56 protein-coding genes (2 of these 56 cut by a window edge) are annotated in these 55422 nt (G+C 63.3%); 28 read left to right on the plus strand and 28 right to left on the minus strand.

Features of this window, described 5'->3' with window-relative positions:
- Both ABIC75_RS14280 and ABIC75_RS14285 read left to right on the plus strand, forming a co-directional pair.
- On the plus strand, positions 1 to 73 hold the final stretch of the coding sequence (locus ABIC75_RS14280) for a hypothetical protein (RefSeq protein ID WP_354014544.1). The gene continues 656 nt to the left of window position 1, outside the view; the window shows 73 of its 729 coding nt (coding positions 657-729); its start codon lies off the left edge, out of view; its stop codon occupies positions 71 to 73.
- A gap of 79 nt (positions 74 to 152) precedes the next feature.
- The gene (locus ABIC75_RS14285; RefSeq protein WP_354014545.1) at positions 153 to 986 is read left to right on the plus strand and encodes a transporter; all 834 of its coding nucleotides are present in this window, start codon (positions 153 to 155) and stop codon (positions 984 to 986) included.
- 188 nt (positions 987 to 1174) lie between these two features.
- On the opposite strand, the gene ABIC75_RS14290 is transcribed toward ABIC75_RS14285, so the two are convergent.
- Positions 1175 to 1525, minus strand: coding sequence for a DUF3147 family protein (locus tag ABIC75_RS14290; RefSeq protein ID WP_354014546.1), 351 nt, complete (start codon positions 1523 to 1525; stop codon positions 1175 to 1177).
- Positions 1526 to 1541: 16 nt separating this feature from the next.
- Positions 1542 to 1808, minus strand: coding sequence for a metal/formaldehyde-sensitive transcriptional repressor (locus ABIC75_RS14295; RefSeq protein WP_354014547.1), 267 nt, complete (start codon positions 1806 to 1808; stop codon positions 1542 to 1544).
- Between the two features lie 57 nt (positions 1809 to 1865).
- Here ABIC75_RS14295 and dmeF point away from each other — a divergent pair, with 57 nt between their 5' ends.
- On the plus strand, positions 1866 to 2840 hold the full coding sequence (gene dmeF, locus ABIC75_RS14300; RefSeq protein ID WP_354014548.1) for a CDF family Co(II)/Ni(II) efflux transporter DmeF: 975 nt from the start codon (positions 1866 to 1868) through the stop codon (positions 2838 to 2840).
- Between the two features lie 13 nt (positions 2841 to 2853).
- On the opposite strand, the gene ABIC75_RS14305 is transcribed toward dmeF, so the two are convergent.
- Positions 2854 to 3537 carry a YncE family protein gene (locus tag ABIC75_RS14305; protein WP_354014549.1) on the minus strand — a complete coding sequence of 228 codons (684 nt, stop codon included), beginning with the start codon at positions 3535 to 3537 and terminating at the stop codon, positions 2854 to 2856.
- 10 nt (positions 3538 to 3547) lie between these two features.
- Between ABIC75_RS14305 and ABIC75_RS14310 the strand changes: the two genes are divergently transcribed.
- Positions 3548 to 4231, plus strand: coding sequence for a response regulator (locus ABIC75_RS14310; protein ID WP_354014550.1), 684 nt, complete (start codon positions 3548 to 3550; stop codon positions 4229 to 4231).
- Between the two features lie 69 nt (positions 4232 to 4300).
- On the opposite strand, the gene ABIC75_RS14315 is transcribed toward ABIC75_RS14310, so the two are convergent.
- The 4 genes from ABIC75_RS14315 to ABIC75_RS14330 form a co-directional block, all read right to left on the minus strand.
- Positions 4301 to 4657, minus strand: coding sequence for a DUF1428 domain-containing protein (locus ABIC75_RS14315; RefSeq protein WP_354014551.1), 357 nt, complete (start codon positions 4655 to 4657; stop codon positions 4301 to 4303).
- Positions 4658 to 5169: 512 nt separating this feature from the next.
- Positions 5170 to 6780, minus strand: coding sequence for an alpha/beta fold hydrolase (locus ABIC75_RS14320; protein ID WP_354014552.1), 1611 nt, complete (start codon positions 6778 to 6780; stop codon positions 5170 to 5172).
- A 32-nt stretch (positions 6781 to 6812) separates the two neighbouring features.
- A complete protein-coding gene (locus ABIC75_RS14325) occupies positions 6813 to 7721 on the minus strand; it encodes an alpha/beta hydrolase family protein (protein WP_354014553.1) in 909 nt (302 codons plus the stop codon).
- Positions 7722 to 8080: 359 nt separating this feature from the next.
- Positions 8081 to 8611, minus strand: a complete 531-nt coding sequence (locus tag ABIC75_RS14330; RefSeq protein ID WP_354014554.1) for a tautomerase family protein — start codon at positions 8609 to 8611, stop codon at positions 8081 to 8083.
- A gap of 124 nt (positions 8612 to 8735) precedes the next feature.
- On the opposite strand from ABIC75_RS14330, the gene ABIC75_RS14335 reads away from it, so the two are divergent.
- Positions 8736 to 9092 carry a hypothetical protein gene (locus tag ABIC75_RS14335; RefSeq protein ID WP_354014555.1) on the plus strand — a complete coding sequence of 119 codons (357 nt, stop codon included), beginning with the start codon at positions 8736 to 8738 and terminating at the stop codon, positions 9090 to 9092.
- A 64-nt stretch (positions 9093 to 9156) separates the two neighbouring features.
- Here the strand turns inward: ABIC75_RS14335 and ABIC75_RS14340 are convergent, their stop codons facing one another.
- Together ABIC75_RS14340 and ABIC75_RS14345 are read right to left on the minus strand one after the other, a co-directional pair.
- On the minus strand, positions 9157 to 10023 hold the full coding sequence (locus ABIC75_RS14340; RefSeq protein ID WP_354014556.1) for a methyltransferase, TIGR04325 family: 867 nt from the start codon (positions 10021 to 10023) through the stop codon (positions 9157 to 9159).
- Positions 10024 to 10426: 403 nt separating this feature from the next.
- The gene (locus tag ABIC75_RS14345; protein WP_354014557.1) at positions 10427 to 10990 is read right to left on the minus strand and encodes a hypothetical protein; all 564 of its coding nucleotides are present in this window, start codon (positions 10988 to 10990) and stop codon (positions 10427 to 10429) included.
- 130 nt (positions 10991 to 11120) lie between these two features.
- Here ABIC75_RS14345 and ABIC75_RS14350 point away from each other — a divergent pair, with 130 nt between their 5' ends.
- Both ABIC75_RS14350 and ABIC75_RS14355 read left to right on the plus strand, forming a co-directional pair.
- Entirely contained in the window at positions 11121 to 11717 is a 597-nt protein-coding gene (locus tag ABIC75_RS14350; RefSeq protein ID WP_354014558.1) for a TetR/AcrR family transcriptional regulator, read from the plus strand.
- Positions 11718 to 12057: 340 nt separating this feature from the next.
- The gene (locus ABIC75_RS14355) at positions 12058 to 12408 is read left to right on the plus strand and encodes a hypothetical protein (protein WP_354014559.1); all 351 of its coding nucleotides are present in this window, start codon (positions 12058 to 12060) and stop codon (positions 12406 to 12408) included.
- 221 nt (positions 12409 to 12629) lie between these two features.
- Here the strand turns inward: ABIC75_RS14355 and ABIC75_RS14360 are convergent, their stop codons facing one another.
- Entirely contained in the window at positions 12630 to 14408 is a 1779-nt protein-coding gene (locus ABIC75_RS14360; RefSeq protein WP_354014560.1) for a S53 family peptidase, read from the minus strand.
- Positions 14409 to 15070: 662 nt separating this feature from the next.
- Here ABIC75_RS14360 and ABIC75_RS14365 point away from each other — a divergent pair.
- The 4 genes from ABIC75_RS14365 to ABIC75_RS14380 all read left to right on the plus strand — a co-directional run bounded on the left by ABIC75_RS14365 (position 15071) and on the right by ABIC75_RS14380 (position 20255).
- The gene (locus ABIC75_RS14365) at positions 15071 to 16342 is read left to right on the plus strand and encodes a DUF1214 domain-containing protein (protein ID WP_354014561.1); all 1272 of its coding nucleotides are present in this window, start codon (positions 15071 to 15073) and stop codon (positions 16340 to 16342) included.
- Entirely contained in the window at positions 16339 to 17145 is an 807-nt protein-coding gene (locus tag ABIC75_RS14370; RefSeq protein ID WP_354014562.1) for a uracil-DNA glycosylase, read from the plus strand. The genes ABIC75_RS14365 and ABIC75_RS14370 overlap by 4 nt, the downstream gene beginning before the upstream one ends.
- A 504-nt stretch (positions 17146 to 17649) precedes the next feature.
- Positions 17650 to 19422, plus strand: a complete 1773-nt coding sequence (locus ABIC75_RS14375; protein WP_354014563.1) for a tetratricopeptide repeat protein — start codon at positions 17650 to 17652, stop codon at positions 19420 to 19422.
- A gap of 158 nt (positions 19423 to 19580) precedes the next feature.
- Positions 19581 to 20255, plus strand: coding sequence for a hypothetical protein (locus ABIC75_RS14380; RefSeq protein WP_354014564.1), 675 nt, complete (start codon positions 19581 to 19583; stop codon positions 20253 to 20255).
- 54 nt (positions 20256 to 20309) lie between these two features.
- Here ABIC75_RS14380 and ABIC75_RS14385 read toward each other — a convergent pair whose 3' ends face one another.
- Positions 20310 to 21980, minus strand: coding sequence for a PQQ-dependent sugar dehydrogenase (locus ABIC75_RS14385; protein WP_354014565.1), 1671 nt, complete (start codon positions 21978 to 21980; stop codon positions 20310 to 20312).
- Between the two features lie 195 nt (positions 21981 to 22175).
- Here ABIC75_RS14385 and ABIC75_RS14390 point away from each other — a divergent pair, with 195 nt between their 5' ends.
- Both ABIC75_RS14390 and ABIC75_RS14395 read left to right on the plus strand, forming a co-directional pair.
- A complete protein-coding gene (locus ABIC75_RS14390) occupies positions 22176 to 24293 on the plus strand; it encodes a TonB-dependent receptor family protein (protein WP_354014566.1) in 2118 nt (705 codons plus the stop codon).
- Positions 24294 to 24556: 263 nt separating this feature from the next.
- Positions 24557 to 24718: a hypothetical protein gene (locus ABIC75_RS14395; RefSeq protein WP_354014567.1), complete on the plus strand. Its 162-nt coding sequence runs from the start codon at positions 24557 to 24559 to the stop codon at positions 24716 to 24718.
- 201 nt (positions 24719 to 24919) lie between these two features.
- Here ABIC75_RS14395 and ABIC75_RS14400 read toward each other — a convergent pair whose 3' ends face one another.
- Together ABIC75_RS14400 and ABIC75_RS14405 are read right to left on the minus strand one after the other, a co-directional pair.
- Positions 24920 to 25702: an SDR family oxidoreductase gene (locus tag ABIC75_RS14400; protein WP_354014568.1), complete on the minus strand. Its 783-nt coding sequence runs from the start codon at positions 25700 to 25702 to the stop codon at positions 24920 to 24922.
- A complete protein-coding gene (locus ABIC75_RS14405; RefSeq protein WP_354014569.1) occupies positions 25699 to 26028 on the minus strand; it encodes a nuclear transport factor 2 family protein in 330 nt (109 codons plus the stop codon). The genes ABIC75_RS14400 and ABIC75_RS14405 overlap by 4 nt, the downstream gene beginning before the upstream one ends.
- Before the next feature lie 128 nt (positions 26029 to 26156).
- Here ABIC75_RS14405 and ABIC75_RS14410 point away from each other — a divergent pair, with 128 nt between their 5' ends.
- The 4 genes from ABIC75_RS14410 (at position 26157) to ABIC75_RS14425 (ending at position 31214) form a co-directional block, all read left to right on the plus strand.
- The gene (locus ABIC75_RS14410; protein WP_354014570.1) at positions 26157 to 26516 is read left to right on the plus strand and encodes a winged helix-turn-helix transcriptional regulator; all 360 of its coding nucleotides are present in this window, start codon (positions 26157 to 26159) and stop codon (positions 26514 to 26516) included.
- 278 nt (positions 26517 to 26794) lie between these two features.
- Positions 26795 to 27721, plus strand: coding sequence for a M14 family metallopeptidase (locus ABIC75_RS14415; RefSeq protein ID WP_354014571.1), 927 nt, complete (start codon positions 26795 to 26797; stop codon positions 27719 to 27721).
- Positions 27722 to 27839: 118 nt separating this feature from the next.
- On the plus strand, positions 27840 to 30074 hold the full coding sequence (locus ABIC75_RS14420) for a TonB-dependent receptor family protein (protein WP_354014572.1): 2235 nt from the start codon (positions 27840 to 27842) through the stop codon (positions 30072 to 30074).
- A 9-nt stretch (positions 30075 to 30083) separates the two neighbouring features.
- Complete coding sequence (locus ABIC75_RS14425; protein ID WP_354014573.1) at positions 30084 to 31214, plus strand: PepSY-associated TM helix domain-containing protein; 1131 nt, start codon at positions 30084 to 30086, stop codon at positions 31212 to 31214.
- Between the two features lie 65 nt (positions 31215 to 31279).
- On the opposite strand, the gene ABIC75_RS14430 is transcribed toward ABIC75_RS14425, so the two are convergent.
- Both ABIC75_RS14430 and ABIC75_RS14435 read right to left on the minus strand, forming a co-directional pair.
- Positions 31280 to 31849: a cytochrome P460 family protein gene (locus ABIC75_RS14430; protein WP_354014574.1), complete on the minus strand. Its 570-nt coding sequence runs from the start codon at positions 31847 to 31849 to the stop codon at positions 31280 to 31282.
- Positions 31850 to 32182: 333 nt separating this feature from the next.
- Positions 32183 to 33070, minus strand: a complete 888-nt coding sequence (locus ABIC75_RS14435) for a LysR family transcriptional regulator (protein WP_354014575.1) — start codon at positions 33068 to 33070, stop codon at positions 32183 to 32185.
- A gap of 163 nt (positions 33071 to 33233) precedes the next feature.
- On the opposite strand from ABIC75_RS14435, the gene ABIC75_RS14440 reads away from it, so the two are divergent.
- The gene (locus tag ABIC75_RS14440; protein ID WP_354014576.1) at positions 33234 to 33854 is read left to right on the plus strand and encodes an isochorismatase family cysteine hydrolase; all 621 of its coding nucleotides are present in this window, start codon (positions 33234 to 33236) and stop codon (positions 33852 to 33854) included.
- A gap of 193 nt (positions 33855 to 34047) precedes the next feature.
- Complete coding sequence (locus ABIC75_RS14445) at positions 34048 to 35553, plus strand: aldehyde dehydrogenase (NADP(+)) (protein ID WP_354014577.1); 1506 nt, start codon at positions 34048 to 34050, stop codon at positions 35551 to 35553.
- A gap of 69 nt (positions 35554 to 35622) precedes the next feature.
- On the opposite strand, the gene ABIC75_RS14450 is transcribed toward ABIC75_RS14445, so the two are convergent.
- Positions 35623 to 36063, minus strand: a complete 441-nt coding sequence (locus tag ABIC75_RS14450) for a MarR family winged helix-turn-helix transcriptional regulator (protein ID WP_354014578.1) — start codon at positions 36061 to 36063, stop codon at positions 35623 to 35625.
- The gene (locus ABIC75_RS14455) at positions 36060 to 37502 is read right to left on the minus strand and encodes an MFS transporter (protein ID WP_354014579.1); all 1443 of its coding nucleotides are present in this window, start codon (positions 37500 to 37502) and stop codon (positions 36060 to 36062) included. Before ABIC75_RS14455 ends, ABIC75_RS14450 begins: the two co-directional genes overlap by 4 nt.
- A 122-nt stretch (positions 37503 to 37624) precedes the next feature.
- Here ABIC75_RS14455 and ABIC75_RS14460 point away from each other — a divergent pair, with 122 nt between their 5' ends.
- Positions 37625 to 37972, plus strand: coding sequence for an FxLYD domain-containing protein (locus ABIC75_RS14460; RefSeq protein ID WP_354014580.1), 348 nt, complete (start codon positions 37625 to 37627; stop codon positions 37970 to 37972).
- A gap of 26 nt (positions 37973 to 37998) precedes the next feature.
- On the opposite strand, the gene ABIC75_RS14465 is transcribed toward ABIC75_RS14460, so the two are convergent.
- The gene (locus tag ABIC75_RS14465; protein WP_354014581.1) at positions 37999 to 38544 is read right to left on the minus strand and encodes a lipocalin-like domain-containing protein; all 546 of its coding nucleotides are present in this window, start codon (positions 38542 to 38544) and stop codon (positions 37999 to 38001) included.
- A 138-nt stretch (positions 38545 to 38682) separates the two neighbouring features.
- Here ABIC75_RS14465 and ABIC75_RS14470 point away from each other — a divergent pair, with 138 nt between their 5' ends.
- The 4 genes from ABIC75_RS14470 to ABIC75_RS14485 all read left to right on the plus strand — a co-directional run bounded on the left by ABIC75_RS14470 (position 38683) and on the right by ABIC75_RS14485 (position 42232).
- Complete coding sequence (locus ABIC75_RS14470) at positions 38683 to 39606, plus strand: LysR family transcriptional regulator (RefSeq protein ID WP_354014582.1); 924 nt, start codon at positions 38683 to 38685, stop codon at positions 39604 to 39606.
- Positions 39607 to 39753: 147 nt separating this feature from the next.
- Entirely contained in the window at positions 39754 to 40257 is a 504-nt protein-coding gene (locus ABIC75_RS14475) for a PepSY domain-containing protein (RefSeq protein WP_354014583.1), read from the plus strand.
- Positions 40258 to 40526: 269 nt separating this feature from the next.
- The gene (locus ABIC75_RS14480) at positions 40527 to 41474 is read left to right on the plus strand and encodes an ABC transporter ATP-binding protein (RefSeq protein WP_354014584.1); all 948 of its coding nucleotides are present in this window, start codon (positions 40527 to 40529) and stop codon (positions 41472 to 41474) included.
- Positions 41471 to 42232 carry an ABC transporter permease gene (locus ABIC75_RS14485; protein ID WP_354014585.1) on the plus strand — a complete coding sequence of 254 codons (762 nt, stop codon included), beginning with the start codon at positions 41471 to 41473 and terminating at the stop codon, positions 42230 to 42232. Before ABIC75_RS14480 ends, ABIC75_RS14485 begins: the two co-directional genes overlap by 4 nt.
- Before the next feature lie 205 nt (positions 42233 to 42437).
- On the opposite strand, the gene ABIC75_RS14490 is transcribed toward ABIC75_RS14485, so the two are convergent.
- The 5 genes from ABIC75_RS14490 to ABIC75_RS14510 all read right to left on the minus strand — a co-directional run bounded on the left by ABIC75_RS14490 (position 42438) and on the right by ABIC75_RS14510 (position 47766).
- Positions 42438 to 43355, minus strand: a complete 918-nt coding sequence (locus ABIC75_RS14490; protein ID WP_354014586.1) for a cupin-like domain-containing protein — start codon at positions 43353 to 43355, stop codon at positions 42438 to 42440.
- Between the two features lie 318 nt (positions 43356 to 43673).
- Complete coding sequence (locus ABIC75_RS14495; protein ID WP_354014587.1) at positions 43674 to 44318, minus strand: DUF2894 domain-containing protein; 645 nt, start codon at positions 44316 to 44318, stop codon at positions 43674 to 43676.
- Positions 44308 to 44958, minus strand: coding sequence for an OmpA family protein (locus ABIC75_RS14500; RefSeq protein ID WP_354014588.1), 651 nt, complete (start codon positions 44956 to 44958; stop codon positions 44308 to 44310). The genes ABIC75_RS14495 and ABIC75_RS14500 overlap by 11 nt, the downstream gene beginning before the upstream one ends.
- Positions 44955 to 47051, minus strand: a complete 2097-nt coding sequence (locus ABIC75_RS14505) for a DUF802 domain-containing protein (RefSeq protein WP_354014589.1) — start codon at positions 47049 to 47051, stop codon at positions 44955 to 44957. The genes ABIC75_RS14500 and ABIC75_RS14505 overlap by 4 nt, the downstream gene beginning before the upstream one ends.
- Before the next feature lie 10 nt (positions 47052 to 47061).
- Positions 47062 to 47766 carry a DUF3348 domain-containing protein gene (locus tag ABIC75_RS14510; RefSeq protein ID WP_354014858.1) on the minus strand — a complete coding sequence of 235 codons (705 nt, stop codon included), beginning with the start codon at positions 47764 to 47766 and terminating at the stop codon, positions 47062 to 47064.
- Between the two features lie 310 nt (positions 47767 to 48076).
- On the opposite strand from ABIC75_RS14510, the gene ABIC75_RS14515 reads away from it, so the two are divergent.
- Together ABIC75_RS14515 and ABIC75_RS14520 are read left to right on the plus strand one after the other, a co-directional pair.
- Entirely contained in the window at positions 48077 to 48706 is a 630-nt protein-coding gene (locus ABIC75_RS14515) for a class I SAM-dependent methyltransferase (RefSeq protein WP_354014590.1), read from the plus strand.
- Between the two features lies 1 nt (position 48707).
- Complete coding sequence (locus tag ABIC75_RS14520; protein ID WP_354014591.1) at positions 48708 to 49631, plus strand: flavin reductase; 924 nt, start codon at positions 48708 to 48710, stop codon at positions 49629 to 49631.
- 77 nt (positions 49632 to 49708) lie between these two features.
- Here ABIC75_RS14520 and ABIC75_RS14525 read toward each other — a convergent pair whose 3' ends face one another.
- The 4 genes from ABIC75_RS14525 to ABIC75_RS14540 form a co-directional block, all read right to left on the minus strand.
- Positions 49709 to 51811, minus strand: a complete 2103-nt coding sequence (locus ABIC75_RS14525) for a TonB-dependent siderophore receptor (RefSeq protein ID WP_354014592.1) — start codon at positions 51809 to 51811, stop codon at positions 49709 to 49711.
- 153 nt (positions 51812 to 51964) lie between these two features.
- Entirely contained in the window at positions 51965 to 52759 is a 795-nt protein-coding gene (locus ABIC75_RS14530) for an SGNH/GDSL hydrolase family protein (RefSeq protein WP_354014593.1), read from the minus strand.
- A 92-nt stretch (positions 52760 to 52851) separates the two neighbouring features.
- Entirely contained in the window at positions 52852 to 53184 is a 333-nt protein-coding gene (locus tag ABIC75_RS14535; RefSeq protein ID WP_354014594.1) for a hypothetical protein, read from the minus strand.
- Between the two features lie 146 nt (positions 53185 to 53330).
- Positions 53331 to 53474, minus strand: coding sequence for a hypothetical protein (locus ABIC75_RS14540; RefSeq protein WP_354014595.1), 144 nt, complete (start codon positions 53472 to 53474; stop codon positions 53331 to 53333).
- A gap of 197 nt (positions 53475 to 53671) precedes the next feature.
- On the opposite strand from ABIC75_RS14540, the gene ABIC75_RS14545 reads away from it, so the two are divergent.
- Positions 53672 to 53923 (plus strand): hypothetical protein, encoded by a 252-nt coding sequence (locus tag ABIC75_RS14545; RefSeq protein ID WP_354014596.1) that lies wholly within the window; start codon positions 53672 to 53674, stop codon positions 53921 to 53923.
- Between the two features lie 3 nt (positions 53924 to 53926).
- Here the strand turns inward: ABIC75_RS14545 and ABIC75_RS14550 are convergent, their stop codons facing one another.
- Positions 53927 to 54757 carry a helix-turn-helix transcriptional regulator gene (locus ABIC75_RS14550; RefSeq protein WP_354014597.1) on the minus strand — a complete coding sequence of 277 codons (831 nt, stop codon included), beginning with the start codon at positions 54755 to 54757 and terminating at the stop codon, positions 53927 to 53929.
- Positions 54758 to 54921: 164 nt separating this feature from the next.
- On the opposite strand from ABIC75_RS14550, the gene ABIC75_RS14555 reads away from it, so the two are divergent.
- Positions 54922 to 55422: the 5' portion of an isocitrate lyase/PEP mutase family protein gene (locus ABIC75_RS14555; protein ID WP_354014598.1), read on the plus strand. It continues 378 nt past the right edge of the window; the window shows 501 of its 879 coding nt (coding positions 1-501); its start codon is at positions 54922 to 54924; its stop codon lies off the right edge, out of view.

A 55422-nucleotide genomic window follows, 5' to 3' on the forward strand; every position in this document is an offset into this window, starting at 1 on the left:
GGATCATCCGGACAAGCCCGAAAAGCCTGAGAAACCCGAGCGTCCCGACAAGCCCGAACGCGGCGGTCGCTGATCACAACAACAACCCCGATACGTGTGGAGGCCCTCCATGGGCCTCCCGCACTTCTTTTGCTACGCCCTAGGAAAAATGCATGAATCTCAAGAACACCAGCACGCTTTGCGCCATGGGCGTACTGGGCCTGATGGCACAGGCGGCCCACGCTGACGACAGCTCCACGATCAAGGTGGGCGCCGGCATCGACTACACCACCGGCAAGTACGGTACTTCGGAAACCACCGACATCACGCAGGTGCCGGTGACCTTCGGTTATGACATCGATCGCTGGTCGTTCAAGCTCGCCGTGCCATACATCCACGTGTCGGGTGCCGACAACGTCATTCCCGGCGTGGGTCCGGTGAAGAACACCAATCCGAAAGGGCGTGGCCACGGCAAGGGCAATGGGCAGGGCGGCGTCACGCCACCACCCGAAACAACCGGCTCCGCGTCGGGCCTGGGCGACATCACGGCCGCGGCGACCTATGAGGCTTACAGCAACCGCGAGTCGCAGTTCGGCATTGATCTCACCGGCAAGATCAAGTTCGGCACGGCCGATGCGAACAAAGGCCTGGGCACCGGCAAGAACGACTACAGTTTCAGCGCCGACATGTACAAGGGCTTCGGTGCATGGACGGTGTTCGGCGGCGTGAGCTACACCTGGCTGGGCAGCTCGCAATACATCCAGCTCAACGACGTATTCGGCGCCAACGCTGGCGTGGCCTATAAGCTCGATACCCACAGCAGTTTCGGCGCGTATTACGACTACCGCGAAAAGGCCTCGGACACGAGCTTCGCGCGCAATGAACTCACCGGCTACTACGCGTACAAGTTCGCCAGCGGCTGGAAAGCCCAGGCCTATGTAACCAAGGGCTTCACCGATGGCAGTCCGGATTGGGGCGTGGGCGCAACCGTGGTCTACGCGTTCTAAATCGGATCAGCGGCCTGGTGGGTACGGCGCCACCAGGCCAATGTTCCGCGAGTGTCTGCCAAGAACGTGATGCGGATAGTTCGCTCGATCCGCGCGGCCGAAGGTCGACTATCTTCGTGATGTTGCCGGTGGTCCCGCCACCAACGGCAAGCCCAAATTCTTCGTTGATCCCGGCCCAGGTTCTACGCTCAGAGCAACCTGATGCCCCAGGGACGAACAGCCCAGGCGAACAGCGCGAAGCACACGATGGTGATGATGGCGCTCAGTCCTATCGCCGGCCAGAAACCAAACCGCGCGAAGAGCCGAGGAAAGGCCAGGAACATCGGCAACGTAGGTACCACATACCAGAATGTGTACCAGGCGTGGTTGGCGATTTTCTCTGCCGGCTGCTTCTCGATGTAGAGCCATGTGAGTGCGAGCAGGGTCACCAGCGGCAGTGAGGCAAGCAGCGCACCCAGCCGGTCGCTGCGTTTGGCCACCTCGGAGACCGCCACGACGATCGCTGCGGTGATGACATATTTGGTGATGAGCCACGGCATGATCTGTCTCCGGCAGTTATCGCAGGTAGCTCCGGAGCACCGCCATGACGGGCTCCAGGTCACGCATAGCCTTCGGGTTGCTGGCGGCCACATGTTCGCGCAGATGGTCTTCCAGCAGTTGGCTCATCAGTCCCTGCACGGCGCCGCGAATCGATGCCGCCTGCTGAAGGATGGCGTCGCAACCTTCATCCGATTCCAGCGCTCTTTCCAGGGATGCCACTTGGCCGCTGATGCGACGCACGCGCGTGATCAATGATTTCTTGTTTTGAACGGTGTGAGACATGGCGATCTCCTGATGTCGGTCATAGTATAGGGGGGTATAGTTCATTGAGGAACGCCCATGGCATACCCAGACCCCGCGCCGTTCCAGCACTCACATCAGTTCAACGAAGGCAACCCGCTTGCCGAGAAGAACACGCTGCGGGCCGTGATCATCACGGCAGCGATGATGGTGGCGGAGATTGTCGGCGGCTATGCACTGAACTCGATGGCCCTTCTGGCAGACGGCTGGCACATGAGTTCCCATGCACTCGCCCTGGGCGTATCCGCGGGCGCTTACGCGCTTGCCCGCCGATTGGCGACGGACCGGCGCTTTGCCTTTGGCACTTGGAAAATCGAAATTCTGGGTGGATACAGCAGCGCGTTGTTGTTGGGTGTGGTGGCGGTACTGATGCTCGTGCAGTCCATCGAACACCTGATCCATCCCGCACCCATTCACTACAGCCAGGCCATTCCGATCGCGGTGGTCGGTCTCCTGGTGAACCTGCTCTGCGCATGGCTACTCAAGGAGGGTCACTCGCACAGTCACGATCATGGGCATGCGCATGGCCATGGCGGGCACGCCCACCATCACGATCTGAACCTGCGCTCGGCCTATCTGCATGTGGTGGCCGATGCAGCAACATCGGTACTGGCCATCCTGGCGCTGGTGGGCGGCAAGTACTTCCACATCGCCTGGCTGGACCCCGTGATGGGTATTGTGGGTTCCATCCTGGTGGCGCAGTGGGCGGTCAGTCTGATCAAGCAGTCAGGCCGGATCTTGCTCGATGCGGATATGGATGCGCCGGTCGTGGAGGAGGTTCGCGACGTGGTCGCCGAGAAGCTACCGGGCACAGCGATCAGCGATTTGCATGTCTGGCGCGTCGGCAAGGGGCGCTACGCCTGCATTCTGGGCCTGGTGACCGATCAGCCGCTTACTGCTGGCGTAGTGCGCACCCATTTGGCCGTCCATGAGGAACTGGTCCACGTCACGGTGGAGATCACCCGAACGGACGCGCCGACGATGATTTTCCTGCCGCATCCGCAACAAGCATGACGGGATTCACGGATCACTGTCGAGGCTCGGTGATCCGCAACCGAGGTTTTCCTTCCAGAGATTTGAGCGGGAAATAGGCGCGATGCGTCGCCTCATCGACAGCGACCACGTGGGCATTCGGCCCCAGCGGGCCGGTAGCCAACAAAGTCACCGCCCGCCCCTGGACATGAAATACCGAGACTTCGCCGCTCTCGCCCGCTACATATAGCCAACCCAAGCTGCGATCGAACGCCAATACATCCGGTTCCTTCGCCACGTCGAATGTCGACACCACGCGCTTGTCGTCGAGATTCACCACGATCAGTTTGTTGTTGTCCTCGCAGGCAATGAAGGCGAGATGCGTGGCGGGATCGATGTAAAGACCATGGTTGCCTTCCGCTCCCGGCAGATCCGTGCGGCCGATGACTTTGTCGGTAACGGGGTCGATCTCCACCAGCTGCTTGCGGGTCTGCACGTTCGCGAAGATATGCCTGGAGACAGGATCGTATTGCGTGTTGCCTACCTCACCGCCCAGCGGAATGGTTGCCACCCGCGTGTTGGTGCGCACGTCGATCACCGTGTCCGTGCCGCCGTGCTCATCGGATACATAGAGCTTGTGCACGTCGGGCGCATAGGCCATGCCGTCGGGATAGTCGCCCGAACTGGGGTCGCGTGGAGCCTCGAACTTCCATATTCTTGTCGCCGAGGACCATCCCATCAACCAGGTATTGATCCGCAAGCAGCTCGACGCCCTGGGTTATTCGCATGTCCGCATGACTGCCGACGGAGAAGAGGCGTTGGATGCGCTGAGGGATGGGCATTTCGATTTATTGCTCGCCGACTGCCATATGCCAAATATGGATGGCTTTGAGCTGGCCCGTCGTATTCGCCAATCGGAAACGGTGGGGCGGCACCTGCCGATCATTGCTTTGTCTGCGAGCGCGCTTCCCGAGCAGGTCCAGACTTGCCTCGATGCCGGCATGGATGGCTTTCTCGCCAAGCCCGCTACCCTCAAGGACCTGGACGCAAAAATAGCGCCCTATGCCAAGCCGTCCGACGGAAAAACTCAGTCTGCCGCGCCCGATGAACTGGAAGCACAGGCAGCTCATCTCATGAACTTCTACAAAGACCCGGCGCAACTCAGGGCCATCCTTGGCGAGTTGCTCGTGTTTTGCCGCAAGGATGTTGCCGCACTCCGGCTGGCCGTTGAAAGCAGTGACGAGGCAGGGCAACGATTTCTGCTCCATCGCATTGAAGGTTCACTGGGCACCATTGGGCCCGCCATGGAAGGCGCCGCACCCCTGAATGCAGGCGCGACCGTTGAACAACGCATGCGGTTCATCGCCATGCGCATGGCGCAGTTGGAAGCGCTCCTCCAGAAGCTGGAATCCGAGACGATCACTCATCCATAGGTTGGGGTTTCGCATACACGAAACTGCCGCCTTTGGTTTGGCGTCCTGACTAAAAAAATTAGTGCCTCCCTAGTCAGGAAGGCTGACCACCGGCACGAAGCCACCGAAGATCATGCGCTTGCCGTCGAAGGGCATCTCACCGGGGCCAGGCATGCGTGGGTCCTCCATGATTTTTGCCATGCCGGCATCGCGGGCGGCCTTGTCAGGCCACTCCACCCAGGAGAACACCACGGCCTCGTCTTGCGTGGCCTGCACGGCGCGACGGAAATCGGTGACCTTGCCGTCGGGTACGTCGTCGGCCCAGCACTCCACTATCCGAGTGGCGCCGTGTTCCATGAAATAGGCATCGAAGGTACGGGCGTGCTCGATGAACTGGTCGCGGTTGGCGTTGGGTACGGCGATCACGAAACCATCGATGTAGGACATGGCAGTTTCCTCAGCGGAAAGGGCGACCGGCATGGCCGCCTTCATGCATGCGACGAATGAGCGTGCGGTGGATCGACACGGGGCCCTTCTTCGACCCGTCGACGAAAGAATGCGACCAACGGAAGCATCTCGAAGTGAAGGCTCGTTTCACCATGTCGCGCCTCATCGAGCGGTTACCCGCCGAGCTGGATCATGCCCTTGCAGCTGCGTTTGCCTCGAATGGCCAGAGGCGCCACCGCGGCCAGACCATGGGCGGGAAGAAATTCGGGGAGTTCCAGGAGTCGCGTGAGGCCGCAATCAGGTGCACTTGATGGCACTTGCTCGCGAGACCTGAGAAAGCCGCAGGCTCGCCGTTCCTGCCACCTTTCTTGATCAGGACCTGGCGAATACCCACAACAGCTCGATCTGGTGTCAGTGCGCGTTTCCGCTCCGAGTCAGCCAGCCGAGACTGTCGGGGCGATTGAATGATGCACCTTGCAAGTTGACGCATCGCCATGGTGAAGACGGGCCCGCTAGCGCTCGACGGTATCAACCAGACGCTCTGCGAAGCCCTTGACCGCGTCGATGATCGGTGCCGTCTCGCCCAGCCACCACCAATGCGCGGTACCAGCAAGTTCGAGCCACTGGGCGCCTGGAATAGAAGTGGCGACGTGGCGGCCAGCGTCGACACGCACGGCGCGGTCACCGGTTCGATGCAGGACAAGTGTCGGCACACGCACCTCTGGCAGCAAGGCGCGTACATCGCTCAGCGCAAGCGTGCGCAGAACGGCGCGCATGCAATACGGGCTGGAGCCGAGGCGCAGCATGCGCGCCCACCAACGCTGCAGCAGCGGATCGCTTGCCTGCTCCGGCGCGAAGGTATCGATGGCCGCTGGTCGCCCCCATTGTGCGACGAGTGCATCGAGCCAGCGCTCATAGCGTTCGGCGGTCAGTGCCCACGGATAATCGTGCGTGGCGGTACCTCGCGCCAGCGTGGCCCAGAGGGCCAGTCCCGCCACGCGCTCCGGATGCTCCACCGCGAGTCGAATCGCGATCGATCCGCCCTCGGACGCTGCGAACACAAGCGCGCGTCGGCTGCCTGCGGCGTCCAACACGGCCAGCGCATCCGCGCTGCTCACCGAGGTATCGGCGGGATCGACGGTGCGATCGGAGAGCCCCACGCCGCGTCGGTCGTAGAGGATGAGCCGGTAGCCGCTTGCAAGTTCGCGGAAGAAGGGCGCAGGCCCGCCGGGCTCCCAGGTTTGCTCCAGATTCGAGACGAAGCCGCTGATGAAGAGCACATCGAGAGGGCCGGCACCGATCACTTGATAAGCGAGATGAACATCACCGCTGCGCGTGAACTGCATTGCTGCCGGCGAGGGCGGGTTGTCGGCAAGCGTCATGGCGGCGGCATCACGTGCGCCTATCTCATCGGCGAGCAGGAGCGTTTCACCTTCCGGTTCGACGCCGAGCTCGTCGTGCAGGATCTGCCGGCATCGCTGGAACTGCTGCAACGCTGCGCGGGGTTGTCCGACGACGGCATACAGCCGGATGAGTCGGCGCTGCGCCGCTTCGTTCAGCGCGTCGATCGCTACCAGGTCTTGCGCATGGTGGAGCGCACGCTCGTGCTGCTGTGCGCCTTCGAGCCGTGTGATGAGCTGCGCCAGCGCCTGCTCGCGCGCCTGCCGCAGTGATTCGCGCTGTCGTTGCAGCCAGGCCGACAGCTCGTCACATTCGTCAAGCACCAAGCCCTCCGCGAACTCGGCAGCAGCCAGTCGCGCCGCATGCTCAAGAGCGGCGAGGCTATCTTCACCCGCGTCTCTGCTCGTGCGATATAGCCCTCGCGCCAGTGAGTGGCGCAGCGAAGCCAGATCGGTAGCGGCACACACATCGTTCGCGAGCGCGACGGTTTGACGATCAACGACAAGCGCGCTGTGCCCCACGTGGCCCGACAGCTCGTGCAATAACCGGCGCATGCGCCCGCGCGCATCAACCTCGTCGGCATCGGGCCAAAGCATGGCGGCGAGGCGGGCGCGACTCATCGGACGCGCCTCGGCGGCGAGCAGGGCGAGGAGTGCCTGCTCGCGCCGTGCGCCCGGTTCGAACGCCCCGGATTCGCGCTCAAGCCGCACCGGTCCGAGCACGCGAAGCGCGAGATGTGCCTTCACGTCAGAGCTCATACCACGGCCTGCTCGAGACATTCGACGTTGGCTCCGCGCGATTGCGCGCGCACCCACGTAGTGATTTCAGCGACCACCTCGTCGGGCCGCCGCGCCCAGGAAAAGTGGCGCCGCCACGCCGCATCCTTCGTAACGCCGTCGATCTGTCGACGCTCGATCGCGCAGGATGCGAGCTTGGCGAGCAGCTCGGTCGCCGCGCCCGTCGGCGCCACGGGGTCGGCACGTATTTCGAGCGACAGCACAGGTAATGCGATGTCATTCAGCGCCTCCTCGTAGTCGATTCTACTGCCTGAAACGCGGTACCGGCCGGTGCGCGCGTTGTAACTCCAATCGGCCATCAATCGACGCGGCTGATCGCCGCCGAAACCCAGCAGTCGGCCCGGGTACCAGGGCAGCAACGCGGCGACGAGGCGGATGACCTGAACCGCGATGCTCGCGCGCCAACGCAACGCGTTTGGCCATACGCGATAGTGCGCGGTGCCGCTTGCCACCAGGATCAAACCCGCCAGGCCAGGTGCCGAGTGCATGGCCGCGAGAGTGCCGAGTTGACCGCCCAGGCTGTGGCCGACGAGATAAATGGGCCGACCGGGAAACTGCGTGACGATGGAAGCAATCAACGACGGAATGTCCTGCTCGACGATTTCCCGATAGCCAAATCGCGCACCGCGCCGCGCCCTCATCGCGCTTTCGCCCTGTCCGCGCAGATCGGCCAGCACGGTGGCGCCTGCGACGGCTTGCGCAAGCGCTTCCGCGAACGGTGTATAGAAGCTTGCGGCGACTCCCATCGCCGGTAGGCAGACGAACACCGGTGTGTGTGCGCGCGGCCGGGAGTGATTGAAGATCACCATGAGCGTCGACGCATCGTCATCGGCGAACAATGTCTCGCTGGGATCGAAGATCGTCATGATCGGCTCCAGGTTCTATGAGGAGCCGTGAGCGTAGCGAGCAAGCGTCCGCTGATCGTCCGCTGGCCCTTCGGCCGGTCGCGGCGCCGGTCGAATCGACTCTTTGGGATCAGGCAGGATGGCCTGATGCCGAAGTGCAGCAAGCGATTGCTTTCGGTCCGAAGCGAATATTCATCGATCCATCGCGAAGCGCACTCTGACCCTGGCTTTGCCGGGCGATCAGCCACCCGGCCCATTCCGTTTGCATGGCAGTTTGGCTTTTACAGACCATCAATGGGCCCGGTAGCCGCGTGCGATTCACACGCCATCAAATGGGCGCCTGTTCCATGAGTGCGGGCCTGAGTGAGGTCCTCGATCTGTCATGCCTGCGAGGGCGTACGTGCGCCGCTTGTGCCGGCCTCCAGTGTGGCTAGTGCCTTCTCCTTGCGTCTTGCCGCAAGCCGTTCCACGCCTTCGCTGCGCTTTTCCTCGCCGGCGATGATGGCGTGAATATCGGGCAGCCGGAGGACAATGCCCTTTGCACCCCATTGCCCATCGGGAATTTCCGTCGGAAAGACCCACACGCGTGGCGCGATGTCGTCGAATGGTGTGTTCTCGGCACGAGCGACCGCCTCGGTGATCTCCTTCACGAGGTCCGCACGCGACTGGTCGGTGTACTGACCTTCGGGTGCCGAGGGAATGATGCGATACCGTGGCAACTTTGAAGGCTCGCCGCCCACGTAGACCGCGGCGGGGCGATGCAGATGGAGCACGGAAATCCGCTGGGCAATCGGGTTGGCTGGATCATAGCCTTCGGCTCTGATCAGGATGTCGGTGAGCTCCTTGAGAAGGCGCCCTTCCGCTTCAGGAGTGAGGGCATGTTCCGGGATGAAGGCGTCGATCATTGGCATGATGTGAAGCCTGTTTCGAGCACGGGACTCGGCGTTTCGCCCGCTGCTATTGGCCGGGTTCTCTGGGATCCGCCAATATCAATGGCGGCCTTCCGGTGATTGCTCATGATCTGTATTTCTCTGGATGATGGAGGGTCCGGCGCGCGCCAATAAGGCTCGTGTCGCCGACCAATCCAATCTAAGAACACGGGGCAAACAAGAGAATCCACGCTATTGGGCAGTCAATCTTCCGCGTTTTGGAAGAATGGGCTTTTTGGTGGGCGAACAGCGCTGCTTACGCGGCCGCTTTCGACCCAAACTGGTCACGAATGTCCAAACGGAAGGAAACGCTGCCCCGTTTTTTCAAACACCATTTGCGCTCAAGGGTGCGAACACCAAGATATTGATCAAGCTCAGCGCGGACGCGGCGGTATTCAAAACACAGCAACGACCGCCGATGACGTTTGCGGAAATCTTCCCGATCGCGCGCAGGTGTCGCTGATGTCGACGGGCTTGTTGAGCATCTGCCGGTTCTTGTCCGCGCGAGGCGGTTGAACAGCCGAATGCTAGGCCGATGCCAGCTCCAGATAGCAGCCGTGGTAGTGGTCGACGCCATGTGTTGGCGCGAACGGAATGCGTATTCGCCGGTCGCCCAGCGTCCAGTGATCCCTCACTTTGTAGCCAAGATTGCGCATGTCTTGAAGCAGCGCCGAGGCGTGTTCGATGCGATACGGACAAATCGCGATGCCCAGATTCTGCAGCGTAAAAAAAGACTTCGACTCGTGCAGCGGGGTGAGGTTGAAAATGACGTGCCGCGGCGGCTTGCGAAGGCGTTGGATCAGCGATGGCAGCCGATAATTCAGGTACTGCAGCGCGCCGGTGCTGATCAGCAGATCGGCGCCGTCGGCATCCAGCGGCGACTGGGCAAATTGCAGCGCACCCGTGCCGTCGCGTTCGCTGGCCAGGGTGCGACCGGCGGCCATGACCTGCGGCAGATCGTGCACGTACCAGCTCAGATCGCGCGGATAGGAAAGATATTGGCCATAGCCATAGAACGCCAGGCCGAGATGGCCGCCCAGGTCGAATACCTTGCGGCAGTCGCCTTCCAGCATCTGGCGTAGCCAGAACAAGGCGGGGTAGTCGCAGGCACGAAGCCTGTCCAGTTGATCGAGATATTTGTGCGCGGCACCCTCGACGTCGTACGTGGCGGGAAGATGTTGTGACGCCAATTGCTCGGCCTGCCGCTGCGCCTCGTCATAGCTCTCGAAGATGCCGTAGTACAGATTTCCGCGGCGGCAGGGCTGTTTGAAATAGCGTCGGTAGAGCGGCGACGCTATCGACCGTATCCCGGGAAGCTGCGCCGCGTCACTGGCTGCGCGCAGCAGGCTTTGGCGAAGTCGATAAAGGCCCAAGCCCGACGCTTGTGTCGTCATGTCCGCTCCAGATGATACTCAGGCGTTCGGCATCGCGGGGTCCTGTGCCACGCACCGGCGCATTCGAATCGCAATTTCTTTCGTATCGAAACTACGACATGGCGAGTGCCCAAGGAAGTTCGCCAGTTGGCCGTAGGCCATTGGGTAAGCGATAGGCCCCCGCTTTCTCTACCGTTCGGCCAGCGCCAACACACATCCTTCACGCTGTGCGCTGCCGTCGCGTGAGTGGCAAGACGTTCGAGCAGTTCCCGGGGGGCTTGAGGCTATAAGCGCCAGAGATTTCGAAGCAAGGCATGGTCAGGCGTGCGCGGATTGACTCCGCATCCGTTTGGCCATGCCTGCTGTCGACCCGCAGCGGACAGCCTCCGCCGTCAATGGCGCCGCGCCTGCGGAAACAAGCTGTTCAAGAAGTCTGGCGATCGCTCAGCGAAGGAACGCGGCTTTTCCTGAAAGTCAGCCATAGCGCAGACAGCAGGAAATACAGGCAGCCGAACGCTGCGTAAGGTGCAAGTTGCGCAATGCCTGGTGCGATACCAAAGGATTGCTTGACGAAGATGATCCCGGCCAGCGCCGACTGCGCGCCGCTGATGATCATGAAAGCTTGGCCGCCCAGCTTTCGGCGACCAACGCCCACGGCAAGTTGGAACAGCCCCGCAAGGAGCGCCCATACTCCAAACACCAGCACGGCTCCAGCGTTGCCGCGTAACGCAAAGGCTGTGGCCATGCATATCGCCGTGATGATGCTGGTGAGCGCGTTGAACTTTTGCCCCGGGTTCGCCTGCAGCCCTCCGCTTCGTCGTGCATCGATCACGTTGGCGGCCGCGTCCCATGCGGGATAGAGCACCAGCAGCGTACCCACGACGGCCGCGGGCGCAGATCCCAGGAGCACGGCAAGGGCAGCCCAGGAGAAAGCGACGCCTGCACGAAGGAAATAGAAGTTGCGAAGTGAGTTCATGAGCGGGTCCATGTGGCGATGAAATAACCGACTAGTAGGTAGGTACTTCGTCGCCTCGCCCGTTCCGGTTACTCCTGGCGCCGATAAATATGAGATAGGTCCGCAAATCAGTAACTTGCCTACCTAGTGATAGGATGGCGCCATGACGACGCAACAGAAACTCATCGATTCGGCCCGGCGGCTGATCCAGATGCGCGGCTACAACGGATTCAGCTACGCCGATGTCGCTGACGAGGTGCAGGTACGCAAGGCGAGCATCCATCACCACTTTCCGGCCAAGTCCGATCTGGCACGCGCGGTGGTCGAGCAATCGCGAGCGCTGATCGTTGAGCAGACAGCCGCCTTGGCCGAGGGCAACTTTGACCCCGAGGCGCAGCTGCGGATGTACACCGGCTATTGGGAGAAGTGCATCGCGGATGCCACGGCGCCCTTTTGTGTTGCCGGCATGCTCGCCAGCGAGCTGCCGACCTTGCCGGACGATCTGGCCAAGGCGGTGCGGTCGCATTTCGAGGATTTGTCCAACTGGCTTGAATTCGTTCTTACGCGCGGCGCGCAGATGGGCCGCTTTGAGCTGCAGGGTTCGGCCCGGCAGGAGGCGGAATCGTTCATGGCCATGGTCTACGGCGCCATGCTGACGGCACGAGCTTATGGTGAACCCAAGGTCTTTGCCGACATCGTCGCGAACGGTTTGAAGAGGCTGGCTTCGTCGCCTGCACCCAAGGCCGTCAGGAAGAGGTGACTCAAGGTCGGCTTTCGGCCCCACGCGAATCTCGCGACCCAGTGCAGCATGGCCTGACTGGAAAGCCGCACTCTCCGTAAAACTACGGTTTGCTGGCGCACGCCTTTGCGGGACGATGAGTCGCTGCGGTCGCATGGGCGCCTGGAAGACCGATGATCTTCATCGCGGTCATCGTCATCAGGCCCCGGATGTGATCATCCAACGTGCGATTGATGGTCGGAACTTTCACCCTCGGTCATGGAGTCATCCTATGAAAGGTCGACGCATTGTTCAGACGTCCATGGTGCTGTGTGCCCTAACCCTCTCCCAGATCGTCAGTGCCGCCAACCTGGAATGCACCATGCGATTCAGCCTGTCCGGCTGGTCGGTGATCTACAAGCATACGAGCGGTACCGGTGTGGTTACCTGCAAGGACGGTCAGACCATGAAGGTCAAGATCGAGAGCCATGGCGGCGGACTGACGGCCGGCAAGTCGCGCATCGACAATGGCATCGGCAACTTCAGCGATCTCCACAAGATAAGCGACGTGCTGGGCACTTATGCACAGGCGGATGCCAGCGCAGGCGCCGTGAAGTCCGGAACGGCGCAGGTGCTCACCAAGGGTGAGGTGTCGCTTGCGCTGTCAGGCGCGGGCCAAGGCATCGATCTTGGCGTGAGCATAGGTGGCATGACGATTTCGGAAGACAAGTAGAGCTGAAGCCTTTCCCGAAAAGATCTGTCCCAGAACAGAGGCTCAAGGAAGGGCTGCCTCAACTGCGAAGTCGAGCATGCGGCTCAGATCCGCTCCTGGCCTGGAGTAGACATGGTGCGCATCGATGGAAGCAGCGCGGAGTGGACGCTCTGAACACCACTCCAGAAAGGATGGCCGAAGGCGGTCGACGTCCGCCTTCGGCATCCCGGTTCCAGTGGTGCTTAGTGTGTTGCGGTGTTGAAGCCGGGCGTGGCGGTGATGAAGCTGCTTGCGGCCTGGATGTCGATGCTGCCCCAGCCGGTGGCGTTGTCGCGTCCCGCGACGGCGGAGTAATAGCCGTTGTTGCCCGTGGTTACGTCGTGGAACGGAAACTGGCTTGCATACGCATACAGCGCCGGGGCGGCAAAGCCCAGTCCGTTGTTGTTGGCCGATTCAAGTCGTGCCCACACGCCGACAAAGAGCGGAGACGCCAGGCTGGTGCCGCCATTCAAGTAGTAGCCGGACTGGCTGATGCCCGAGGTCGAGCTTGCCGTGAAGTAGACGATGATCGGCGAGTTGGTCCAGTCCGCGTCGAAGGCTACGTCGGGCACGGTGCGATGCGCGTAGCCGCTGGGCTGCCAGCTTGGCGTGGCTTCCGATGCGCTCACGCCGCCGCCGCTGTACGGCCAGGAGGCTTCCGAGACGTAGCTGTCGGTGGATGAGGTGTTGAGCGTGGTGCCGCCCACGGCAACCACGTATGGCGAGCTCGCCGGATAATTCACCGAGAGCTGCGTGGTGCTGCCGTAAGCGCCGTTTTCCGGAGCGCTGCCATTGAGCGGGCAGGGATAGGAGCCGTTGTCGCCGGTGGCGGCGGAGAACGTCTGTCCCTGGGTGACACCCAGTGCGAACGCCGAGTCGGCAAAGCCGGGCGCGCCATCGCACTCGGGAAGACCCCACGACATGTTGAGCACCTTCGCGGTGTTGTCGCTCACGGCCCGGTTGATCACCTGCAGCAATCCGCTGTTGCTCGCGCCGCTCGAGCCAGTGCGCGAGCTATAGGTGCCGCCATCCGTATAGAAGATCAGCTTCTGAAGGCTGCCGGCCGCACCGACGATGGCTTGCGCATCCATGCCCCATTCGCCCTGGCCGCTGTCGTCCTTGCTGGTCGTGGTGACGGTCGACACGATCGAGGTCGGCACGGCGGCAATGCCCTGGCCGCTTTCGAACTTGGTCAAGTCGGTTTGCGCGTTGGTCATGCTGCCCCAGCCGAGCACGGCCACGGTGGTCTTGCTGGCCGTCGCCGTCGTGCCGGCGTCATAGACGGTCGCGAACTCCTGCGGGTAATAGGCATGAGCTGCCGAGTTGCCCGTCGTCGACACCACCGTATAAGCCGGCTTGATCTGCGAACCAGGCACCGAGAAGACACGGGCCTGATGCAGCGTGTTGAAACCGAGTACCTGGTCCACCGTCTGGCTCAGCGCCGCCGGCACCTGCACTTCACTGGTGTTGACGATGCCATCCTTGCCACGGCGCGTGTAGTGACCGATGGACGTACGGAAGGCGTTGCGTGCCGCCCCGACGGTGCCATCGGCGGTGACCAGCAAACGGTTCGGCGCAATGTCGATGTGGGTGAAACCTTGCTGCGCCAGATAATCCGCAACGGCCTTGGCCTGCTCCTGCGTGGGGGCGAAGAGCGCGGTGCTGTCCTGGCTGCTCAGGAACTGATGAAAGGAAGGGCTGCCGGGACGGAAGAGTTCTCGCGTGAAATCCTGAAGCACATCCTGGTTACGCAGCTTCAGCGACACGGTGATCGACACCGGCTCCTGATCGGCTGCATAACCCTGAAAGGCGGCGTCGCCGGTATAGGGAACATGGGTGCGGGTAACGGCCCACGATGACGCGTCGGCGCCAAGCGCGGATTGCGCCATAAGGGCGCCCTGGATACCAAGCGTCAATGCCAAAAGGCTCATCACGCGTTTACCGTTGATCAGGCGTGAGCCGCCTTTACTTTCGTTTTTCATGCGCAAGAACTCCCCAATGATTGGATGACAAGCCCGAACGGGCCAATACAGCCAAAAAACGCAAAAACAACCCCGTGCCATGGCGACGTGTGAAGTCGCCATAGCTGCGCTGTGGACTACGGATTGCACGAGGAGGCAGAACGAATGCCTCAGTCTCAATGCGCTGGCTGTCTCATTTTTATAGGGAAGTCACGCCGCGCGTAGTGTGATTACGTTCTCGTTACATGGCGCAAGAATATGCTGACGCCTGCCTTTCTTCGGCGTCGTTGACAAAACATTGACACGGCCATCCAGACGGCCATTTGAATATCGATTGAAGCCTTTCCATGTTTGACTTGCGACGCAATGCAGGCATGGCGCGTCGTCATCGCGGCCCGTGAGTGCAGGGCGATGCGATAGGGAAAGTGTCGGGACCAACGATCAACGACACGCCTTCCCGTGGCGGTGCTTCGTCCAATGATCGACATGGCCATTCGGCCGCACACCAACAGCACTTGATGGGTGATCCGTAAAACTACTTAGTGCCTTCGCGTAATTTCCCCGTCGACAAACTTTCCTGCGAGAGCAAGCTGTGATCTCGGATCAGTCGGAGATAGGCCATGCATTGCCGGGCCAGCAAGACCCTTCGGGCGACCTCCCTTGGCCTCTTGGGGGCCATCCTCATGGGCGCCGCGCACGGTCAGGCTGCCGCGCCATCGTTGAGCGATCAGCAGATCAGCGACAGCTATATCTACCTGCTTGGCAGACTCCTGGTGCTCAATCAGGAACAGGCGGATTTTGCCCAAGGCTACAAGTGGAACCAGCTTGTGCACCGCAAGGTGGGCGACGTGGCATGGCCCAATCCCAATCTGGACGTGGCCTATTCCGAGGCCTGGGTCGCCATCGACGAGAAGAGTTGCGCCCTCGTGAGTGTTCCACCCATCAAGGATCGCTACTACACCGTGCAGTTTCTCAACGGCTGGGGCGAGACCGTCGCCAATATCAACGAGCGCGTGTTTCCTCAGCATCCCGATGGCGAGTTCGCGGTGTGCCTCAAGGGCGCCAAGGCGTCGCTGCCGGTGACAACGCAGCGCGTCGACGTGCCCGCCAAGGCCTTGCGCGTGCTTGCGCGCGTCGAACTGGGTTCCACCCCTGATCAAGCCGTGACGTTGCAGAGGAAGATCGTCATCCGAGCGAGTGCGCAGCCACAGCTGCCTGTGGTGCCAAAGACGATCCGCTTCGACATCGAGAAACTTCCCGGCGTGGAAGCCTTCGACTCGGCCGATGCAGCGCTGGACAGCGAAGCCGATATCAATCCCGGCATGGAGCAACTTCAGGCGAACACGCGCGCTCTTGCCAAGGCGGTCAAGGATCCGGCGCAACGGAAGCACATCAGCACAGTCGTACAACACAAGGCCATGGCGGACCTGGCCAAGGCCATGCCCACGCTTGGCGACGGCACGGTGAAAAATAGCTGGGCACTCCCATCGACGATTGGCGTCTACGGCAACAACTGGCTCTTGCGCACACTGGTCAACCTGGGCGGCATCTGGGCGAACACGTATGAAGAAGTCATTTACTACAAGGCATTCGTCGATCCGAAGGGAAGGCACCTCAATGGTGACCGGTCCTATGCACTGCGATTCAGCAAGGAACAGGTGCCGCTGCTATACGCCACCTACTTCTGGTCGGTGATCGCGGTGGACTCGGTGCATCGGCGCGTGCTTCCCAATCCAATGAAGCGCTACCTGCTCAGCAATTTCTCGAAGCTGGCGTATGGCGATGATGGATCGCTCACCTTGTACCTGGGCGCCGACAAGCCCAAGGATGCGCCCGAGAGCAACTGGATTCCCACGCCAAAGGGCATTGGCTACAGCCTGACGTTGCGCTTCTATCGTCCCAAAGGTGCCGTGGCTGAACGAAGCTATTTCCCTCCGGCGCTCGAGGACAGGTGACGCCGTCGCTGGTCGCATATAGCGCAGGCAGGTCGACACCGGCGCAGGCAACTATTTATCGCGACTTTCCGAAAATGCTGGCGATTCATGGAATCGTCCATGATGCATGGATCATCCAGGACGGCACGGCGATGCACATCACTCCGAAGATCGAAGCATTCCTCCGCGAACTCTTCTCGGCTCCCACTGCCGGCATGCCGTACGTTTTCGATCCCTGGAACGCGGTGTCCACAGATGACATTGACCCGGCGGCAGTGCAGGTCCGCCGTGAACGCCTGAAGCTTCACTTGTCGGCGCCTGCGCCCAAGTTGTTGCTCGTCGGCGAGGCGCCGGGCTATCAGGGCACACGTATCACGGGATGCCCGTTCACTTCCGAGGCCCTGCTGCTGGAAGACGGCGTGCCGCGCATAGGGAAGTTGCATGGACGGCTCACCTCGCGGCGGCTGCCCTGGAGGGAGCCGTCGTCCACGATCGTGTGGCGTGCTTTGCGTGAACAAGGTTTGGCGGAGTGCACCATCCTGTGGGGTGCATTCCCGTGGCATCCGCAAGGCGCGTCGCCCTTGTCGAACCGGGCTCCGAAGGAAGCGGAGAAGGCCATCGGGGCGGCGTTGCTGCGCCGGCTTCTTTCTGCATTGCCCGATGTCACCGTCGTTGCCGTGGGAAACGTGGCCGCCGATTCGCTCAGAAAGCTGGGTATCGAGGCAGAGAAGATCCGCCACCCTTCCAACGGTGGCGCCAACGCATTTCGTGCTGGCCTTGCCCTGGTGGCGAAGCGGCTCCGGTCACATACGGAGCAGAGTTAAAGCTGAAACCGCCCGGCACGGGACGCGCACTTTGACCAGCCGCGCCTCAGCCATGCATTGCTTGGCAAGGTGCCCGAGCGTTTCACGGAAAGCCTGATCTGGTGTGGCGGATTCGATGGACCCATGGCGGAAATTGCGCTGGACAGCGGATTGGTCGATCTGATTTTGTTTGGCCGTCCATACATCGCCAACCGCGATCTGGTTAGCGCCTGAGGAACGGCTGGCCGCTGGCGGAAGCGGAGCGTTCGGCGTTCTATACGCGTGACGGCGAGAACGGCTACACCGATTTCCCGACCTTCGAGGCCACCGTGGCTTAAGAAGTGGCGGCTGCATATCGTTGAAATGTTCAGCGCACGTCGATGCGCCATCAAGGCACACCGATGTGCGTGCCGTCACCGTGAAGCAGCCGCGCCGGCCGTCGTGCAGATCTCTCTTTCTGGTTATGTACACGCTCCTGGGACGGAGTAACCTCACCTCGCTACGTTCCGCTGCGGAGCCTTGGCCATGCGCTACCTGTTGAAGTACGCGGTACTCGTCGGTGCTGGTGTCGCGCTCACCGGCTCATCGCTCGTCGCATGGTTCCCATCCCAGACATGGGCGCTCGATCCCGCTCTTCTGGTTTCTGCGGTGTGTGGTGGCCGGTCGTCCTCATGGTCACTGACGCACCATCTGGCACTCGGCATGGCTATCGCCGGGCCGACGGGTGCCACGGCAGCGCCCATGCCCTTGTTCGACGATCTCACCGCATCGCGGCTGGCGATCACCACGCGAAGCGAGCAGGCCAGGCGCTATTTCAATCAGGGCCTGCTGTTCACCTATGGGTTCAATCACGCGGGCGCGGTACGTTCGTTTCGCGAGGCGCAACGGCTCGATCCGGATTGTGCGATGTGCTGGTGGGGTGAAGCGCTTGCGCTGGGTCCCAACATCAATGCGCCGATGGACGATCGTGACCGGGGCACCGCCCTTGCCGCCATGGGGCGGGCACTCGCGCTGCGCACACATGCGTCGCCGCTCGAGCAGGCGATGATCGATGCCATCGCTCGCCGCTACTCGCGCGATGCGAAGGCTGATCGCGCCGCACTGGATGCGGCGTATGCCGACGCGATGCTCGACGTCGCGCGCCAATTTCCCAGGGACAACGACGTCGCCGTGCTCGCGGCGGAAGCGGCGATGGACACCAGCCCCTGGAACTATTGGGAAGCCGACAAGCGCACGCCCATCGGTCGCAGCGGCGAGGCCGTGAGGCTGGTCGAGCGCGTGCTTGCGCGTGATCCGGAGAACCTCCAGGCGGCGCACCTCTACATCCATCTGATGGAGAACAGTGCCGATCCAGGCCGCGCCGAAGCCGCCGCGGACCGGCTGGCACAGCCGCTCGCGCCCAGCGCGGGACATCTCGTCCACATGCCTGCGCACATCTATGCGGTGACGGGGCGCTATGCGGATGCCATCCGCGTCAACGTCGCGGCGGCCCGGTCGGACGAGGCGCTCATTCGCCGCACGAACGATCACAGCCTCGTGCGTTATGGCTATTACCCGCACAACATCCATTTCATCGTCGCGTCGGCGCAGATGGCGGGCGACATGGATACCGCCATCCGCGAGGCCCGTCGCCTGCGCACCGTGCTCGATCCGGATACGTCCGCGCGCATTGCCTGGGTGCAGGCCATCGATGCCGCGCCTTATCTGGCGATGGCGCAGTTCGCGCAGCCCGAGGCGATACTCGCCATGCCATCGGCGGACCCGCGTCTTCCCTATGCGGCGGCCATGCGTCTTTATGCACGCGCGGTGGCGCATGCCCAGCGGCAGGATCGCGCCGCATTCGATCAGGAGATGGCCGCGTTGTCGGCGTTGCGCCGCTCCGATGCGTTCGCTTCGATGATCGAGCAGGGTGTGCCCGCGCCCGATCTGCTGTTGCTCGCCGAAGCCGTCGCCCGAGGCCGGTTTGCGCACGCGCAAGGACGTTTCGGCGAGGCGGCGGATCACTATCGGGATGCGATCGCTCTTGAGCGCAAGATTCCTTACCAGGAACCCGCGTACTGGTACTACCCGGTCAGCCAGTCGCTTGGCGCGGCGTTGTTCAAAGCTGGCCGCTACGAAGAGGCCAGCCAGGCGTTCCAGGCGGCGCTGCGGCAAACACCGCAGAACGGCTGGGCACTTTATGGATTGGCCCAGAGCGAAGATGCGCTGGGTCATCAGCGCGAGGCCACCGCAGCACGCGAGGCCTTCCAGCGGGCCTGGCAGGGAGATTCGTCGTGGCTGCGCATGGAGCGGCTATAGCAGGCGGCAACCAGGGGTCCAGGCAGTAAGCGGTCATGAGAACTCGCGCGAGACCTTCGTGATTCGCCCGTGGCGTGCCCAGGTGCCAGGTTGCCATTGGGTCTATGCTGTATCCCTAACCCGTGGGAAAGACGTTTCCTTCAAGGACAGGAGGTCTCATGAAACGTGTGTCGATTGCCAGTGCCCTGGTCGTGGCAAGCCTTTGCGCTTCGGCGCAAACGACCTTGCCCACCGTCAAGGTCACCGCGCCACCGTATTCTTCCGAGCACGGCGGCTATCTGATTTCCGGCGACTTCAAGGTCGATCCACGCATGCCGTCGGTGGTGTTTCCCGCGCAGGCGCTGGTAACGGACGACATCCTCAGCATCGAACCGATCCACCTGCAGGACAACGAATACCTGGTGCTGCAAGAGTGCGCCTCGGCCGATTGCCACGAGGCCTCGCTGGTCCGCTATTGGAACTCCGACGACATCGGAGGCAACGATACGCGGCACAACCGCGTGTGGATCACACACGAGAACAAGTACTTCATCTGGCTGAAGCGCCTGCCGGAAGTATCCGGGCAAAGCTGCGGCCAGGGCTGGTTCAAGTTCGACGCCACCACCACCAAATGCGGCAGCCACTTCACCAGCTTCCAGCAGATCAGCCCGCCTTTGATGTTGATTCCCACCGGCGAATTGGCGGCGTATCACCAGGACACCCTGCAGAACGCCGTGCTGGCCGACCCTCTGCAAGTGGTGCAGCAGACGCATGAAGGCTCCACCTATGTGGTGACCTACGAAGGCGGCAGCACCGTACGCGTGCGACGCATGCATGCCACGAAGGCCAACTAGTTCGAGCCTTGCGGGAATTCAGTGGCGAGCGCGCCCATGACAGCTGTCGCTCGCTTAGCCGCCGCCGTAGCTCACCCGCCAGATCACGTTCGAACCATCGTCGCTGACCAGTAGCGAGCCGTCGGCGGCGGTGGTGATACCGACGGGCCGGCCCCAGGCCTGCCCACTGGGCAACACGAAGCCGGTGAGGAAGTCTTCGTACTCGCCGCTGGCGCGTGCGGTGCCATGGCGCGGCACGCGGATCACTTCGTAACCGACGCGTGCGGAACGGTTCCATGAGCCATGCTCCGCCGCGAAGATGTCGCCGCGATAGGCTTCAGGGAATTGCGCGCCGTTATAGAACGTGAGCTGCAGCGATGCGTTGTGCGGATGGAGCAATACGTCAGGCACGATGACCTTGCTGGCAAGCTCCGGATGCTTGCCGGCATGGCGCGGATCCTGATGGTTGCCCATGTACCACCACGGCCAGCCGTAGAAGCCGCCTTCCTGCACGTGGGTGATGTAGTCGGGCACCAGGTTGTCGCCCAGGCCATCGCGCTCATTCACCGAGCACCACAGTTCGCCGCTCTTGGGATCGACCGCCAGGCCGACCGCATTGCGGATGCCACTGGCGAAAATGCGCATTTCCGAACCATCGGGCTTGAACACGAGGATGTCCGCACGGTTCTTTTCTTCCGGCGTGGTGTCCGTATCGTCCACGTTGGATTTCGATCCGACGGAAACGTACATGCGCGAGCCATCCGGCGAGAAGGCGATATCGCGCGTGGAGTGCCCGCCGTCGCTGTGCGGCAGATCAGCGATGTGCTCGGGCTTGTCGGAGGCCTGTACATCGCCGTCCTTGTATGCAAAGCGCACGACAGCGTCGGTGTCGCCCACGTAGATCCATTGCGGGTGTGCAGCCGGATAGAACGCGATGCCGAAGGGCTGGTTCAGGCCGGTGGCGTAGACGTGTGTTTCCTTCGGACGGCCATCGGCGGCGATGCCGCGGAACATCGTGATGCGGCCCGCGCCGGTCTCGGCCACGAACACGTCGCCGTTGGGCGCGGTACGCAGCAGGCGTGGGTTGTCCAGCCCGGTGGCGAACAGTTCCACCTTGAAGCCTGGCGGTGCCTTGGGCCACACGTCGGCAGGGCGCGCCACCAGTTGCGGCCCGTTGCCGGCCGACTTGGTGGCGTAGGGCTGGGGCAGGTCGGCCACGGTGATCTTGCGGCTGTTGCCCGGGGCTTCATAACGGAAATCGGTAAACGGTGGCGTCGGCGCGGGCCAGTTGCCGGGCGTCATCGAGGCAATGGCCAGTGGCGCCTTGGCCTTGCCGGGTACCAGCGACTCCAGGTACGTCACGATCTTCCAGCGCTGCTCTTCGCTCAGCGAATCCCAGGCGGGCATGCCGTTGGACACGTCGCCGTGGGTAATGAACCAGAACAATGCGCCGGGTGGTGCGTTTTTCACCTTCGCGCTCGCCAGCGGCGGTACGTTGCCGTTGCCCTGTGCTGCCGCGCCGTGACAAGCCGCGCAGTACGTTCCGAACTGCGTCTTGCCGTCGCTGATCGCATCCGCCTTGCCGGCGTAGGGATTGGGCGTCTTGTCAGTGGAGGCGGGCGCATCGTGGAAACGCGCCAGATCCTGCTGGGCCAGCGCGTGCATGGAAACCATGCCGATCAACGAAGCAAGCACCATGAGCGCGCTGGCGCGACGGGACCTGGCAGCGGACCTTGAGCCGTTCATGTCGTTCCTCGGGTGGGGCGGGGGGACTGTCATGGTCATGGATCGTCAAACGGACGTCCAGACAGCGAGCCGTCCATAAGCATGACCCATCAGGCGTGGATGTGGCGCACGTCGCGGATGACATATTTGTCACTTGCATCCATCGGCATTCTTTCGAGATCATGCTCTGCTGCGTTCGGAGCCACGGGAGGGGCGATGCAGTTGCCGCGTGTCCACCTGATGATCGGCGCAGTGTGCATGGCGTCCTGCTCGTGGATGGCTTGTGCGCAGCAGTCAACGCTGCCGACCGTGCAGGTCAATGCCAGCCGCCTCGACATGCCGCCGCTGGATGTTCCCGCGGCGCTCAGTGTCGTCAAGGTGGCGCCCGCGGAAGTCGGCAACCCCGGGGTCAATCTTTCCGAGGTGCTGGTGGGCGTGCCGGGCATCCTGGCGCGCGACCGGCAGAACTACGCGCAGGATGAGCAGATATCCATCCGCGGCTTCGGTTCGCGCAGCACCTTCGGCGTGCGCAGCATTCGCCTCTATGTCGACGGCGTTCCCGCGACCTTGCCGGACGGCCAGGGCCAGGTATCGCACTTCGACTTCGACGTGGCCGATCGCGTGGAAGTATTGCGTGGCCCGTACTCCGTGCTCTACGGCAACGCCGCGGGCGGCGTGGTGCAACTGTGGAGCGCGCCGGGCACGGCCACACCGCAAACCACGCTGGGCGTTTACGCGGGCAGCAACGACAGCTTCCGCTATCTCGCCGACACGCGTGGCACGGTGGGTGCCATGGATTACAACGTGGCCGCGTCGCAGTTCCTCTCGGGCGGATATCGCGACCATAGCCGTGTCAATCGCCAGACGGCGCATGCGCGCCTTGGTTTCGACCTGGGGCAAGGCCAGACGCTCACGCTGGTGATGAATCACCTGGATCAGCCCGTGGCGCAGGACCCGATGGGCCTCACCAAGGCGCAACTGCAGGCGGATCCGCGGCAGGCGTCGCCCGCGGCGGAGCAGTTCGACACGCGCAAGAGCACGCGCCAGGACCAGTTGGGCCTGGTCTACGAGCGACCTTCCGGCGACGACGGGCAATGGCGGGCGATGGTGTACTACGGCCAGCGCGAGATCACCCAGTACCAATCCATTCCCGTCGCCACGCAAGCCAACCCGCTGCAACCCGGTGGCGTCGTGCAGCCCGACACACGCTACGGTGGCGCTGATGTGCGCTGGACGCATCGGGGCGATTGGCTGGGAGGCGACTACGAGTTCGTCATCGGCGGCGGTGGCGACTACCAGCGGCAACATCGTCTCGGCTACGAAAACTTCGTGGGCGACACGCTGGGAGTGAAAGGTGCGCTGCGTCGCGACGAGGACGACAACGTCAACAACGTGGACGCATACGCGCAGTGGTACTGGCACTTCGCGCCCGCGTGGGCGCTGATGCTTGGACTGCGGCACGACGACGTGCGCTTCAGCGAGCACGATTACTACGTCACGCCTTCCAATCCTGACGACAGCGGCAACGTGAACTACGCCGCCACCACGCCGGTCGCCGCGCTGCAATGGCGTCCCGGAGACAAGCTGCGGCTCTACACCAGCTATGGCGAAGGCTTCGAAACGCCGAGCTACAACGAACTGGGCTATCGTAGCGACGGCGAACCAGGCCTGGCCTTCAACCTTCGCCCCGCGCGTAGCCGCAACGTCGAACTCGGCGTGAAATGGCAGGCGACACAAGCGCTCGCCTTCAACGCGGCGTTGTTCCGTGCCGACACGCGCGACGAGCTGGCCATCGACACCAGCGTCAACGGCCGCACCACTTATCGCAACGTGCCGAAGGCGAGACGGCAGGGCGTCGAGCTGTCGATGGATGGCGACATCGCGCCGTCCTGGCACCTCATTGCCGGTTACACGCATCTGCAGGCGCAGTTCCGCAGCAGCTTTCTTACCTGCACCGCCACGCCATGCGCCACGCCGAACGTGCCGGTGCGCGCCGGCAGTCGCATGCCTGGCGTACCGGAAGACTACGGCTCGTTGCTGTTGCGCCACGGCGGTGCCGCACGCTGGAGCCAGGGCATCACGCTCACCGCGGCGGCGCCGACTACGGCCAACGACTTCGGCACCGCGCGTGCGGCGGGTTATGTCGTCGCAGACGCCGACGTGACCTACACCTTTCCGTTGGGACAGGCGACGAGCGTGCAACTGAGCGCGCGCGTAAACAACCTCGCCGATCATCAGTACGTGGGCTCGGTGATCGTCAACGACGGCAACGGCCGCTACTACGAACCGGCCCCGGGCCGGACGTGGATGTTCGGCGCGAGGCTTGTGTTCTGATGGAACAGCAGGAATCTTTCAACCGCTGGCGTTCGCTTCCTGCCGGGACTGGACGCCTCCTTTTTCTTGGCTAACCCGAAACGTAGAGACAGCGGAGACTATCCATGTTGCGGTTTTGCCTTCTTGGCCTGTTCGCGATCATGGTCGGTTGCAGCGGATGCTCGGCACAGAGAATCTACCGAGGGCATTACTTCTCGAATTTCGAGACCTCTGCATTCACGCCTGAAGGATCGACCGAGTCCTGGTGCGTGGCCGGGAGCCAGATGTCCAAGATCACCGATAAAACAGGCATCTCGGTTTCTGCGGATGTGGTCCTGAAGGGAACGCTGGGCAAGCGTGGCAATTACTGCAACCTCGGCGCGTACCACTACATCCTGGATGTCCAGGAGGTTGTCTCCGTGGACAACATCAAGCCCGGGGACTAGAAGCTGCCGCTGCGGCGTTCAATGGACGCCATGCCCGAACGTCCGCTTTTACCGAAGTGCACACTTCCGCGATCCAGAATCGACGGGTTTCACATCGCGCCCCGCCCGCTGAGCGGGGCGCTTTGCCCGAGACACGAGAGGCCTGATGCGAGCTGCGATGAACCTGGTGAAGACCCATCGAATGAAGCCCTGGGCTTCGGCTCAAGCTGTCGGTACCGTGCCGCCGTCGATCGTGTACTCCGTCCCAGAGATGGCACTGGCGCGAGGCGACACCAGGAAGGCGATCAAGTCGGCAACCTCCTGCGGCTTGGCGGGCCGACCGAGCGGGATGCCTCCCAAAGCCTTCATGATGATTTGCTTGCCGCCTTCATAATCCGTGCCAGCCTCATCGGCCAAACGCTGGGCCAAACGTACGGCCGCTTCCGTCTCGACCCATCCCGGCGAGACGCGTATCACGCGAACCCCCTTCGGAGTCACTTCCTTGGAGAGGCTCTTGCTGTAAGTCGAAAGCGCCGCCTTCGCCGCAGCGTAGGCAGTCGTCGACTCGGGAAGGGGGAGCGTGTGCTGAATCGACGTGACGTGAACTATGACTCCCGATCCCTGTGTCAGCATCATGGGAAGCAAGGCGCGATCGAGGCGTACTGAAGGCATGAGATTGCGATTGATCGCATCTGCCCATTCGTTGTCGTCAAGGGCGGCGAAACCTCCCGCGGGCGCATTGGATCCGCCCAGGACATTCACGATGATGTCGATGCCGCCGAGTTCTTGATGGACCGCGTTGATGACGGCATGACACCCTTCTGCCGTTGTGAGGTCCGCGGCGACATATATCGGCCCGGTGGCGGATCGAGGCGGGATCGAGCGTGCCGAAGTCAGTACGCGCGCACCGGCGCTTAGCAGTGTTGAAACGACCGCAGCGCCCACGCCCTTCGTTCCTCCGCTCACCAGTACACGTTTGCCTTCAAGGCCAAGATCAAAGTTCATGGGCCGATCTCCAGTGATGCAATCTTGTCGCCTTGCAATTCGAAGCCATACTGAAGATCGATCGGGCTTCCCTTGAACTTGCCAACCAGGCGACTTGTGACAATGAATTTGTCATCGGTCTTCGCCACGGCGATCGGCTCGCTGGTGTATTCATATTTGGCGGATGATTCCACGTTCCACTGCTTGATCTCGGCCCGTCCCTGGTAGGTGTGGCCCTCATCCACGACGACGGCGTCTTCGACAAAGGTTCGAGCCAGGGCATCCGCATCATTTCCGGCGTCTGCGGCGAAGTAAGCACGAATGGGTGTTGGAAGGTCGAGCATCATCTGGGTCCTCTTGGTTTCGGGCATGTCGTGCAGGCCCGAACGATTGCATGGCTCCCCAGAATGGGATTACGGTGGCGGCATCACAAGAACGCACGAAAAGGTAAGGGACTTACCCAAAGGTAAGGAACATGGCTAAACGCGTGGCGAAAACCTATACCCAAGAGACGGCGGCCAATGGCGTAGAGCAAGCATTCAAGCTTCTTGAAGGGCGCTGGAAGCTCGTCATCATGTTCCACTTGTTTGGTGGTCGAGTCATGCGGTTTTCGGAGCTGGAGCGAGCCATCCCCTCCGTCTCGCAAAAGATGTTGGCCCAGCAGCTTCGACAAATGGAGAGCGACGGCCTCGTCCATCGTGTTGTCCACCAACAGGTGCCACCGAAGGTCGAATATGGTCTGACGTCGTGGGGGCACGCGTTGTGCCCGGCGCTCGATGCCTTGCTCACCTGGTTGGAAGAGCGGCCCTCATCGGAGAGTGATGATGAGGAGTGACTCCCTCTCGGTCTGACCATCGGTAAGAGGTTCGAACCTGACGGGTCCCAGCTGACGAACTCAGATCGACCGAATCACGGTCTTAAAGTCCGCTTCCGAGCCATAGCAGACGTTCGCGGTGTTCGCTGCAATTGAGATTAGGGGGAAGTCGATGACTCGTATGGCAGGGATTGGCCAAGTCGAGCGGGATAAGGAACGGATTCAGAGGATCCCGCCCACGTCGGCCTGCCTCGATGGCGTTTGCTAAAGTACGCCGATTCCACCACGACGGTTTCCGCATGAGCAGCCACGCCTTCTATCCCATTGGTACACCCGGGCAACCCTGGGGCGAGGCCGAGTTGGCGGCATGGCGCGCGCAACGCGTGAAGCTGCGCAGCTATGCCGATGACGTGTTGCGTGTCATCGAACCGTTGCGCGAAACATTCGACGTCGTCGAGTACGGCACGCTGGATTATGGCGCGGAGCACTACCCGCTACTCGCCATTCGCAGCCGCGATTGGCGCGACGAGTTGCCGGTGCTGTTGGTGACCGGTGGCGTGCACGGGTACGAAACCAGTGGTGTGTTTGGCGCGCTGCAGTTCGTGCAGCGGCATGGCCTGGACTATGCGGGCCGCGCCAATCTGCTGGTGGTGCCTTGCGTCAGTCCGTGGGCCTACGAGCGGATCAATCGCTGGAACCCGAACGCGCTCGACCCCAATCGCAATTTCCGCAGCAACAGTCCGGCGGGCGAATCGGCGGCGTTGATGGATCTGCTGGAGCCGCTGCGTGAGGACGTGCTGATGCACATCGATCTTCACGAGACCACCGATTCGGACGAATCGGAGTTTCGCCCGGCGCTCGCCGCACGCGATGGCAAGGCGTTCGAGCCGGGGGAGGTTCCCGATGGCTTCTATCTCGTGGACGACGCCGACCATCCGCAACCGGCATTCCAGCAAGCGGTGATCGAGGCGGTGGCCAAGGTCACGCATATCGCCGATGCCGATGCCCGCGGCGAGATCATCGGCTCGCCCTTGCTGTTGCCGGGCGTGATCAAGTTTCCGGTGAAGCAGTGGAGCTTGTGCGCCGGCATCACTAACGCGCGCTATGCGACCACCACCGAGGTTTATCCCGACAGCCCGCGCGCCACGCCGCAGCAATGCAACGACGCGCAGGTGGCGGCGGTGCGTGCGGCGATCGATTACGTCTTGGCGCAGCGCGACGTTTGACGGGAACCCGCCGGCGAAAGCTGGCCCGTCACGCACGGGCGTTCGTGACGGGCGCCCTTGATATGAGAATCATTCGCAATTAGCATGCAGGGCATTTCGCACTAAGTTGCCGCCCACCATGCGTTCCATCCGATGTGCCGTCCTGCTGGCGCTTGCCAGCAGTGCCTACGCCGGTGTCACCCTTGCCCAGCAAGGCGCGGCACCCGCAGCCACCGACGACCCGAAGAAACCCGCGAATCTCGAGGGCGTCACGGTGGTGGGCGACTGGCTGAGCGAGGCGAACCAGAACGTGGTGGCGAACCATCCTGGCGCCCGCACGGTGATCCGGCGCGAAGACATGCGCGAGGCCGGCGCGGTGAATCTGCGCGATGCGCTGCGCAAGGTGCCGGGCGTGCAGGTGCAGGAAAGCAATGGCACCGGCGGCAGCGATGTGTCGCTCAACGTGGGCGTGCGCGGGCTCACCTCGCGCCTGTCGCCGCGCTCCACCTTGCTGCTCGACGGCGTGCCCATCGCGGTCGCGCCGTACGGCCAGCCGCAGGTGTCGATGGCGCCGGTGGCGCTGGGCAATCTGCAGGCCATCGACGTGGTGCGCGGCGGTGGCTCGGTGCGTTACGGGCCGCAGAACGTGGGCGGCATCATCAACTTCGTCACGCGAGATATTCCCCAGACCTTTGGTGGCGACGCCGGCGTGCAGCTGCAAGGCGGCGAATACGGTGGCATCCGCACACAGAGCAACCTGTTCCTCGGCGGCACCACGGCATCGGGCCTTGGGCTAGCGTTGCTCTACAGCGGCTCCCACGGTCCGGGTTATCGCGAGAAGCAGGACAACGAGAGCATCGACGATGTGATGCTCAAGGCCAGGTACGCCTTCAGCAGCAGTGACGAGATCAGCGGCAGCCTGCATTACTACGACGGACAGGCCGGCATGCCCGGCGGCCTCACGCAGGCCGACTACGACGCGGACCCGTTCCAGTCGCGCCGTCCGTTCGATGATTTCCATGGTCGTCGCCAGGACGCCGTGCTGCGCTACAGCCACACGGACGACCGCCGCAGTTTCGAAGTGCAGACGTACTACACGCAGAGCTTCCGCGGCAGCCACATCGAAACCATCACGCAGAACGCAAACGGCAGCTACACGCATCAGCTCAACGCCTATCCGCGCAACTACCATACCTTTGCGATCGAGCCGCGTTATTCCCAGCTGTTCGACTGGGGGCAGTGGACGCACGAGATCAGCGTGGGCTATCGCTATCTCACCGAATGGATGAACGAGCGCACGCTGCGCAACACCAAGTTCGTTTCGCCGCTGAGCTACACGCCATTCGACAGCAGCGCCTATGAAGCGCCCTACGTGCTGGCCGGCAACAACACCGGCTCCAACGAGGCCAACGCGGTGTATGTGGACGACACCATCAACGTAGGCAACTGGACCATTACGCCGGGCCTGCGCTACGAGCGCATCAACAGCTGGTGGCAGGCGCACCCCAGCGACACGGTGATCGTGAAGGGCCCGACGTTCCGCCGCGAACACTATTCGCAGCCCTTGCCGTCGCTCAACGTGATCTATCACCTCACCGACGCGTGGAAGCTGTATGCCAACGCCGAGACCTCGTTCGGCGCGCTGCAATACTTCCAGATCAGCCAGAAGGATTCGAACAACCAGTTCGCCCCGGGGCTTGAGCCGGAAAAGGCGCGCACGTACGAAATCGGCACGCGCTACGACAGCGGAGCATGGGGCGGCGAACTCACGCTGTTCCGCATCAACTTCGATCACGAACTGCAGTACGTGGGAAGGCTGCCCGGCGTGCCCGATTCCGTGGAGGGCTGGACCAGCCTGGGCGCCACCACGCACAAGGGCATCGAGTCGGGTGGTCATCTGGACCTGGGTGCGTACAACGAGCGCCTGCAAGGTTTCACGCTGTGGGGCACGGCCACGTATACGCATGCCATCTACAAGTACGGTTCGTTCGCGGGCCGTGATCTGCCGTTCTACTCGCGTCGCACGGCGAACCTGGGCATGCGTTACCAGCGCGCGGCGTGGACGTTCAATCTCGATGCGTTCTCGCAATCGCGCCAGCATTCGCCCGGTTCGCCGAGCTTCGATCCGGCGCACCCCGCGGTGTACCAGACGGTGGGCACGCCCAATGGCGACCTGGGCGATATTCCCGGTTGGACGACGTGGAACGTGCGTGGTGAATACGCCTTTGGTCCTACGCTGTCGAACCTCAAGCTGGGCGTGGGCGTGAAGAATGTTTTCGATCGCCGTTATTTCACGCGGTCCACCGACAACAACGATGGTCTTTACGTGGGACAGCCGCGCACGTATTACGTGCAGGCGTCGTTCGACCTCTGACGGAAACTTATGGCCAGCAGCGCGACACACCCGCCACACCCGCGCCGACTCCGTCACGCGCTCAAGACGCTGCATCTGTGGCTGGGCCTGAGCCTTGGCGTGCTGTTGTCGCTGGTGATGCTGGCGGGCGGCGTACTGCTGTTCGAGCAGCCGCTGCTGGCGATGGCGCACCCGGAACTGGTTGGTCGCGAAGTACCCGCGCAGGCCGCCCAGGCACATGCACTGTGTGTGATCCTCGCCAGCGACGAGGGCAGGCAGTTGCGCAGCATGGCGATGCCCACCGACGCGTTGAGCGTGTTCGAGGGCACGGCGAAGAACGGTGATCGATACTATTTCGACGCGCTCGACGGCCATCCCGTGTCGGTACGGCATGCCAACCGCGATCCACTGCTGATCCTGCTGGAATGGCACACCCATCTGTTGTCGGGCGGCACCGGCGAAACGCTGCTGGGTGTGGTCGCCTTCACCGGGCTTTTCATGCTGCTCTCCGGCGCATGGCTCTACTGGCCAGGTCGGCGCCGTGCGCTCACCCACCTGAAGCCGCACACCCATCCGCCCATCTTGCGCTGGGCGAGCTGGCATCGCATGGTGGGTGTGGTGGCGTTTCCCTTGTTGCTGGTCACCATCGGCACGGGCACTACCATGGCGTATCGCGGCGCGGTTCGCACGGGCTTGATCCAACTCTTCGGCGAAGCGCAGCCGGCGCGGCCGCCCAAGATGTCCGGCGACAAGGGCGATGTCGCATGGTCGGCAGTGCTCGATGCCGCGCACGCGGCGGCACCCGATGCGGTGATCACGCGCATCAGCTTGCCGGTGCGGCCTGGCGCGGCACTGGTGATGCGTGTCCGTCGCCCGGGCGAATGGAATCCCAGCGGCCGAAGCACGTTGTTCCTCAATCCCTACACCGCGCAGGTGCTGGGTGGCGAAGACGCCACGCGGCTGGGGCCGGGCGCACGGCTGGCCAATGCACTCTTTCCCATCCATTCCGCCGCCGTGGGCGGTGCCGTGTGGCGCTGCCTGCTCGCGCTTGGCGCGTTGCTGCCCACGTTCATGCTGGTGACGGGCCTGCTGTTCTGGCGCGCGCGTCGTCGTCGGCCGGCGGCGGTTGCTCGCGCCGCGCAGAACGCCGCCGACAACTAGCTGCATGGCGAATCCGTTTGGGTCAGGCAAACCACTCCGTCGTGACGTTGGGGTTGTCGCTGCAATCAACGCTTCTGGTACGGATGGAAGATGTGGTCCTTCGCAGCCACCTTGACGTGGCACGCATGCCCGCAATCGGACACGCCGGTGGGGTCGGCCGAGAACTTGTCGGTCGTTGCGTCGTAATCGAACAACGCATAACCCCAGCCGCCGCTCTTGGGATATTTCTTGCTGTCCTTCTCCATCACGAAGGCCTGCGTGAAGACATCGGGCACGTCAACTACGAACGGTGCTTCCGTGCTCTTCTTGAACTTCCATTGCAGCTTGGCGATCTTGGAGCCGTCGGGGAACGGTTTGCCATTGCCTGGAATGCCGGATTTGTACGCGTTGATCATGATGGGGTTGGCCACGATCACCTTGAGCACTTCGTCGGTGCGCGCGGATGAAACCACCGACCAGTCTTCGTAGCCTTTGAAGTCGGAGAACGGAATGCCGCTCGGCGAGACCAGCGTGTACTTGTCGGCGCTGCTGGCACTGGTGACCTTGCCCTTGTCCTGCGCGTAAAGCGCCGTTCCGCCAAGCACCGCGAGCGCGGCAGCGGCTATCGCGATGGTGAGCTTGCTTTGACGCGTCATGGCTGATCCTCGCTGAATGGTCGTGGACGAGCATTTTTTTGGTAATTCAAATCACGCCGCTGCCTGCCAACACAGGCGCCGCGCTTGGCATCGCAACGCACTCGCCCCCGCTGGGTGCGTTTGAGCGGCAATTCCTTGCCATGATCACAAACCAATGCGACGGCCAATGCCATCAGACGAAGGTGTCATCCGGTCACGCAGCAGACGCGCCGTGCCTTTCAGAAACAAGCACTCCCTACCAAGGTTCGATGGAAAGCCTTGGGGGATTGGCGCAGTCTGTTGGGTCCGCTAACGAACGATCTCGCCCGCGCTCTTATGCTGCTACCGCTGCCGTCACGAGTTCGTGTAGCCGAGGCGCTCACGCAGGCGCGGCGTGGCAAAGTCGAGGAACGCCCGCAGCTTCAGCGGCACCTGGCGTTGGCCGGGATAGACCAGGCTTACCGGCATCGGCGCGGGCTCGTCGTGCTGCAACAGCCGAACCAGCGCGCCCGACTTCAGTAGTTCGTCGACCTGATCCGACAGCACGCGCACGATGCCCGCATCGGCCGTGGCGGCCACCACCGCCGCCTCCGCCGAATTCACCGTGAGCCGCGACGACACCTGCACCACCTGCGCAGTTTGCCCGGAGCCGAACGACCATCGGTCCGCGGTGGCATAGCCTTCATAGGTGATGCAATCGTGGGAGACCAGGTCGTCGGGTTTCTGCGGCACGCCGCGCGCTGAAAGGTAGGCGGGGCTGGCGCACAACACGCGGCTGATGAGCGCGAGGCGCGTGGCGATCATGTCGCTATCGGGGAGTTCGCCAAGACGCACGGCGACGTCGACGTGTTCCTCGAGCAGGTTGCTGACGCGGTCGCTCAACTGGATGCGCGCGCGAATCTCGGGATACGTGTGCAGGAATTGCACCAGCACGGGCACCACGTGATAACGCCCCACGACCTGTGGCGCGCTGATGATCAGCTCGCCCTGCGGCGCGCGATATTCGCCGGTGGCGGTGCGCTCGGCATCCACGATGTCTTCCATGATGCGACGGCAGGCGGCGACGTAGTCGCGGCCGGCATCGGTCAGCGTGAGCTTGCGCGTGCCGCGCAACAACAGGCGCACATGCAGATGTTCCTCCAGCTCCGACATGCGTCGGCTCACGGTGGCCAGCGGAATGTGCAGCTGGCGGCTGGCCGCGGAAAGGCTGCCGGTATCGACGGCGGCCAACAGGATGGTCATGGCTTCGAGTCGGTCCACAGCCTCTCACCCATGGAAGGGAGCTTCCCGAATTTACCGTCTAGTGGCTGCGTCTGGAAGGGCCTAATTTCTCGCGCATCCGGCCACGCCGCAGCCATGGTTCCACGCGGCGGCAACCGGCACCTCTTCCCTTTGGAGACATGCCATGTCCACCACGTATCCCGAAAGCCGCACCGCTTATTTGCTGGTCGATCCGTACAACGATTTCCTGTCCGATGACGGCAAGGTGTATCCCCTCATCAAGCCCGTGGCCGATGAGGTGGGCCTGCTCGACAACCTGCGTACGCTCGACCGCGAAGTGCGCGCGCACGGCGTGCCCGTGTTCTTCGTGCCGCACCGGCGCTGGGAGCCCGGCGACTACGAAGGTTGGGATCACCCCAACCCCAACCAGATGAAAGTGTTCCAGCGCCATCACTTCGCGCGTGGCGAGTGGGGTGGCGAATGGCACCCGGATTTCACGCCGAAGACTGGCGACACCATCGTGCAGGAGCATTGGGGTTCCAGCGGTTTCGCCAATACCGATCTCGATTTCCGCCTCAAGCAGAGGGGCATCACGCATGTGATCATCGCAGGCCTGCTGGCCAATACCTGCATCGAATGCACGGCCCGCTACGCCAGTGAAATGGGTTACCACGTCACCCTGGTGCGCGATGCCACGGCCGCCTTCAGGCCGGAGATGATGCACGCCGCGCATGAACTCAATGGGCCCACGTTCGCACACGCCATCGTGACGACCGACGAGCTGGTGGCGAGCCTCGCGCAGTAGGCGACCGACCGCTCCTCCTTTTCTTCGCTTTCTCTCCCTCTCCGATCTGCATGGCCGTGATTCTGCCGTGCGAGTCGTTTGCTGCCCGGTGTGTACCCATGCCGGGCAACCATCATCACTCAGGTGACACATCATGAAACTGACAGGCTCTCTCTTTATTGGTGCTCGCGACGTAGCGGCCACCGAAGGAACCATGAAGGCACTCCATCCCGCCACGGGCCAGCTTATCGAGCCGGATTTCGCGCTCGGCGGCGTGGCCGAGGTGGATCGCGCCGCCACGCTGGCAGACGAGGCGTTCGATAGCTACAGCCACACATCGCTCGCCGATCGCGCGCGGTTCCTGGAGCGCATCGCGGACAATCTCGATGCCGTGCGCAAGGAGCTTGCCGCACGCGCCGCGCTGGAAACCGGTCTTCCGGAGGCTCAGCTCGAAGCCGAGGCTACCAAGGCCGCCACGCAGTTCCGCCAGTTTGCCGACGTGGTGCGCAAGGGCGGTTTCCTGCAGCTCTCCATCGATCCCGCGTTGCCGGAACGGCAGCCGCGTCCGCGCATGGATCACCGCCTGCAGAAAATGGCGATCGGTCCCGTGGCGATCTTCGGTGCGAGCAATTTCCCCATCTCCTATTCCGTGGCGGGTGGTGATACCGCCTCTGCGCTAGCTTCCGGCGCCACGGTGATCTTGAAGGCCCACAACGCGCATCCTGGCGCGTCGGAAATCCAGGCGCGCGCCATTCGCGATGCGGTTCGCGCGAGCGGGCTGCATGAAGGCGTGTTCTCGATGCTGCGCGGCGCGGGCAATGCCATTGGCGAGGCGCTGGTGGATCATCCCTTGATCAAGGCGGTGACCTTCACGGGTTCCGAGGTCGGCGGCATGGCGCTCTATCGGCGCGCGCAGCAACGTCCCGACCCCATTCCGGTATTCACCGAGATGACCAGCGTCAACCCCACCTTCGTGCTGCCGGCGGCGCAGGCGGCGCGCGGCGCAGCGATTGGCGACGGCTTTGCGGAACGCATGCTCGTCAATGTGGGCCAGGCTTGCCTGAAGCCTGCCATCCTCATCGCCATCGAAGGCGATGGTTTCGACGCGCTGCGCGAAGCCATGGCTGCGCGCATTGCCGATGCACCGGCGCGCACCATGCTGACACCGGGTATCCACTCGGCCTATGAACGCGGCGTGGCACGGCTGCAGGAAGCGGGCGCGGATCGCGTCGCCGAGGGCGGTGTGTCGCAAGCGGCCTTCGATGCACAGGCCGTGATATCGGAAGTGGATGGACAGACTTTTCTGTCCAACGCGGTGTTGGCCGAAGAAGTGTTCGGTCCCGCTGCCTTGCTGGTGAAAGCACGCGACGAGGAAGAATTCGTGGCCATCGCGCGTTCACTGCGGGGACAACTCTCGGCCACGATGCATCTGGAACCCAAGGACATGCCGCTGGCTCGCCGTCTGCTTCCCGTGCTGGAGCGCCGCACCGGCCGCGTGGTGGTCAATGCGTATTCGCATCCGCAGGAAGTGTCCTTCGCTTCCATCCACGGCGGCCCGTTTCCGGCGACGTCCGACAGTCGCTTCACGTCGGTGGGCATGACCTCCATCGAGCGCTTCCTTCGCCCGGTGAGTTACCAGGGCTTTCCCGATGAGCTGCTGCCGGAAGCGCTGCGCGAGGCCAATCCGTGGCGGGTGCCGCGACTGGTCAATGGCGAATGATGGATCGCGCTTGATGGCCAGGGATGCAATGGAGCGTTGGCATTCCCCGGAACGCCAGCGCTCGCATGCCTAGGTCTCGTGGCTATTTATTCGCTCCAGGATGCGGCGAAGGTGCGCAAGGTCGGTCTTGGACAGTTGCTGCACGGCGAGCGGCGCATCGTCGCGCACGGTGCGATGAACCAGTTCCACCAGGCGTCGGCCAGCCGGCGTGAGCGACACCAGTTTCGCGCGTCGATTGTCCGGATGCGGTTGGCGTTCGACCAGGCCGCGATCTTCAAGATCGTTCACCGCCACGGTGGTAGCTGGTGCGTCGCTGTCCGTCATATCGGCCAGCTGCTTCAAGGTGACCGGTGCGTCGAGCAATCGCTTCAGCACGCGCACGCGACTGAAGGGCAGGCCGGTAGCCGTGCTCACTTTTCGACGCCATTCGCCGCGCGTTTCCCACACCAGGCCAACCAGCATCTGCCAGAGGTGATCCGCTTCGCTGCCGCTGTGGGCATGCTTGGTCATGCCGTCGCTCCGGTCGGTGCTTCTTCCAGCAAGTGGGCCGCATGGCGCGTGGTATCGCGTGCCCAGCCCGTGTTGGACAACCACGCCAGCAACAGTACGGTAACGCCGCCGCCCGTCACCAGCCACCAGAACGGATGCGAGGCCTCTGCGAATCCCTTGTGCATGTGCGTTCCCAGGATGGTGCCGGCCAGCGCCACGCCGAGCGATGCGCCGATCTGTCGACTGGTGGAAGCCACCGCCGCCGCCAGACCCGCCTGCGCCTTGGGCATGCCTGACACGGCCGTATTGGTGATGGGCGCATTCACCATGCCGAAGCCAATGCCGAAGAGCACGTAGCTGAGCAACAGGAACGGCAGCGGTGTGGCGGCGGTGAGCTGCGTCATCATCAATGCACTGAGGATGGTTGCCGTGCCGGAGACCAGCAACGAAGGACGCGTGCCGTACGTGCCTACCAGCCGCCCGGAGAACGGCGAGCAGAGTATCGTCGCCAGCGCGAGCGGCAAGGTGCACAAGCCGGTGTGGAACGCCGACAACCCGCGCACTTCCTGCAGGTACAGCGCGTTGAGAAAGAGAAAGCCGGAGAATGCCGAGAAGCTGCACACCGCAATCAAGGTGGCGCTGCTGAAGGGCGCACTGCGAAAGAAGCGCACGTCGATCAGCGGCTCGTGACGCCGGGGTTCGTAGACGAGCAACGCCACCAGCGCGAGAGCGGCCGTGGCGAACAGGCCGACAATGACGCTGGAACTCCATCTGGCGTGCGGGCCTTCAATGACCGCATACGTCACCGTGGCCAGTATCACGAACACCAACAGTTGCCCGATGGGATCCACGCGTCGCGGATGCGGCGCCTTGGATTCCGGGATGTAACGCGCCGCCAGCACCATGGCCGCCGCGCCCACCGGCAGGTTGACCCAGAAGATGGAACGCCAGCCGATGGTTTCCGTCAGCGCGCCGCCGATCACCGGGCCCAGCGCCATCGACACGCCGGCCACCGCACCCCAGATGCCGATGGCGCGTGCGCGCGCTTTCGGTTCGTGGAAGGTGTTGGCGATGATGGACATGGCGACCGGGTTGAGCATGGTCGCTCCCAGCGCCTGCACGATGCGGAACACCACCAGGCCGTGCACGCTGGGCGCCACGCTGCACAGCAACGAACCCAGCATGAAGAGCGCCATGCCGGTCTGGAACACGCGTCGCCGCCCGAAGCGGTCCGCCATCGAACCGGCCAGCATCAGCAGGCTCGCCACCACCATCGTGTAGGCATCGATCACCCATTGCAGCCCGGAGATCGACGCGCCCAGGTCCTGCCGTATCGACGGCAGCGCCACGTTCACGATGGTGGCATCCATCGCCACCATCAGCAGGCTCAGGCAGCAGATGCCGAGAATGAGGTTCGGGTGGGTCGTGGCCCGGCCGGCGTCGTCAATAGTTGTTTTCATACAACTATTGTGGATTGACAACCTTTTGGCGTCAATGGGCTTCGGCGTTGCCGCGCGGGAGAGCCTCTGCCCGCCTGCTTCGTCTAAGCTATGCGCCCTCCGTTCTGTGCCCGATGTATCCGATGAACCTGCGCTCCATCGTTCTAGTGCTGTTGCTCGTGTTTGGCTTCGTTTCGTTGCCCGCCTTTGCCGGCGAGCCGTTGAAACATCGCGTACGCGTGGGCTCGTTCCGGGTGGAGCGCGACGTGACGCCGGGGCGCAACAAGGTGGTGGGTACGCTGACCAACATCAGCCATGCACCGGTTCACACGGCGCGGGTCCGCTTCAGGCTCTTCGATGCCAAGGGGCGCGTGGTGGGGCAGGCTGCCGACGAAGTGCACGATCTTGCACCGGGCCAGACCTGGAAATTCCACGCTCGCGCACGCGGCAACGTGAGTCGTGCCCGTCTCGTGGGTGTCGAGGCAAGATAGTCGACGGCGGCTGGGCCGCGAGTGGCCTAGGAGCGCACGCGGCGCCACACCACTTCGCCGCGGGCGCCTTCGGACGCGCCACTCGACGGCTTGGCCACGCTGTAGGTCAACTCGTCGCCGTTGATGGTGTAGTGCGACTCGCTGTTCCTGCCGTCCCAGTTGGGGAACGACGCATGCAGGATCTGACTGTGCATGACATCGCCGTCCGCGCTCACGTGGCCAAAGTGCGCGTTGCTGTCCATCGACGCGGCGCGGTATTCGTCGGGCGTGCCCTTAGATTTGTCGTTCGCGGCGAACGGCATGCGCTTGGCGCGCACGATTTGCATCATGTAGTCGCCCTGCGCATCGATCAGCCACATGCCCTCGGGATGCGGACCATAAAGCTCCACGCGATGCCCGTCGGGATAGACGTTGTCGCAGCGGACCAGCGTCCATGCACCAATCAGCTCCCTGGGTACCGACCCGTGGTCGGCGGATTTCATGGCGTCCTGCATGGGCGCGGCGATCACGGCCGGCGAGACGAGAAGCATGGCCAGAAGAGAGGCGAGCAGGGTGGGATGGACGCGTGACATGGCGGCACCTTGGGTGAGCTGGGGTGTGGAGATCGTCTCCTCGCCGTGCGGGTTTGATAATGGGTCTGGATCTTTATTGACCTTCAAATGGCGTTTGAAGATGATCCAGCCTCCGCCTCGCCGCCAGGACTGGATCTCATGAACCGCTTCAGCGACATGCAGCTCCTCGTGGACGCAGCCGACCTCAGCAGCCTCTCGGCCGCCGGGCGCCGGGCCGGACTCTCGCCCGCGGCCGCCAGCGCCTGCGTGCAACGGGTCGAAGCCATGCTTAGCGCGCGCCTGTTCGAACGCACGACGCGTCAGTTGCGGCTCACTGACGAAGGTCGCATCTACATTGCGTCCTGTCGTATCGCCATCGAGACCATGCGCGAGGCCGAGCGCGCGGTTCGCAGCGGCACCGATGGCGTCAGCGGAACGCTGCGCGTGTCGGCGCCGTCCGATCTGGGACGCAACCTGCTGGTCACCATCCTCGACCAGTTCATGGTGCAGCACCCGGACGTGCGCGTCGTGCTCACACTGTCCGATTCGCTCTCGCGCTTCGTGCCCGACGATATCGACGTCGCCATCCGCGTCGGACGACTGGAAGACAGCGAGTTGGTCGCGCGTCATCTCGCGGACAGCTGGCGCGTGGTGTGTGCATCGCCAACGTGCATCGAGGCGCATGGCTTGCCCGAACATCCCGAGGATCTCGCCGAACTGCCCACGCTGGTGCTCACCACCAACGCCGGTCCACGCCACGAATGGCAGCTGGGCGACACGGTCGTGCGAGTGCGGCGGTATCACGAATGCACCGACAGCGAAGTCATCCGCCAATGGGCCGTGCTTGGGCGTGGCTTTGCCTACCGGCAGTTGTGGGCCGTGGCAGCCGATGTGCGCGAAGGTCGCCTGCAGCTCGTCAACGCGCCCGCGTGGTCGGCACACGCGCCGATTCACGCGATGTATCACCCCAACGTTTACCAGCCGCCACGCGTGCGCCGTTTCGTCGACTTTCTGCATACCGAGATGCAACGACGACTTCCCGCGAGCGCCGATGAAGCCATGGCATTTGCGTCGAAACGGTGACGCGTTGCCGGGCGTTCACGCCGGGCGCGCTTTCAATCGATATTTCGTGAATCGGCGCTAAGTGTCACGGGCGTTTTCACACGGACTTGAACGGCCCGTGTGCTCCTTCGGTTACACCATGCCGCGCCAACCGAAGGAGTGATCCTCATGATCAAGCGCGTACTGCCCCTAGTGATTGGATTGTCGATGACTGCCGCCGCCTTTGCGCAGGACATGCCCGCTACCGCTCGCTCCACCAGCGCCACGCAAACGACCACCACCACGGTCACCACATGGACGTCGCAGCCGCCCACCGGTGCGTTGACCGAGGACGCCATCAAGACCTCGATCGCCAATGCGGGCTACAAGGAAGTGAAAGGCCTGGCGTTCAAGGACGGCGTGTGGCGCAGCGAGGCTCGCGGCGGCAACAAGAAATGGGTCAAGCTCGCCGTAGGTCCGGTGAACGGCAAGGTCTATCCCGCCGATGCGCCATCCAGGCTCAACGAAAACGAAGTGAATGCCCAGCTGGCATCGGCCGGCTTCCAGAACGTCAAGCACGTGAAGTTTGAGGAGGGCCTGTGGAGCGCCGACGCCAAGACCGCCCGCGGCAGCGACGTGAACCTGCTGGTCGATCCCACCGATGGCAGCGTGGTGGCCAGATCGCGCGACTGACGTTTCCATCTGCAATAGTCGAAGGTGAGCCCGGTGCCATCCCGCACCGGGCTTTTCGTCCGCATGACGAGCATGCGCGCAGCGGACGAAAACGTCTTTATCCACCACAAGAGTCAACATGCTGGTGGAACGACATGCACGCACTGATGAGGCGGCCCGTACCCTCGATGTTCGAGCGGATATCGCATAAGGCCATACTTTCGCGGGCGGGCATTGAATACCAGGCGTAGAATCCTCATGGATGACTTGCGTTCAAACCAAGGGACCTCATGAGCGACCAGGCCACTTCCGCGCACCACGCGGTGTCCATCCGGGGTATCAGCAAGACCTATCAAAGCGGTTTCCAGGCGCTGAAGGCGGTGGACCTCGACATACGGCGCGGCGAGATCTTCGCCCTGCTTGGCCCCAATGGCGCGGGCAAGACCACCCTGATCAGCATCATCTGCGGCATCGTCCGGCCGAGCGGTGGCTCGGTGCTGGTGGATGGGCACGATGTGCTGCGCGACTACCGCATCACCCGCTCGAAGATCGGCCTGGTGCCGCAGGAGTTGTCGACCGATGCGTTCGAAACCGTGTGGGCCTCGGTGCGATTCAGCCGCGGCCTGTTCGGTCGCGCGCCCAACGACGCGCACATCGAGAAGGTGCTGCGCGCGCTCTCGCTGTGGGAGAAGAAAGACTCCAAGATCATGACCTTGTCCGGAGGCATGAAGCGCCGCGTGCTCATTGCCAAGGCGCTGGCGCATGAGCCCAGCATCCTGTTCCTGGACGAACCCACCGCCGGCGTTGACGTGGAGCTTCGCCACGACATGTGGCAGATGGTGCGCCAGCTGCGCGAAACCGGCGTCACGGTGATTCTCACCACGCACTACATCGAAGAGGCCGAGGAAATGGCCGACCGCGTGGGCGTGATCACGCGCGGCGAACTCATCCTGGTGGAAGAGAAGGACGTGCTGATGCGCAAGCTCGGCAAGAAGCAGCTGTCGATCAGCCTGCAGTCGCCTCTCCAAGCCTTGCCCGACGGACTCGACGGCTACGCACTGGAACTGGCCGATGACGGCGCCACGCTGATCTACACCTTCGACGCGCAAAGCGAAGACACCGGCATCGCCGAATTGCTACGCCGGCTGGGCGAGCGCGGCATCGACTTCAAGGACCTGCATACCTTGGAAAGCTCACTCGAAGACATCTTCGTCAACCTGGTGCGGAGCAAGCCATGAACCTTCCGGGCATTCGCGCCATCTACCGCTTTGAGATGGCCCGCACCTTCCGCACGCTGATGCAGAGCATCGTATCGCCGGTGCTGTCGACCTCGCTGTACTTCATCGTGTTCGGCACTGCCATCGGCTCGCGCATGGGCGACATTGGGGGCACCAGCTACGGCGCCTTCATCATTCCGGGCCTGATCATGCTGTCGCTGCTCAACGAGAGCATCTCCAACGCCTCGTTCGGCATCTATCTTCCCAAGTGGTCGGGCACCATCTACGAGTTGCTCTCCGCGCCGGTGTCACCCATGGAAGCGGTGCTCGGCTACGTGGGCGCGGCGGCGACGAAATCCGTGCTGCTGGGCTTGCTGATCCTGGTCACGGCGCGCTTCTTCGTGCCGTACAGCATTCTCCATCCGGGCTGGATGATCGTGTTCCTGCTGCTCACCGCGGTGACCTTCAGCCTGTTCGGTTTCATCATCGGCCTGTGGGCGGATGATTTCCAGAAACTGCAGGTGATTCCGCTGATGGTGGTCACGCCGCTCACCTTCCTCGGCGGCGCGTTCTACTCCATCGGCATGTTACCGCCGTTCTGGCAGAAGGTGGCGTTGTTCAATCCGGTGGTCTACCTGATCAGCGGGTTCCGCTGGAGCTTCTACGGCCACTCCGACGTCAACGTGGTGCTCAGCGCAAGCATGACGATGGGCTTCCTGCTCCTGTGCGCGGTGGCTGTCTCGTGGATTTTCCGGACCGGCTACAAGCTGCGCTCCTAGTCACGGCAGGGCGCTAAAAATGGCGAGGTTTCGCTGGCTCGCGAGGTGAAATCTGGTGCCTCATTCCACGGATGAAACACCACTAAAACGGCTCCCAAGCGGTGCAGCGCAGGAAATTGCGTTGCGCCGCTGAAAGCTGCCTCCGCTGTCTGGCCTATGTCCGACGTTGCGTCTGCGCTTAAGCGGCAAACACGGCGGCGCGCGATCAGTCCGCCACCGCGTACGCGCTCTTGTGAAGCAGGGAAGGGCAGGCAGGCGGATGCCCGCCGGGACCGCGACAGACCACGATGGCCGACGCCGCCGCCAGCGCCGCATGATCGAACATGTGGCTCTTGCCAACGTCGGGCGGCGTCATGCCCAGCCGGTAGAGCATTTCGCGCATCACGTGCACCTTGGCGTTCCGGCGCGTGGCGTCGGTGTTGTACGTGAAGCTGATCGTGGTGGACGCCTCGTTGCTCGTCTCGACCATGTGCGGGCTGGTGAGCGGCATGTAGACGCCCATGCCGGGGCCCAGCTGGAACACGTGGGCTCGGCTGCGGAATTCCTCGTGCCACAGCGTGCGGCTCAGGTCGTGGCGCAGGTGGAAGCAATCGCGCGCTCGCTCGCTGCACACGGCGGTGTCGTCGGGGTCCCACACATAGACGGTCTTGGTGCCGCGCACCTGCAGCAGCAGCACGTGGCTGCGATCGATATGAAACGGCGTGGCTGTGTTGGGCGACGCGGAGAAGATCCATCCTGCGCGGTAGTACAGCCCCGGATCCTTGCGCTCGATCTGGGGCTTGATGGGGTTGATGACCGCATCCACCAGGTCGCGATAGAGCGGGTCCGCCTGGATGTGCCGCAGCAACACCCAGGCTTTGGCCGCGCTGATGTCGCGCAGCGAATCGACGGCCGACTTGCTCGTGGGAAATAGGCTGGCGGCGTCGTCGAAGTCGGTGCCGGCAGTGACGTTGCTGTTGAAGGCGTACCAACGCGTGGTGCCGCGGCAGCGCTTGCCCAGTTCCACCAGTTGCTCGGTCTGCAGCAGCGGATGGTCGGTCAACGCGTGCTTGAACGGCTGGATGCGCCATGGATCGAAAGCATTCCAATCCATGTCGATGATCGGCATAGCTGTGTCTTTCATAGAGCGCCCTAAAAGTACTCGCGAGCGAACACATCGCGAGTGATCGAACCGCCCCTGTTGCATGCATTTATACGCTGGCGCCCAGGCACCGAGCAGACGTCTAAAAGCCATACGTCGTGAAAGAAAATGCGGCTGTAGCGAGGCTTTCGCCACAAAACGCAAGAGATTGCTACGCTACTTTGCTGCCTGCAAACAGCGAAGAAAGTTGCGCGTTGATTCAACGGTGACACACTGTCGATGCCGCGAAAAACCGCTTGTTTCGCCAGCTGCAAGTCAGCTTCGCAATGGATGCGTTACGGCTTTCGTTGCGGTAGTTGTTCAAGTCGTGCGCGACTTGGCCTTGCCGCGTTTGCGTGTGCCTGGCGCGCGAGGTGCGTCGCTGGCGGGTAGCGCGCTGCCGTTGATCTGTTCGATCCACGACAGGGCATCGATGTACGACAGGAACTGCTGCAGGTAGCCGGGCGACAGCTCGCGCATGAGCCCGATCGAGCGATGCACGAGCGCACCCGAATTCAGCGGACCGGCATTCTCGGGCGCCTGCTCGAGCGACTGCCGCAACTGGCTGCCGGTGCGCACCGCGGACCAGATCTTCTTGAACTCGTCGAGCGTTTCCAGCGTTGGGTAGCTGCTGGAGGGCATCGTCGCGTTGTGCGCAGCGAAAGCCACGTCGCGAGCCAACGCGGACGCCGCCATGTGATCGATCAGCTCAGCGAGCGCGCTGCGGTTCGGTGTTTCCGAAGACATGGGATCGGCGACGGTCGCCGCGTTTTCGAGATCGCCGGCATACGCGTCGAGCAACGTGGCGAGCCTGTCGTCCAGCATGCGCCGCGCCTCGCCGTCGTGATTCGCCGCGCGTCGTTCCAGTGCATCCATCGCATGAAAGCGAACCGGGTCCAGCCGATCGGCGTGTTGTTCGCGCCATGCATCGAGCATCGCGCGGGCGCGCGTGACGCTAGGGCTCATGGGATGCCACGTTGGCGGTCGATGGCTTGGGAATGGGCGCGATTTCCACGCGGCGATTCCTGGCGCGCCCTTCGTCCGTGGTGTTCGCGCTGACCGGTTGTTCGGCGCCGAAAGCCGCGGCAAACACGGACGATGCGGGCACGCCTTCGGCGATCAAGGCACGCGTGACCGTCAGCGCACGCTCGGCCGAGAGTTCCCAGTTGTCGGCGAACTGGCGGTTGCCATCGCGCACCTGGCGATCGTCGGTGAAGCCGCTGACCATCAGGATTTCATCGCGGGACTTCAGATAGCCCGCGAGCGGACCGGCCAGGCTCTTCAGCACTTCCTGGCCTTCGGGTTGCAGCTGATCGGAATTGAGCGCAAACAGCACGCTGCCGCGAATGCCGATGCGACCATTGACAAGCGTGACGCGCCCGGCCGCGAGTGGCCCCGCCAAAGCCTGTTCCAGCGTCTGGCGGCGCTGCGCTTCGGCCTGTCGCTGCTTCACTTCCTCGTCCAGCCGGCTGGAGAGTTGCAGCTGCACGGCGATCACGCCGACCAGGATCAGCACGAACGCACCCAGCAGCACCGACATCAGGTCGCCGAATGCGGCCCAGATCGGTGCGGTGGATTCGCCGTCGCCTTCCATGTCGTCGATCATGCGATCTCCGTTCCGGCCGCTGCGCGCTGGCTGGCGAGCTGCTGCATGTCTTCGATGATCTGCTTCTGCGACAGCATGCTGAGGTCGATGACTTCCCTGGCTTGCGCCACGTAGTACGCGAGCTGCTCATCGCTGCGCGCGACCGATTTGTCGAGTGCGCCGGCGATGTGCTCCAGGCGTTCCATCAACGCCTCGTTCGATTGACCGAACACCTGCACGGCCGCGCCGAACGCATCGCCCAGGCTCGCCACTTCGACGGCGCTGCTGGTGAGCTGCGCGGCGACCGTGCCGAGCTTGCCGGTCTCGGCTTCGATATGGTCGGTGAAGCGCGTGCTCACGCGTTCGAGCAGATCGGCCGAGGTGACCACCAGCGCATCCACGGCTACGCGCTGTTCGGTGGAGGCGTGGTTCACCGCGTCGAGCAGGGTTTCCAGCGTGGCCAGCAGGCGGCTGCGTTCTTCCAGCATGGCGGTGTCGCGCACCATGCTCTCGGAGAGCTTCTGGCGTAGTTCGGCCACGACTTCGGCGGCGGCCTTCGGCGCTTCCGAGGCGGCCTGCACGAGGCGGGAAATCTCGGCGATGGTGTCGCTGGCGTGCGCCTGCGTCTGCGCGGAGATATCGGCGGCGGTGCGCGCCAGCGTGTCGCAGATCTCGCGCTGCTGGTTCGCTGCGTGCTCGCCGGACTGCTCCCACTGTTGGCCCAGCGAGGCGCTCATCGCTCCCAGCGCCTGCGTCCAGGTGGACAGGCGTTCTTCGTCGCGCGAGGCCAGCGTGGCCTGCAGATCGGCATGCGATTGGTTCACCGTGCGGACCAGCGAGGTGGCGTGCTCCTCGAAGGTCGCCGCGGCGCCGGACCATGCCTGCTGGTTGCGTGCGGCGAGGTCCTCGTTGGCGGCTTGCTGCTGCGAGAGTGCCTGCGTCCACGTGTCCGCCATGCGGTGGGTGGTGGCGTCCAGTTGTGCGGTGACGTTGTCGAGCAGGCCGCTGGAACGCTGTTCAAAGGTACCGGTGAATTGATCCAGCGCGCCGCGCAGGTCGAGCGACAGCGCCTCGTTCGCGCGGCGCTGCTCGGCGAGTGCGTCGTTCCAGATGCCGGCCACGGTGCTCGTGGTCGACTCGAAACCGACGGAGAGTGCGGTGAGCTGCTGTTGCACGGCCTGCGTGACGTTGTCGTGCAGCTTGGAGGTTTCGCGCGCGATGCCTTCCATGGTCGATGCCATGACTGGTTGCAAGGCCGACGACGCAGCACGGGCGCTCTCGGCCACGCTGTCCCTCAACGAGGCTTCCACGGACGAGGCGAGGCGCGTGTACGTAGCCTCGGTGCGAGCGTGGAAGGCGTCGTGACTGGCGAGCTGGCGCTCGTTGGTAGCGATGCCGTGCTGTTCGATCGCCGTCATCATCGCCTGCAGTCGATCGACCAGCGCCGGCATGAGCTCGGTCTGCTGCTGCAGGAGCTTGAATGCTTCCTCGCGCTGATGGTGCTTCGAATAGACGTGCAGCGTCGTCGCGGTTTTCGCGTCGAGCAACTGCACGGCCTGCAGCCGCTCGCGCCGCGACAGCGCCGAAAGCAAACCAAGCATGGCCGAGCTGGCCACGCCGGCGATCGACGTGCCGAACGCAAAGCCCAGGCCCTTCACCGGCGCGGCCAATGATCCGCGCATGGCCTGCAGGTCGGTGGCGCTTTCCAGCGCGATGCCGGTGCCGCGCAGCGTCGCCATCATGCCCAGCAGAGTGCCGAGCATGCCGAGCAGCACGAGCAGACCCACCAGGTACGGCGTGAGCGCAGGCACTGGCAGGGCCACGCGCTCGCCTTCGACGCGCAGGCGCGTGGCGTTGCGCACGCTGGGATGCAGCCGGTTGAGCCAATCAGCGAGGCTGGACGGCGTGGCGGACAGCTCCGTTACGGCGCGTGCGAGCGTGGCGGTGGCCTGGCGATAGCGATGCAGCTCCAGCGCGCCGGCGAGGTAGCACGCGGCGATCAGCGCCGCGACGGCCGCGCCCAGCGGGTTGGAACCGACGTAGCTGGCGCCGATCCAGCACACGGCGACAAGGCCGACCGCGAACACCGCGAGATGTAGAAGATTTCTGAACATGACTTCCCAGTTAGCTGGTGCGAAGCGCTGCGAGCAGGCCTTCGACCGGTTGAAAACGAACGTCCAGTTCGGCGAGCAACACGCTCTGCATGTCCCTGCGAAATACGTCCAGCCATGCGCCAGGCGTGGCCGCCGGCGCGTTCTCTTCGGCCTGTGCATCGGCCTGTGTCTTGCGCTCGGTCTCGCGCAAGCGTTCGAAATGTTCCTCCAGCACGCGCGGCACGCTGGCCAGCAGCATCTGCTCGCGCGGGCTGAGGGCGCGCTCCATCACCGCGTCCACGGCTGCCAGCTGGGCCATCTCGGCGTTCTTCTGCGCGAGCATGTCGCGCAGGCGACCGCGCAGGTGGCCGGTGGTGGCCAGCATCTTTCGCTGCAGGGCGAGGTAGCGTTGGCGGAACAGGGTGTAATCGCCCGTCTCGCGCGCGTCGCTTTCCTCGGTGAAGGCCCGGTCGCCAGCGATGGAGAGGGCCAGCGAACTGCGCGTGCGGGCGCACTCGTCTTCCTCGGCACTGCCAAAGCGTGGCGCGCTGCCATCGGGCGCGTGCGTGCCGTCGAGCGCCGTGGATAGCGCCACCGCGTGCGTCCAGTCCAGCCAGTGGCTCAGCCGGTCCGACAGCGATTGTTTGGATGGGGCAACGTCAACGTCCGTCAGGCGTGCAAGCAAGCGAATGAACGTCGGGCCACGGACTGTCGTCCAATGAGGTGCTGGCACGATTACGACTGGTCAAAAAACGGTCATTTTACACGCTAACGGCGTGGAGGCGCCTGTTTGGCGCTGGCCGCTGGCGGGCGATCAGGCGGCGTTCCGGTGGTTTGTGAGCCCGATCGGGCACCCGCCTTGTCTTCACGGCATCTCACGGGCGCCTGGACGCGGGCACGAACAACTTTCCGCTGCTGGCCCGGCACTCACGGAAAGCCGGAGCCTTTCATGCGACTGAAGGTCTGGGGAAACCCGCCGCCACGGACCTGACCAGCGCTCGAGCCAGGCTTCGGACCACCGACGAACCGCCAGGGTAGAGGAAGACGTGCATACCGGAGAGCAGTACCACCAGTTCATGTTGGCCTCGCCGCGCAATCAGCTCGTGCGCGATCGCTTTCAGGACATGGCGCTCAACCTGCTGCCACCGGGCGCGAGCGTGCTCGATTTCGGCGCGGGCACCGGCATCGACGCGAAGACGTACGCCGCCAACGGCCACCCCACGTTCGTGTATGAGCCTTCGGAAGACCAGTCCGGCTATCTCGCGCTGCACTGTCGCGAGGAGATCGAGCGCAAGGCCATCGCCACCGTGACCTCGTCGCTGGCGTGCAGGGTGCACGCGGTGACGGCGAACTTTGCCGTGTTCAACCACATTCCGGACCAGGCGGGGCTTTTTAACGACCTCGCGCGCGTGGTGCAGCCGGGCGGCTTCGTGCTGGCGAGCATGCTCAACCCGTATTACCTCGGCGACGCCCGCTACCGCTGGTGGCGCGCGAACCTGCTGAATCTGCTGCGCCGTGGCCATTACGGCATCGAGAGCGAGAGCCGCATCCATCGCTTTACGCCGGGTTTCGTGGCTCGCGCCGCGGCACCGCATTTCCAACTGGAGCGCGTGACGCCGCGCGGACTGGGCATGGCCACCCAGCTGTATCTTTTCCTGCTGTTGCGGCGACGCTGACATGTGGAAGGACTGGATCAGGCCGTTGGTACGCCCGTTGCCGCAATGGTCGACGATTGCCGTGGCGCCATCGCAACAATCCGTCGAGGCCACCTTGCATGGGGAAGACGGCTCGGCGGATGTCACCGCAGATCACACCGTGGCGTCGCTCAAGCCCTTGGTGATCGCCACCAGCATCGATGCCGGTTCGCGGGCGGTGCTCGAATACAGCGACCGCATCACCGGTCATCGCCTCGGCGCGCTGAAACTGGCGAAGACCACGCAGATCGACATCGACGGAACATCGCTCACGCTCTATCGCGTCGAGGCGGGCGACCATCGCTGCCTGGGCTGGCCGCATCGGCCATGGAATACGTGGCTGCAGAACCGCCTCATGCGAAAGAATCCTTCATCGCAACACGCATTGATGGCGCCCCAGTCGGTGCAGCAGCTGATGATTGCCTATCTGTGCCCGCGCCCCGTGGTGCTGGTGTCGGTGCAGACGGAGCACCACCAGAACATTTTCCCGATGGACCTGATCGGTCCACTGAAACGCAGCGGCTTCTATTCGCTGGCGCTGCGCAGCACGAACGTCTCCGCGCCCTTCATGCGTGAAAGCCGACGCGTGGCGTTGTCGAGCGTGCCGGCGTCGATGAAGGCCGTTGTCTACAAGCTCAGCGCGCATCACCGGCAGCCGCTGGAAGATTGGAACACGGTTCCGTTTCCCGTGCGACCGTCGCGCGAATTTGGCATTCCCACCGTCGCCGAGGCGTTGCGCGTTCACGAGTTGAGCATCGTGCATAGCCAGGAGATCGGCTCGCACATATTCTTCGTGACCCGCATCGCCTCCGGCGAAGATCTGTGCGAGGGCATGCAGCTGCATCACACGCCGGCCTATTACCAGGCGTATCGGCGACGGCAGCAGATGGCGTTTGCCGAGGTCTAGCGTTGCACTGAATGCATCAAGGAAGCGCCGGCCAACCGATGCGGTGGGCGGCGCTTCGTGCGCATGGCTTTCGCCGCTTACCAGCGATAGCGCGCCGACACGGTGATCTCGCGCGGGTAGCCGTAATAGCACCAGATGGCGCTGTTGCAGGCGCTGACGTATTCGCGATCGAACAGGTTGGCCGCCGTCACCTGGAAGCGCCAGCGCTCCACGTCGTAGTGCGCATTGGCATCGAACAGCGTGTAGCCGCCGGTGCGGAATTGGTTGAAGGCGTCGCCGTAGTGCTCGCCGATGAATCGCACGCCGCCGCCGAAACCCAGTCCCGCCAGCACGCCTTCGTGCACGCTGTAATCGGCCGACAGCGACGCCTGCTGCTTGGGCACCAGGGCCACCTGCTTGCCCAGCGTGGCATCGTTGGCATGGGTGACCTTCGCATCGGTGTACGCATAGGCTGCCGTCATGCTGAGGCTGTCGGTCACCGCCACGTTTGCTTCGAGTTCGGCGCCGCGCGTGCGCGTCTGGCCTTGCTGCAGCGAGAAGAACAGGTGGTTCGGGTCGACCGTGAGCGCGTTCTTCTGTGTGAGCTGGTACACCGCCGCGGTGATCAGCGAGCGGCCGTCCGGCGTCTGGTACTTCAGGCCACCTTCGTACTGGTCGCCGGTGATGGGCTTGAAGGCACTGCCGTCGAACGTGGTGCCTACCGTGGTCTTGAACGAATGCGAATACGCGACGTACGGCACCAGGCCGATGTCGGTGGCGTAGTTCACGCCGAGGCGGCCGGAGAACGCGTTGTCGTTCTGCTTGTCGCGCGTGTTCGCGATCAAGTCCTTCACGTCGTTGCTGACCCAGTCCTCGCGACCGCTGGCGACGATTCCCCATTTGCCGATGTTGATCTGGTCCTGCACGTAGGCGCCCAGCTGTTCGAGCAGGCTGTTGGTGTGGAACGTGTACGGCGCCGGCGGAATCGGCTGGCCGTAGACAGGATTGAAGATATCGATAGTGGGTGCGGAGCCGAAGCCCGACTTGTAGTCGTTGTGGCTGTGCAGGTAATCCACGCCCATCAGCACGTTGTGCTGCACGCTGCCCTGGTCGAATTTCGCCTCGACCTGGTTGTCCACGGCGAACACGTTGGCGTGGTCCACCAACGGATAGTTGTAGCGATTGAGCGTGCGCAGGTCGTCCTGCAGGCCCAGGCTGCCGATGGAGCGATGGTCCACCTTCTCGTTCTGCAGGCGCAGATCCTGGCGGAACGACCACACCTCGTTGAAGCGATGCGTGAAGGCGTAGCCGATCGACTCGTCGGTCTTCCAATAGTGGTCGTAACCTGGCTCGCCTGGATTCACGTCGCGCGGAATCTGGCCGTTGGGGTTGGGATACAGCGTGCCCTGCGAAGGCAAGAAGCCGCCGACGCCATCGGACAAGGTGCGCTGGTAACGCGGCAGCAGGGTGAACGAGGTGTTGTCGTCGGGTTGCCAGGTCAGGCTGGGTGCGAAGTAGTAACGATCGTCCTTCGAATGCTTGATGTTGGAATCGCCCTGACGCGCCAGCGCCACCACGCGCCACAGCCAATGACCGTCGTTGTCGAGTTGGCCGCCGGTGTCGCCCGCCAGTTGCTTCTGGCCGAAGCTGCCTACGGTCGCCTCGATTTCGTGCGGTGCATCCAGGCTGGGGCGTTTGCTGGTCATGTCGATCATGCCGCCAGGCGGCAGCTGGCCGTACATCGCCGAGGACGGACCCTTGTTCACCTCGATGCGTTCCAGCCCATAAGGTTCGATGCGCGAATCGGCTGTCCAATCGCCGTTGGGCAGTGCCAGGCCGTCGAGGAACTTGGCGGGGTCGTAGCCGCGGATCAGGATCCAGTCGCTGCGCGGATCGGCACCGTAGCTGCCGCCCACCGCGCCAGCGAGATAGCGCACGGCTTCATCGAGCCCCTGCACGCCGTAGAGCGACATGCGATCGGGCGTGATCGTGCTCACCGACTGCGGAATCGCCACCACCGGCGTTTCGGTCTTGGTGGTGGAGTAGACGACGTTCACGGCTTCGAGCGTCTTCTTCTCGTCCGCGCTGGCGACTTTGGTGGAGGTGGTGCTGGCGACGGTCTGGTCATCGGCGCGGGCCGTACCGAGCAGGGCAAACGAGATCGCGGCCAGAAGCGCAGTTCTGGAGAAAGCAGCGGACATGACGAGGAGGCCCTTGAGAATCGTGGTCGCGCTCGCCCACGGCGGCGCGGTTCGCCCGAGGCGAATGACGCAATGATAATGATTCTTATTTGTAGATCAACTTCCTGGATCAGGAAGCTGCGACCGGACGCCCGGGCCGGCACCCGTTACAAGTCAGGGCGCAGGGCCAAGGGCCTGCTGGATGGCCGCTTCCGCCAATGGCTCCATCACGGCGTAGCCCTGACGCGTCGGGTGCACACCGTCGCTTGCCAGGCCCGGCTTCATGGCGCCTTCGGGCGTGGCCGTGGCGCTGTAGTAGTCGACATAGGTGAAGCCGTTGCGCGCGGCGTAGTCCTGCATCCAGTGATTCAACGCCCCGATGATGGGAACCGGTTGCAGTTCGGGCCGCCACGGAAAATGCCCGGCGGGCGGGACGCTGGCCAGAATCACCCGGATGCCATGGGCCCGTGCCAGCTCGGCCATGGAGGCAATGTTCCCTTCCACCTGCTGCAACGTGGACGGGCCGGTGTTGCCCGCCACGTCGTTGGTGCCGGCCATGATATGCACGGCCTGCGGGTGCAGATCGATCACGTCCTGGCGAAAGCGCAGCAACATCTGCGCGCTGGTCTGGCCGCTGATGCCGCGATCCACCTTGCCTTGGGTGAAGAACGCCGCGTGCTGCCTACCCCAGAACTCGGTGATCGAGTCACCCATGAAGACAACGCGCGGTGGCGTACTGCCCGGTTTCATCAGCTCGGCGTTCTGCACGCGGTATTGGCACAGCTTGCCGAAGTCGCGCGCGAAGATATACGCATTCCATTGCCCCGATGGCAGCTGCTCTGGCGTCTTCTCGCTGGCGCACGGGTCGGCAACGATGCCGGTGGCGTCGTCCTGCGCGATGGTCGGGCCGGCAGCTGCGCCGAGCAGGGCCACCAACGCGATGAGATGGATGATGCGCGTGACATGCATGCGTGCCTTCCTCGATGCGGGTGTGAAGAGAGCGACATGGCCGCGGCCGATCGCTCCATCATCGGGCCATGTTACGAGACGCACCTGCGGCGTCACAAATCTGCATGCACGCCCACAAACGCACTGCGCGTTTCGCCCACCAGGGCACCCGCGCCATGGGCCGCCACGAAATAACGCCGGTTGGTAAGGTTGCGAAGATTCACGTCCACACCCCACACCGACGCCTGATAGCCCAGCAGGCCGTTCCACACCACCGAGGAAGGAATACTGTTGGCATTGGTGAGATCGCTGTAGCTCTTGTCCTGACAGTTCACGCCGCCGCCAATGCGAAAACCGGTGATGCCCGCGATGGGAAAGCGATAAGCGGTCCACAGGTTGCCGAGGAAGCTCGACGCACCCAGCCTGTCACTGAGAATCACGTTCATTTGATTTGCGCTGCGAGTACCCGCGGAGTCACCAATGGTGTAATCGCAAATACCTGCGTTTTCTCGGAATTTTCCCGGAAATAGGCCGCGACGTTGCCCGGCGCTGCTGCTCGCAAGAGCCGGGAACGCCGCCAAGGGAACAAAGCTCAGCCGCTGGCCTTCGCCTGTGCTTCGCGCAGCTTGTCCGCGCACTCCTGGCAACACACTTCCACCACGCGGTGGCCTATGGTGACCTGGATGGCGTTGTCATCCAGCGGGTAATCGCACGCGGCGCAGGTCTTCTCACTCATGGCATGTCTCCTGATGTCACCCGACGGTGGGCAGGTTCAGGAGACCACGCACTCGCATGCATGCGCTGTCGAATTCTTTAGTCGTCGATGGCAGGCAAACCGCAGAACCGCCGCGATGCAAATTTAGGATTCCTCTGATAGTTGCAGCCACATGCGATTCCTAAGCTGCACAGCGTCCCATTCGTGCAGGCTTTACCATGGAATTCATCGAGAAGAACGTGTATTACGACGATGCACGCCACGAGCGCGCATTTCGTGGATGGGCGCGCGCTGGCGGCATCCTGTTCGCCGTAGTCACGCTGCTTTCCATGGCGTATTCGGCCGACTGGAAGCTCGGCATGATGGTGATCGATCCGCTCGTATGGATGATGGCGCTGGTGGCGCTGGCGTCAGGACTGGTCTCGGGTTACGCATTCGGCGTGCGTCTGCATGCCAGCCAGGGCGACTGACCGCTACGCCTGGCGGGATGCCTGGCGAAACTCGGTAGGCGAGCGGCCATAGGTCTGGCGAAACGCGTTGGCAAAATGGCTGTGGCTGGAGAAGCCCAGCTCCGCCGCGAGTGCGGAAAGATCCTCCACCTTCGCCAGCAAATCGAGCGCGCGCGCCAGGCGCAACTGCAGCTGGTAGCGATAGAGCGGCACGCCCTCCACCTGCTTGAACACCTGCGTGAGATACACCGGCGAGCTGCCGATCTCCTTGCCGATCTCGGCCAGCGTCCAGCGGCGCGACAGGTCGCTGGCCAGCACCATCTTCACGCGGTCGGCGAGCCGACGCCGCGCATGCGTGGAACCTGGCGTACGCGAGGTGCGCGGGCCCAGGCTTCGGCACACCAGGGTGAGCGTGAGCGCCTCGGCTTCCAGCGGTTCGATGCTGCCGTGCTCGAGGTTGTGGCGCAGCAAGGCCACCAGCGCTTGCGCACGTGCATCGATGCGCTGCGACTGTGCGCGGAAGATCGTGCCTTCACCGGCGTGAAACAGCGCCTTGGGCGCCAGTTCGGCAAGCAGCGCATTGGAAAGGCTCAACGACAGACACGCGTCGCCACCCTCCAGCGGATGACTCACCTGATAACCCTGCTCCGCATTGAAGAACAGCACATGGTTGGCGTCGGCCACGGTCTGGTCGGACGCGACATGGCGCAGATAAAACCCGCGATAGGGAAACACCAGCTGGGTCGAAGCGGCGCATTCTTCCGTGCTGCGATGGCGGCAGGTGCCAGTGCAGTGCACGTCGCGCAGCGTCAACGTTTCCGTCGACAGCAAAACCTGGCTGGTGAAACTCGACATGGTCGGGCCGACACCGCTGATCCTGAGACAGGCATCGAGCATAGCAAGGGTTGACGCATGCAGCCCGTGTCGGCGAGCGGGTAGCTAAAGATTCTGACAGCGGCTCAGCGTTGCAAGTGGTCTCCTTGACTGGCCCGGAGTGCGGGCGTCCAGAGATCCACCCCATGAGCCACGAACAGTCCGCCCGCGCGCAGGCCTTCCACCAGTTGCATGCCGGTATCGAGCCGCTGGTATTGCCGAACGCCTGGGATGCCGCCAGCGCGCGTGTCATCGAGAGCGCCGGCGCCCCGGCCATCGCCACCAGCAGCGCCGCCATGGCGTGGACGCTGGGCTACCCCGATGGCGAGCAGATGACGCTGGACGATCTGCTCACCTCCTGCCGCCGCATCGCCGATGCCGTCTCCGTGCCGCTCACCGTGGACATCGAACGCGGTTATGGCAGCGACGCCGAGGACACCGCTGGACTGGTGGGTGCCCTGCTGCAGTTGGGCGTGGTGGGTATCAATATCGAGGACGGCAAGGATCCGGTCACGGGCCGACTCGCCGGCGCGAGCGTGCTCGCGCACCGCATCGCCTGCATCCGTGCGGTCGCGGACCATCGCGGCGTGCCGTTGTTCATCAATGCGCGCACCGATACCTATCTCACGGCGGGTCTCGCGGGCGAG

This window comes from Dyella japonica (assembly GCF_040545895.1).
Classification (GTDB): domain Bacteria; phylum Pseudomonadota; class Gammaproteobacteria; order Xanthomonadales; family Rhodanobacteraceae; genus Dyella; species Dyella japonica_D.

Bases quoted from the DNA above. Each gene is read 5' to 3' on its own strand.
- ABIC75_RS14330 (WP_354014554.1), bottom strand. From the start codon at position 8,611: ATGCCAATGATCGACGCCTTCATCCCGGAACATGCCCTCACTCCTGAA.
- ABIC75_RS14475 (WP_354014583.1), top strand. From the start codon at position 39,754: ATGATCAAGCGCGTACTGCCCCTAGTGATTGGATTGTCGATGACTGCC.
- ABIC75_RS14295 (WP_354014547.1), bottom strand. From the start codon at position 1,808: ATGTCTCACACCGTTCAAAACAAGAAATCATTGATCACGCGCGTGCGT.
- ABIC75_RS14550 (WP_354014597.1), bottom strand. From the start codon at position 54,757: ATGTCGAGTTTCACCAGCCAGGTTTTGCTGTCGACGGAAACGTTGACG.
- ABIC75_RS14285 (WP_354014545.1), top strand. From the start codon at position 153: ATGAATCTCAAGAACACCAGCACGCTTTGCGCCATGGGCGTACTGGGC.
- ABIC75_RS14340 (WP_354014556.1), bottom strand. From the start codon at position 10,023: ATGACGACACAAGCGTCGGGCTTGGGCCTTTATCGACTTCGCCAAAGC.
- ABIC75_RS14395 (WP_354014567.1), top strand. From the start codon at position 24,557: ATGTCCAAGATCACCGATAAAACAGGCATCTCGGTTTCTGCGGATGTG.
- ABIC75_RS14535 (WP_354014594.1), bottom strand. From the start codon at position 53,184: ATGAACGTGATTCTCAGTGACAGGCTGGGTGCGTCGAGCTTCCTCGGC.
- ABIC75_RS14355 (WP_354014559.1), top strand. From the start codon at position 12,058: ATGCGATTCAGCCTGTCCGGCTGGTCGGTGATCTACAAGCATACGAGC.
- ABIC75_RS14425 (WP_354014573.1), top strand. From the start codon at position 30,084: ATGGCCAGCAGCGCGACACACCCGCCACACCCGCGCCGACTCCGTCAC.
- ABIC75_RS14520 (WP_354014591.1), top strand. From the start codon at position 48,708: ATGTGGAAGGACTGGATCAGGCCGTTGGTACGCCCGTTGCCGCAATGG.
- dmeF (WP_354014548.1), top strand. From the start codon at position 1,866: ATGGCATACCCAGACCCCGCGCCGTTCCAGCACTCACATCAGTTCAAC.
- ABIC75_RS14385 (WP_354014565.1), bottom strand. From the start codon at position 21,980: ATGAACGGCTCAAGGTCCGCTGCCAGGTCCCGTCGCGCCAGCGCGCTC.
- ABIC75_RS14470 (WP_354014582.1), top strand. From the start codon at position 38,683: ATGAACCGCTTCAGCGACATGCAGCTCCTCGTGGACGCAGCCGACCTC.
- ABIC75_RS14415 (WP_354014571.1), top strand. From the start codon at position 26,795: ATGAGCAGCCACGCCTTCTATCCCATTGGTACACCCGGGCAACCCTGG.
- ABIC75_RS14440 (WP_354014576.1), top strand. From the start codon at position 33,234: ATGTCCACCACGTATCCCGAAAGCCGCACCGCTTATTTGCTGGTCGAT.
- ABIC75_RS14505 (WP_354014589.1), bottom strand. From the start codon at position 47,051: ATGTTCAGAAATCTTCTACATCTCGCGGTGTTCGCGGTCGGCCTTGTC.
- ABIC75_RS14325 (WP_354014553.1), bottom strand. From the start codon at position 7,721: ATGACGATCTTCGATCCCAGCGAGACATTGTTCGCCGATGACGATGCG.
- ABIC75_RS14375 (WP_354014563.1), top strand. From the start codon at position 17,650: ATGCGCTACCTGTTGAAGTACGCGGTACTCGTCGGTGCTGGTGTCGCG.
- ABIC75_RS14525 (WP_354014592.1), bottom strand. From the start codon at position 51,811: ATGTCCGCTGCTTTCTCCAGAACTGCGCTTCTGGCCGCGATCTCGTTT.
- ABIC75_RS14390 (WP_354014566.1), top strand. From the start codon at position 22,176: ATGCAGTTGCCGCGTGTCCACCTGATGATCGGCGCAGTGTGCATGGCG.
- ABIC75_RS14495 (WP_354014587.1), bottom strand. From the start codon at position 44,318: ATGAGCCCTAGCGTCACGCGCGCCCGCGCGATGCTCGATGCATGGCGC.
- ABIC75_RS14420 (WP_354014572.1), top strand. From the start codon at position 27,840: ATGCGTTCCATCCGATGTGCCGTCCTGCTGGCGCTTGCCAGCAGTGCC.
- ABIC75_RS14465 (WP_354014581.1), bottom strand. From the start codon at position 38,544: ATGTCACGCGTCCATCCCACCCTGCTCGCCTCTCTTCTGGCCATGCTT.
- ABIC75_RS14315 (WP_354014551.1), bottom strand. From the start codon at position 4,657: ATGTCCTACATCGATGGTTTCGTGATCGCCGTACCCAACGCCAACCGC.
- ABIC75_RS14540 (WP_354014595.1), bottom strand. From the start codon at position 53,474: ATGAGTGAGAAGACCTGCGCCGCGTGCGATTACCCGCTGGATGACAAC.
- ABIC75_RS14435 (WP_354014575.1), bottom strand. From the start codon at position 33,070: ATGACCATCCTGTTGGCCGCCGTCGATACCGGCAGCCTTTCCGCGGCC.
- ABIC75_RS14305 (WP_354014549.1), bottom strand. From the start codon at position 3,537: ATGGGATGGTCCTCGGCGACAAGAATATGGAAGTTCGAGGCTCCACGC.
- ABIC75_RS14380 (WP_354014564.1), top strand. From the start codon at position 19,581: ATGAAACGTGTGTCGATTGCCAGTGCCCTGGTCGTGGCAAGCCTTTGC.
- ABIC75_RS14290 (WP_354014546.1), bottom strand. From the start codon at position 1,525: ATGCCGTGGCTCATCACCAAATATGTCATCACCGCAGCGATCGTCGTG.
- ABIC75_RS14400 (WP_354014568.1), bottom strand. From the start codon at position 25,702: ATGAACTTTGATCTTGGCCTTGAAGGCAAACGTGTACTGGTGAGCGGA.
- ABIC75_RS14530 (WP_354014593.1), bottom strand. From the start codon at position 52,759: ATGCATGTCACGCGCATCATCCATCTCATCGCGTTGGTGGCCCTGCTC.
- ABIC75_RS14480 (WP_354014584.1), top strand. From the start codon at position 40,527: ATGAGCGACCAGGCCACTTCCGCGCACCACGCGGTGTCCATCCGGGGT.
- ABIC75_RS14450 (WP_354014578.1), bottom strand. From the start codon at position 36,063: ATGACCAAGCATGCCCACAGCGGCAGCGAAGCGGATCACCTCTGGCAG.
- ABIC75_RS14335 (WP_354014555.1), top strand. From the start codon at position 8,736: ATGATGGAGGGTCCGGCGCGCGCCAATAAGGCTCGTGTCGCCGACCAA.
- ABIC75_RS14345 (WP_354014557.1), bottom strand. From the start codon at position 10,990: ATGGACCCGCTCATGAACTCACTTCGCAACTTCTATTTCCTTCGTGCA.
- ABIC75_RS14350 (WP_354014558.1), top strand. From the start codon at position 11,121: ATGACGACGCAACAGAAACTCATCGATTCGGCCCGGCGGCTGATCCAG.
- ABIC75_RS14410 (WP_354014570.1), top strand. From the start codon at position 26,157: ATGGCTAAACGCGTGGCGAAAACCTATACCCAAGAGACGGCGGCCAAT.
- ABIC75_RS14490 (WP_354014586.1), bottom strand. From the start codon at position 43,355: ATGAAAGACACAGCTATGCCGATCATCGACATGGATTGGAATGCTTTC.
- ABIC75_RS14445 (WP_354014577.1), top strand. From the start codon at position 34,048: ATGAAGGCACTCCATCCCGCCACGGGCCAGCTTATCGAGCCGGATTTC.
- ABIC75_RS14430 (WP_354014574.1), bottom strand. From the start codon at position 31,849: ATGACGCGTCAAAGCAAGCTCACCATCGCGATAGCCGCTGCCGCGCTC.
- ABIC75_RS14405 (WP_354014569.1), bottom strand. From the start codon at position 26,028: ATGATGCTCGACCTTCCAACACCCATTCGTGCTTACTTCGCCGCAGAC.
- ABIC75_RS14360 (WP_354014560.1), bottom strand. From the start codon at position 14,408: ATGAAAAACGAAAGTAAAGGCGGCTCACGCCTGATCAACGGTAAACGC.
- ABIC75_RS14500 (WP_354014588.1), bottom strand. From the start codon at position 44,958: ATGATCGACGACATGGAAGGCGACGGCGAATCCACCGCACCGATCTGG.
- ABIC75_RS14460 (WP_354014580.1), top strand. From the start codon at position 37,625: ATGAACCTGCGCTCCATCGTTCTAGTGCTGTTGCTCGTGTTTGGCTTC.
- ABIC75_RS14545 (WP_354014596.1), top strand. From the start codon at position 53,672: ATGGAATTCATCGAGAAGAACGTGTATTACGACGATGCACGCCACGAG.
- ABIC75_RS14485 (WP_354014585.1), top strand. From the start codon at position 41,471: ATGAACCTTCCGGGCATTCGCGCCATCTACCGCTTTGAGATGGCCCGC.
- ABIC75_RS14455 (WP_354014579.1), bottom strand. From the start codon at position 37,502: ATGAAAACAACTATTGACGACGCCGGCCGGGCCACGACCCACCCGAAC.
- ABIC75_RS14365 (WP_354014561.1), top strand. From the start codon at position 15,071: ATGGGCGCCGCGCACGGTCAGGCTGCCGCGCCATCGTTGAGCGATCAG.